Raw genomic sequence first — 57,671 nt, forward strand, 5'->3', positions numbered from 1 at the left:
AATTGCCGACTTCTTCATTAAGCAAGCTGGCCATCGTCAAGCAGCCATTGTACTCGGAGGCCAACTGCATGCCCCGGTCCGTCTTGGACGACTGGTCGTCGAGCAGCCATTTCGAATAGAGCGCCACGATAAGAACCGCCAGCACAGTAATGACGAGCAGCAGCACCGGGACGGTGTACGTTTTTTTACCGGACATGGAATCTCCTCTTTGCGTTGGAAAATTAGATCGTGTCGTACGCGATGCGGCTCCCCCGGCCGCCCGGCTCCGCGGGAATGACGAGCAATCGCCGCGGCAGCCGCGCCTGCAGCTCGGGAACGTGGCTGATGATGCCGACCGCAAGGTCGTCCTGCTGCAGCTTCTCGAGCGAGGTCACGACCGTGTCGAGCAGCTCGGGATCGAGTGTGCCAAACCCTTCGTCGAGGAAAAAGAACTGCAGCGGATACCGGCCCCGCAGTTGAATTTGGGCCGACAGGGCGAGCGCGAGCGCAAGGGAAGTGAGGAACGTCTCGCCTCCCGACAGCGTGGACACCGGACGGCGGAGCCCGCCGTTGGCGTCGTCGCGGATGACGAACCCCCCGCCCGCATCCACTTCAAGCGCGTACCGCCGCCGCGTTAAATAGCCGAGCCGCTCGGAGGCGGCGCGGCACACTTGCTCGAGCTGCTCCTCCGCCACATATTCCACGAACGCGTTGCCGCGGAATACCGCTTGCAGCTGCGCCATTCGGGCGCCCTCTTCGGCCAGTGCGGTCCGGCGCGCTTCCAGCCGTTCCCACCGCTCGCGCCTTGCCGACAGATCTTCGGCGTCGCGCTCCGATTTGGCCGCAGCCGCCATCGCGAGCTCCAGGTTTTCTTTGAGCGACCGGACCTTGGCCGCGCTCGCCGCCCAAGCCTCTTCCCCGACCGGTTCGCCCGGCATCGATTCCCGCAGCAGCTTCGCCTGGCCGTTCAACTGCTGCAGCAGACGGCGGTGCGTCTCGATCTCTTCCGCGATCGCCGGCATTTCGGGCAGACGCGCGGCGAGCGGCCGCACCTCTTCGGCCGAGGCGAAGCCGGACGCCTGCAGCGACTCCGCCAACCGCAACCTCGCGCGTTCGCGCTGGACGGCGGCTGCGCTTTGGCGTTCGGCGGCCGCCGTCCGCTGCGCTTCCGCCACTTGCAGCTCCCGCTGCGCGGACTCGCGCCTCCGTTTGGCCTCCGCCAGCGCTGTCTGCAGCTCGCGGCGCTCGCGCTCGGCTTCCGCCAGCAGCCTCGCCGCCGGAAGCCCGTTCGTCCACTCCCGCAGCTTCGCCGCCACGCCGTCCGCGGAAGCGGCGACCGCTTCCGCCCGGGCGCGGAGCTCCGCCGTCCGCAGAGCCAGCGCATGCCGGTCCCGTTCGAGCGTCCGCACCTGCTGCTCCAATCCTCCCACGAAATCGACGCTTTTGTCCAGCCGTTCCCTGAGCGCCCTCGCTTCCTTCTCCGCAGCGGACGCGCTTTGGGCCAGCGCCTCCGCGCTATCATACGGAACGTCCGGGAAATCCAGGTTCCAAGCGCCTCGCAAAGCTTCGGCCTGCGCCTTCAGCCGGTCGCGCTTCTCGCGGCTTTGCGAGACGGTCGATGCGAGGGCGGAAGCCCCTTCCGACGCCAACGCCCATTCGCGGAGCGCCGCCGTCAAGCCGGACTCCCACCGTTCCTGGTCGGCAACGGCATTCCCCGACTGGGTCCGCAAGCCGTCCAGAAGCCGATCGATCCGCTCCAGTTCCATTTGCCACTCCTCCGGAAGCGACGGAAGCGCGGGCTGGGGCAGCCGTTCCGCTTCCGCAGCGGCAGCGGCTTCCTGCGCCGCAAGATCGCCGGGCGCCTCCGCACCGAATGCTTCCTGGGCTCGAAAGGACGACTCGGCTTCGTCCAGCCGCGCCCGAAGCCGCTCGGCGTGCCAAGCCGACTTGTCGCGCAACGCGGCGAGGTCCCGGGCTCTCTCCTCCAGCTCCCGGACGATGGCCGGCCACGGGACCGAACCGTCTCCCGTCCGTTCCGCCGCGGCGGGATGGGGGTGCGTGAGGGAGCCGCATACGGGGCACGGCTCTCCGGCATGCAGGCCGGCGGCCAGCAGAGCGGCCGAGCGGGCGTGCGCCTCCGCGTCGGCCGCATCCGCCGCCGCTGCGGACAGCTCCGCGAGCCGCGCGGCCAATGCGGCCGATTGTCCGGCGATCGCAACATGGTTCAGCCGAAGCAGGCGGCCCTTGCGGAGCGAAGTCTGTAACGCTTCCCGGGCGGCGGACGTTCTGGCCTGCGCCGCTTGGTGCCGGCCGAGCCAGTCGTCGGCTTCGCGGCCGGCTTCGTCCGCCTGCCGCTCCGCCGCCAAAACCTGCTCCTTGCGGGCCGCGGCCTGCAGCAGGCGGCCGCCCGCTTCCGCTTGGGGGCTCAGCTCCTCCCACTGGGCGCGCAATTGAGCTTGCTTGGCTTTGGCGCGCTGCAACCGGTCCGCGGCTTCCGCATAGGCGTTTTCGGCCGCCGCGTTCTGCGTTTCCGTATGTACGAGCTCCATGGCGAGGGCGGTCCGCTTCGCGTTCCATTCCTCCGCCTCTTCTTCAAGCTTGACCGCCTGCGACATCCTTTCGCATTGCAGGATGAGCTCCGGCTCCCGTCTGGCGGCCGTTTCCTGGGACGCCAGCCATGCCGCTTCCGCCGTCTCCGCTTCCTTCGCGCTTTCGGCGCAGCGGGCTTCCGCCGCTCCGAGCTCGTTCGCGCGGACGAGCGCTTCGCGTTCGGCTTCGTCCGCGTCGCGAATGGCGGGGAACAGGCGCTCCGCCTGCTTCAGCCGCTCCAGCAGCTTCTCCCGCTCCTCCATGCGGGGAGCTTCCGCATCCAGCGCGGCCAATCGTTCTTCGACGCGCCGCAGCTCGAGCTGCCGCTCCCGCATCCGGGTTAGCGACTCGTGCTCCGTTTCGGCGCGCAGTAGCTCCTCGCGCAGCTTGCGCGCCGTTTCCTTCGCCTCGGCGAGCCGTTCGAGCGCGGCTTGCAGCGCCTCCGGCGAAGCGTCGCCGAGCCCTTGCTGCTCGGCTTCCGTCTCTCGCAGCGCCGCCCGGACGGATTCTGCGCGCGCGCTTAAGCGGGCCGCGAGTTTGTCTCCGTAACGCTCCAGGCGGAACAGCCGCTGCAGCATTTGACGCCTGTCCTTGCCGGTCAGCGTCAGGAATTCGGCGAATTTGCCCTGAGGCAGAACGACCGCCCGAGTGAAGTCGGGCATCGTCAGCCCGATCAGCCGCTCGACGGCGGCATCGACTTCGCCCTGCTTGTCGGCAAGAACGCGGTCGCCGTCCGGTCCGGTCTCGATGAGCCGGCAGAGCGAGCTGTGAACGCCCGACTCGCCGGCGCGCTTGTATTGCCGCTCGACCCGGTAGCGGGCGCGCTCTCCCCCTCCGGACAGCTCGAACGTAAACGCGACGGACAGCTTGTTTTCCGCCCCGTTCATGATGCCCTGCGTGCCTTTGGCCGCGCGCTCCACCCGGCCGTACAGCGCGAGCGTCATCGCGTCGAGAATCGACGATTTGCCGCTGCCGGTCGGGCCGAAAATCCCGAAAACGCCGCCGCCGCACAGCCGTTCGAAATCGACGGTCATTTTCTCCCGGTAGCTTTGCAACCCGGCCAGCTCCAGCTGAATCGGCTTCATGAGGCGCTCTCCTCTCTCTCGTCCTCGTCGGCTTCGGCGCCGCCCGCCAGCTCGAGGAACAGGGCGACGAGCGCGTCGTCCGCCTCCGCTCCGCCCGTCTGTCTCCGGTAGAAGCGGCGGAACAGCTCTTCCGGCGGCAGCGAGCCGCGGAGCGCTTTCTCGTCCCGTTCTTCCGCATCCGCCTCCGGCGAAGCGTATACCGGCCGGATTTGGACGATGCCTTCCCGGCTTGCGCGGAGCGCGCCGATCTGCTCGAGCGTCAGCGCCTCCGTCAGCCACAGCTCCAGCTCGATCCAGGCGAGCGGATCCCGACCTTCGTCCAGCCAGCGGTGTACTTCCGCGAGGCCGCCCCGCGCTTCCCAGCGAACGAGCGGGCGGCCGCTCGAGAGCAGCAGCTCCTGAGGCCGGGCTTCCGCGCCCGGAGAGAGATCGAGCAGCGTGACCGACTTCGCCTGGCCGGCTTCCGAGAAGCTGTACGCGAGCGGCGATCCGCTGTAGCGGATCGTCTCGTCGCCCGCCACCCGCTGCGGCCGGTGCAAATGGCCGAGCGCCGTATATTGCTGTCCCGCGCGCAGAGATGCGGGATCGACCGTGTAGGCGCCGCCCACCTGAATCGGCCGTTCGGAGTCGGACTCGTAACCGCCGAGCGCGTAAATGTGGCTCATCGCCAGATTGACGGTATCCTGGCGAAACGCAGCGCCCATCGTCCGCATGAGAAGGCCTACCCTGTCGGAGTAGGCCGAACGGAGCGCTTCCTCGTCCATGGCGGCATGAAGCAGCTCGTTCAGCCTCGCTTCGGAAGGATAGGGCAACGCGGCAATGACCGCGGTCTCTCCCGTGCGGGCGACGTTGATCGTCACGGCCTCCGCTTGCGGCAAGCCGATGAGGCGGACGCCGTGACGGGCCGCCAGCGGGGTCGCCGCCGCTACGCGGTCGGGGTGGTCGTGATTGCCCGCAATGACGGCCACTTGCCGGCTCCCGCCTTCGGAAAGCCGGGCCAGCGCGTCGTAGTAAAGCCCTTCCGCGGCCGCCGGCGGGTTGACGGAATCGTAGACGTCGCCCGCCAGCAGGATCAGGTCGATCCGTTCGTCGCGAACGATCGAGACAAGCTCGTCCACGAAAGCCTCCTGCTCAGGCAAGCGGCTTCGTCCCTCCAGCGTGCGGCCGAAATGCCAATCGGCCGTATGCAGCACCCTCACATCAACAACTCCTTTTTGCAATTTCGCACGATGCGCTCACGGGGCGGCCTCTGTAAGCCGACTTTGTCGGCTTACAGCTCTGCCGGCGCGCGGTTTCGCCTCTGTAAGCCGACTTTAGCGGCTTGTAGCTCCGCCGACGGGCTGCTCGCCTTACAGTTCACCCGCCGTTCGCCATTTTTTACAAAAGCCGCACCGCCTGCCCGCCGTCCACGAAATAGACGTAGCCTTCCTTGACCTTGCGCCCCAGAATGTCGCCGATCGCTTCGGCATAGCGCTCGATCTGGAACCGGTGCTTCTCCGCCGCCTCCGTCCACGACCCGCCGATGACGCGGTCCGTCTTGTAATCGATCAGAACGAACCCATCCCCTTCCGGGAACAAGCAGTCGATGATGCCTTGTATAAGCACGGGCTCGTCCGCGGCGGACCCCGCCGCTGCGCCGGGATAGACATCGCGGGCGGGAATGCCGTAGCTGAACGGAACCTCTCGCCAAATCTTCGGCGCGAGACACATCCGGCGATAGAGCTCCGTCCGGCAAAAAGCGGCGATGGTCTCCGCGTCGACGGCATTGCGCTGCTCGGTTGTCAAAATCCGGCGCTCGACCAGCCGCTCCAGCAGCTCGGACACGCCTGCCGCGTCCGTTCCCGGCGCAAGCGGCAAATGCTGCATGACCAGGTGGATGACCGTGCCGCGTTCGGCCGGGGTCAGCCGCTTGGCGGACAGGAAGCGCGGCCGCCGCAGCCGGAACGTCAGCGCCGCCGTATCGGGCAGTTCGTCCGTTTGATCGCCCGCGGCAATCCGCTCTTCCTCGCTCCACACCTCATCTTGCGCTTCGTCATCCGCCGTCGCGAAGCCCCCGGCGTCCGCACGCTGCCGCTTGAGCGCGGTGATGGACGTTTTGGCCGACAAGCGAGACGCTTCGGCGTTCGGATCGGTCCAGGACAGCGCTTCGTACGCGCGTTTGCCGGCCGGCGTCTCCTCTATCGACACCGGCTCCAGCGCCAGCACCCGGTTCCAGACCGTATCCCCGTCTCCTGCATCCGGCAGCGCCGCCGGCGTTCCGCGAGTGAAAACCGCCGCATGAACGATCCGGCACACCCAAAGCGGCGTTTTCGGCGCCAAACTTCCGGTCCGACCCCCAATACCGTCCCCGCCTATAATGTCGCTCGCACTGTCAGAACCGCCCATACTGCCGCTGCTACCACTGATATCGCTCGCAGTGCCAGTGCCGCCTGTGCTGCCAATGCCCGTACTGTCGTTGCCGCCACCGCCGCCGGCACCACTCTCGCCGCCAACACCGCTCCTGCCGCCTCCCCCGCCAACGCCGCTACCGCCGTCAACGCCCCCCGGCGCCGCCGCGGAAACGGCCGCTTCCAGCCACGCGCTTCCGTCCCCGTCCGCGCGGTCGCCGGCCGTCCGCAGTTCCCATCCTGAGCTGGCGAGCATGGCCGCCGGCCCCAGCCAGTCCAGATAGCGGTTCGCAGCCGCGACCGCATAGTCGGGCAGGCCGTCCGCCGAGGCGGCCGCCAGCTCCCGCCATTTGGCGAGCTCCTTCTCGGCGTCCTTCGTCGTGCCGATGAGAATCAGCTTCTCCTTCGGGCGCGTCAGCGCGACGTACAGGACGCGCATCTCTTCCGCGAGCATCTCCGCCTTGAGCCTCCGGCGAATCGCCAGGTGAGGCAGCGTCGGATAGGCGACCCGCGTGTCGGGATCGACCATCTTCGGACCGAAGCCGAGCTTCTTATGTTTGAGAAACAACCCGTTCAAATCCTGTTTATTGAACCCGCGCCCGAGTCCCGCCACGAACACGACGGGAAACTCGAGTCCCTTGCTCTTGTGAATCGAGACGACGCGCACGACGTCCTCCTGCTCGCCTAGCGCCCGCGCGGCGCCGAGGTCGGCCCCGGTGTCCCGCATCCGGCCGAGAAAACGGAGGAAGCGGAACAGCCCGCGCGAGCTGGAGCTCCGCTCGAACTGCCGGGCCCGGTCGACGAGCGCGCGCAGATTGGCCTGCCGCTGCACGCCTCCGGGAAGCCCCCCGACAAAGTCGTAATAGCCCGTCTCGCGGTAAAGCGTCTCCAGCAGCTCGCCGAGCGGCTCGCGCCGGGCCAACGTCCGCCACGAATCCAGAGAAGCCAGAAACGACCGCAGCCGGCCGCCGAGCTCCCCTTCGTCCTGCGAAGCGGCGGTGCGGAGAGCGCTCCAATACGAGCTTCTCCGATCGTGCAGCCGGATTCGGGCAAGCTCTTCCGCCGTCAGCCCCACTATCGGCGAACGAAGCACGCCGGCAAGCGGAATGTCCTGATCGGGATTGTCGATCAGATGCAGCAGCGACAGCATGACGTCCACTTCCGTCGCCGCGAAATAGCCGGTCGCCAAATCCGCATAGGCGGGAATACCGGCGGCCTTCAGCTCTTCCAGCACGGCCGGGGCGAGCGAAGTCGCCGCCCGCAGCAAAATGACGATGTCCCGGTAGGCAAGCGGCCGGTACAGCTTCGTTTTGCCGTCGTAAACGACAAACGGCTCGGCCCCGCCGTCCGCGCTCATCAGCCGCTTGATCTCGGCCGCGATGCAGCGCGCTTCGAGCTGCACCGTCTCCAGCTCTTCTTCCGCCGCGCCCTCGGCTGCCGATTCGGCCGCGGTCTCCGCCGGGGACGCATTCGCCGGCGCTTCCCCGCTCCCGTCCGCCTCCGTGCCCGCCGCCGCACCGCTTCCGGCCTGCAGCAAAATCATCTCGACGGCATACGGCGAAGGCCGTCCGCCCGTCAAGCCGCCCGTGTCCTCCGCGGGATAGCCCTGCCCGTAGACGAGCTCGGCCCGGCGGTCGTAATCCATCTCGCCGACTTTCTCGCGCATGACGAGGCGGAACACGTGGTTGACCGCTTCCACCACCCGGGGACGGCTGCGGAAGTTGCGCGCCAGGTCGATGCGCAAGCCCCGGCTCTCCCCGTCTTCCCCGGACGAGGCGGGAAGCGGACCGGTTTCCCCGGCGGCCGCAGCAACTTCCCCCGCAGGCTTCCCTCCATCCCCGCCATTGCCGCCACCGCCCGCCGTCCAGACGTCGTATGACTTGTACTTGGCCAGGAACAGTCCCGGCTCCGCGAGGCGGAACCGGTAAATGCTCTGCTTCACGTCGCCGACCATGAACACGTTGCCCGGCGACGGCCTCGCGATCAGCGAGACGATCGCTTCCTGCACCTCGTTCGTATCCTGGTATTCGTCGAGCAAAATTTCCGCGAACCGGCTGCGGTAATCCAGCGCGGCCGCCGAGGGGAGCGTCCGCTCCGGCGTCGACGCCGGGTCGCGGAGAATGCGCAGCGCGTAATGCTCCAGGTCGCCGAAGTCGAGCAGCCCTTTCTCCCGTTTGGCCGCCTCGTAACGCTGGCCGAACGCGACGACGAGCTCCGCAAGCGCGGCCATATCCGGCGCGAGGGCGCGCAGCTCGTCCGCATATTGTTCGGGCGAGCGGACGAACCATTCCTCCGCCAGCTTCGCAGCCGTCTTCTTGGCGTCGTCCCGCAGCCCCTTGACCCGCTCCTGCAGCTCCGGGTCGTATTCGCCGCCGCGGCAAGGCTTGAGCCGGCCGAACGAGCACGCGGCGAACGCTTCGCTCCACCGTTCCCACGGCTCGTCCGACACCGCCTGCAGCAGCGCCCCGACGACGTTCATGTCCTCGGCCAGCGTGTCGGCGTACGGCAGCGGCCCTCCCGGGCTTTCTGCGATTCCCTTCGCCGTCTGGAGCAGCTGCCGCGCGCCTTCCAGCGCCAGCGTCACGTCCTGGCGCATGCTGTCGACCCATTCGGTGTCCGCCAGTTCGGCGGCGCTCTCCACCCGGAAGCGGGCGGCCGTCTCGCGCAGCCACCATTCCGGCCAAGGATGGCTGCGGGCGAAATCGTACAGCTCCAGCACGAGCCTGTGCAGCGGCTCGTCGCTCCGCTCCCCGCCGAACAGATCGGCGAGCCGCGCCAGCGTCCCCCGTTCGCCTTCCTCCTCGTAGCGCTCTTCGAACAGCGCGTCGAGCGTGTCCATGCGCAGCAGTTCCGCCTCCGTCTCGTTCGCGATCCGGAAGCCCGGGTCGAGCCCGATGAGCGGCGCGTACTTCTCGATGACCTCCATGCAGAACGAATGGAGCGTCGTCACCGACGCCCGCGGCAGCAGCGCCAACTGGCGCCTCAGATGCGCGGACTCCGGACTGCGCTCCAGGGCGTCCTCGAGGGCGAGGCGGATCCGCTCCTTCATCTCGGCCGCCGCCGCCTTCGTAAACGTGGCGACGAGCAGCGCGTCGACGTCGAGCGGCCGGGCCTCGTCGGCGATGCGGGAGATGATCCGTTCGACGAGCACGGCCGTCTTGCCGGAGCCCGCCGCCGCCGCGACGAGCAGGTTCGAGCCTTCGGCCGCGATGGCGGCCCACTGCTCGTCCGTCCATTTGCTGCCCGAAGGCTTGGCGTATGTCGCTTCCAGACCGGACCACGTCATTCCGGATCCCCCCTTTCGCCTTGTTCGCGCAGCCATTGCCACACCTGTTCCTTGCCTTCCGCCTTGGGCAGCAGCTTAAAGCCGTTGCCCTCCAGCTGCCCGTCGAATTGGCACACCGGCCGGAACTCGCACACGCTGCAAGGGCTGCGCTTGTCCAGCCGGTAAGGCGCGATTGCGACGTCTCCGCCCGCTATGCGCCTTCCGATCTTCTTCATGCTGCTTCGCACCGACCGGCGCAGCGCTTCCCATTGCCCTTTGTCGGCGACCTGCGACCGGGACGAGAACGAGCCGTCCTTCTTGAACTCGACCGGCACGACGACCGATTTGCCCCCCGACGCCAGCGACTGGTCCATGAGCGCGACCGCCTCTCCGTCCGCCAGCACGAGCCCCTGCATCCGGAATTCCTTCATCATCGCCTGCTCCGCTTCGCGCCGCGACATCCCGTTGAGCGTGTGCAGCAGCGGATTGTGCACGTGAAAATAGAGCACGCCGGCCGGACTGGCCGGACGGCCCAGCCAATGGGGCGCGTGGGAGACGACGACGTCCAGGTACGCGAGCATTTGCAGCGACAGCCCATGGGCGACTTCGTCCAGCTTCAGCTTCACGTCGCCGGACTTGTAGTCCATAATGCGCAGCAGCAGCCCTTCCGGCGTATCGGCGGCGTCCACCCGGTCGATCCGGCCGACGACGTCCATCCAGCGCCCGTTCCCCAGGTTCAGCGACAGCGGCGGAAGCGTTCCCGAAGGGCCGAAGTCGATCTCCAGCCCGACGGGACGGAACGCCGACAGCCGGGCATGCTCGCCCAGAATGGACGACGCGCGCGCGACGATGTCCCGAAGCTTGCGCGCCATCGCCCGATGGCGGTGCGACGACAGCAAAATTTGCGACTGCACTTTCGGCATAAGCCGCTCGACGGCCGCCGCCGCTTCCGCTTGCCAGCGGGCGGCCTCCAGTCCCGCCGGCCCTTCCGCGAGCAGCTTCTCCGTCGTCTGCCGCAGCGCCGCGTGGAACAGCTGGCCGATGTCCGGCGCGTCCACCCGGTACAGCTTCCGCTCCTTCAGCCGCAGCCCGTGAGCGGAGAAATGGCGGAACGGACAGGCGACGAACCGCTCCATGCGGGACACGCTCGCCAGCAGCCGGTCTCCGTACAGCAGCAGGCTCGTCCGCTCGGTCAGCGGCGGCTCCTCGTTGCGGTATTGCAGCGAAGCGAGCAGCTTGCCCAGCCTGTCCCGCCATTCCGCGCGTTCCGTCAGCCAGCGGTACACCGACCACCAGCCCGGAGCGAGCGCCTCGCCCTGCCGCCAATGCCGCAGCCTGGCGACGAACAACGTGAGCGCCCGTCCCGGGTGAACGGCGAAGGCGAGCTGCCTCTCGTCCGGATCGCCCGGAGCCGGCTCCGCCGCCAGCATATTTTCCCGGAGTCCGGGGAAGCGTCTCTTCACTCTCCGAATCAATTCCGAAGGCAGAAGCCCCTGGCCTTCCTCGTCGGCGAGCGGATAGCTGATCCACAAATGGCGCGAAGGCGTCGTCAGCGTCCAATACGACAGAAACCGCTCGTCCAGCAGCCGCCTCCGCGCCCCGGGCGCCATCGCGACGCCCGCCGCGGCGAGAGCCTCCCGCTCTTCCTCGGAGAGCAGGCCGTTCTCTCGGATGGCCATCGGCAGGACGCCGTCGTTCACGCCGAGCAGATAGAGCGCGGCGATCCGGTCGGACCGCGTCCGTTCCGGGCTGCCGACGAGCACGCCGTCCAGCGACGGCGGCACCGCGCCGAGCTTCAGCTCCTCCAGCCCCGCATCCACCATGCCCGCGAACAGCGGCACATCCGCCTTCTCGCCGCCCATCAACTCGACGAGCTGATCCAGCAGATCGAGCACGCCGTCCCACAGCGGGCGGTGCATCCGGGCTTTGCCGGGGCGGCCGGAGGTTTCGTCCTCCGCGCTCCACCGCTCCAGCCGGTCCGCGGCTCCCGTCTCTTCCAGCAGCCGGAACAGCGCCTCGCACAACTCTTTGAAGTCGGCCGACCGCTTGAACCGTTCCTCGAGCCGGCGCAGCGGGCCGATCAGCGCGGCGCGGGTGGCCATGATCCGCTCCATGGCGCGCGCTTCCCGTTCCGGGTCGTCCTCCGCCTCGAGGTCTCCCGCCCGCAGCGGCCGCCACGAACGCTCGTCCAGCCAGCGCCAGCCGTCGATGCCGGCGGCGAGAACGTAATTTTCCAATTCGTCGACTTCGTCCCGGGAGACTTCCCTGTCCTCCGGCTGCAGCAAATCGGTCTTGGCGCAGCGCAGCAGCGGATCCGACTTCCAGCCCGACACGACCGTCTCCAGCGCGGAGCGGACGAATTCCACCAAGGGATGGTGCGACACGGACGCTTTGCCGTCGAGAAAATAAGGAATGCCGTAATCGCCGAACACCCGGCCGAGCAAGTCGGCGTAATCGTCCAACCGCCGGACGAACACGGCCATTTCGCGCCAACGGCAGCCTTCGTCCCGGACGCGGCGGAGCATGTCCCGGGCGACGGCCTCCGCTTCGGCGCGCCGGTTCGCCGCCGCGTGAAGCGACAAGCCGCCCTGCGGCCCGAGCAGCGCCGAATCCCCTTGCCACGGAAGGCGGGCGTCGAACGCCATCTCGAGATGGGCCAGCGCCGGGCTGCCGGCGAACCGGGGCGGCACGGGCGGATCGAGCGCGACCGGCGCTTCGATGTCCGCGCCCGCGGCGATGGCCAGCTCGCACAGCCGGGCGGACGTCTCCGCCGTCGGATGGAACAGCTCCAGCTCGTGCGGGCGCTCGCCGGCGCCGTACGGGCGATCCAGGCAAAGCGCCGCCGATACGCGGGACGCTCGCTTCAGCAGCGCTTCGATGACGGCGTATTCGTTCGTCGTGAAGCCGTGAAAGCCGTCGAGCCAAACTTCCGCGCCGTCCAGCAGGGCGGAATGCGGAACGCCTTCCGCGAGGCGGGCGAGCGCGTCTTCGCCGTCCAGCCATTTTCCCGCCAGTTCCCGCTCCAGGTCGCCGAAGAGCAGCGTCAGGTCGTGCAGCTTGTCCTTCAGCAGCACGGACGTCCCGGACGCTTCGGCCGCGGCGCTTAAATCGGCGACTCGCTCGCTTCCCGAGCCGTACCGCTTCCATTCCGTGAACAGCTCTACGAGCTTGGACGTCAGACCCGCAGCCGAAGAAGCGCCGCGGAACATTTTCAATTGGTCGCGCCGTCGAACCAGCGCTTTATGTAGGAGCATCGCCTTGCCGTTCTCGTCGATCGGGACGGCGGCCAGCCCGCCGGTTTCCTGCATAACGCGGTAAGCGAGGCGGCGGAAGCTGAGCACTTGCGCCCGAATAAAGCCGCCCAGGCCGGGCGTCGTCGCCATCGCGTATTCCGCCTGGAAGGTGGCTTGTTCCGGAACGAGCAAAATAAGCGGAGGCCCTTCGGGGTCTTCCTTGAGCTTGCGCCGGATTTCGTCGAGGCACAGCCGCGTTTTGCCGCTTCCGGAACGGCCGGTGATGAGACGCAGCGCCATAGGCAGCGAACCTCCTGTCCGTTCTTCTGATTCTCTCATTGTACCATATCCCCGCAGGAGCACACACGTTCGATTTGCAGCCGGCAGAAGTTGGCATACCGTCCGCTGCAGTTGATTGCGTCTTCATAACCGATTATATTATTAACATATTGATTAACTTTTCGCCCATCCCCAATCCAAGCTCGGAGGCTCTCTATGAATCTGGACGTGACCGAGAAATCGCTCCCCTTTTACGAGGCTATGGCCAGCAGCGTGCGGCTGGAGATGATCCGCCTGCTCGCCAAGCAGCCGATGAACGTGCGCGAATTGGCCGAAGCCGTCGGCCTGAGCAGCGCAATTATGACGATGCATGTCAAGAAACTGGAAAAAGGCGGCATCATCCGCACCGACATGCAATCCGGCAAGGGCGGCCTGCGGAAAGTGTGCTCCTTGGCCGTCGAGCAGGCCGAGATCATTTTCCCGAACAAGATGGAGCACATCCGCGAATATCACCAAAGCTTCATCCCGGTCGGCCATTACACCGACTTCGACGTGGAGCCGACCTGCGGGCTCGCCACGAGCGAGAAAATCATCGGCGAGTTGGACGATCCGCGCTATTTTCTCGACGCGGAACGGTTTCAGGCGAAGATTTTATGGTTCAGCGAAGGCTTCGTCGAGTACAAAATTCCGAACTTCCTGCTGTCCACGGAGAACCCGATCGAACTGGTCATCTCGATGGAGATCGCCTCCGAAGCGCCGCTGACCGACAACAATTGGCCGTCCGACATTACGTTTTATTTGAACCAGGTCAAATTGGGCACGTGGACGAGCCCGGGCGACTACGGGGACAAGCGCGGCAAGTACAATCCTCCCTGGTGGCCGGACGACGTCAACCAATACGGGCTGCTCAAGCACCTGACCGTGACGAACCACGGCACGCGGATGGACGGCATGCCGATGTCGGACGTCACGCTGGACCAGGTCAACGTCCGGGACAAGCAATGGACGTTCCGCATCGCCTGCGAGAAAGGTTCGCCGCATGTCGGCGGCGTTACGCTGTTCGGCAAAAACTTCGGCAACTACAATCAGGACATTCTGCTCAGACTGTATTACGAAAAAGTCGTTCCCGCCGCCGAGGCGATCCGCGAATAGCGCAAGCCAAACAAGACCGCCCTTGTCCGGCGGTCTTGTTGTTTCTGCGGCGTCTGTTTGCGGAAATCTGTTTGCGGCCGTCTGTTCCGCGCCGTTCCGCTCTGCTGCGTCCTCCTTGTTTCCCCTTTGCCTACCGTCCCGATTGTCCTTCTCATCCTTTGACCGAGCCGATCAGGACGCCTTTCTCGAAATATTTCTGGATGAACGGATAGACCAGCAGCACCGGCAGCGTCGAGACGATAATGACCCCGTACTTGACCTGATCCGCGTATCGTTGCGCATAGCCGCCCGCCGCTCCCCCCGCGCCGGCGCCTTCGGCGAACACCTGGTTCGACAGCAGGATGTCCCTCAGCACGATTTGCAGCGGCTGCAAGCCGTTCGACCGAATATAGACGAGTCCCGTGAAAAAATCGTTCCAATGCGCCACCAAATAATAAAGCCCGATAACGGATACGACGGCTCTGGACAAGGGCAGGGCGACCTTCAGGAAATAGCTGAAATGCGAGCATCCGTCCATGGCGGCCGCCTCGTAAAGCTCCTTGGGAAGCGAGGTTTCGAAGAACGTCCGGGTGATGATGAGATTGTACACGTTGACGGAGAACGGCAGAATGAACACCCACATGCTGTTCGTCAAATGCAGGTCCTTCATCAGAATGTAGGTCGGAATCAAGCCGCCGTTGAAGAACATCGTGAAGACAAAAAAGAACAGGAGAAAGCGCCGGGCCCGGAACTCCCGCCGGGACAGCACGTAGGCGGCCGGCAACGTGAACAGCAGGTTCACGAAGGTGCCGAGGAACGTGTACACGACGGTGTTGCGGTAGCCGACCCATATGCGGGCGTCCCGGAAAATTTCTTCGTAGCCGAACGTGCTGAACCCTCGCGGAAAGAGCGTCACCTTCCCCGTCGCGACGAGCGTCGAATCGCTGACGGACGCGATGACGACGAAATACAGCGGATAGGCGACGATCAAAAAAACGAATGCGCAAACAAGAATAAGAAAGAGGTCGAATAGCCTTTCGCCCGGGCTTTTGACCTTCTGGACCGGCAACCCCATGCTCGCCCCTCCCCGATTACCACAGGCTGATGTTCGAGAACCGTCGCGCCAGCACGTTCACCGCGTACAAGAAGGCGAAATTGATGACGGTATTGAACAAGCCGATCGCGGCCGAATAGCTGAACTGATTGGATACGATGCCGATTTTGTAGACGTAGGTAGCAATGACCTCGGAGACGGGCAGATTGAGCGTGTTCTGCATCAGGAACACCTTCTCGAAGCCGGTGGCGAGCACGCCTCCCATGCTCAAAATAAACAGGATGACGATCGTCGGAACGAGGGCGGGAATGTCCACGTTGCGGATCGTTTGCCAGCGGCTCGCTCCGTCCATTTTGGCGGCGTCGTACAATTGCGGGTCGACGGCGGAGAGCGCCGCCAGGTAGACGATGCTGTTCCATCCGCAATGCTGCCAGACGTCGGACAGGATGTAAACGGGCACGAACGCTTTGGTCGAGGCGAGCAGATTCACGTCCCCGTACCCGAGCGCGTCCATCAGATGGCCGACGATTCCGGTGTTGGGCGAGAGCAGCACGTTCAGCAGGCCGACCATGACGACGACAGAGATGAAATGCGGCAAATAGACGGTCGTCTGCAGCGTTTTTTTCGCCCGCTTCCATTTGACCTGGTTCAAAATAAGCGCCAGCGCGATCGGCGCCGGAAACCCGAAGACGATCGTCGCGAGACTGATGAACAGCGTGTTCCTCATCAAATCCGCGAACATGTAGCTGTGGACGAATTGCGAAAAATAATGCATCCCCCGCCATTCGCCGCCGGTCAGCCCTTTGGTGAAATCGAAGTCGCGGAAAGCGAGCTGGATTCCGTACATGGGCACGTAGTTGAAAATGAAAATAACGGCGACGGCCGGCGCAATCATCAGCCATAACGGATAGTCCCGCGCGAAGGCCTTCCGATAATTCGCGGTTCTCGGGGGCCTCGCCGCCGTTCCGCTTCCTTTTGCCGGGACGCCGGACGCGCCGATCGGGGCTTTGCCGGATTGAAGGGCCATGAGAAGCTCTCCCTCGCTTCGGCAGCGGCCGGACCCGGATCGGGCGCAGCCGCTGCCGGCTTCTTGTTTTATTTCGTTTTGCTCTTATAGTCGTCGTAGTATTTCTGCATCATTTCCAGATTTTGCGGCAGGCCGATTTTGTTCGCGTTTTGTACGTAGCTGTCCCATTCGTTGTCGATGCCGCCCTTGGTAACCCATTGCGAAAATTTCGCCATCGCCAGATTCATCAGATTCGTGTTGACCAGGCTCATCGCGTTGTTGTCGTCCTTGCTGTATTTGATGAACATGCCCGGCAGCACGTCGTTGTCCTTGTCGATCGCGTCGATCGAAGGCATGAGCGGTTCGGTCTGCTTTCCGACGGACTGCATGTCGGTGCCGAGCGTCAGCTTCAGGTCGTCGGCAATGTACATCGGCCCGTTGTCCGCCCACGTCGACGTCCATTTCCACGTGCCGGGGTCCATCGAAGCGTCCGCGGGAGGCAGCACTTTGTACGAGCCGTCGCCGTTGTCCGCGATGTTCGTGCCCAGCGAGCCGAACAGCACCTGCATGCTCACCTTCGGATCGTACAGCTCGTTGACGAACTTCATGGCCGCGTCCTTATGTTTGGATTTGGCGGACATGGTCGCCATATTAACGCCGTAATTGAGCGAGTTGTAATCGTAGTCCCACGACGTTTGGACGGTCGAGTCGGCGGACGCTTTGAGCGGCGGCATCGACGCGTACTGAGGAGCGAGCGCGTTGCCGAACCGGTCCGTCACCTCCCAGCCCCAGCTGAACCCGACTTTAGCCGTCTCCCCTGTGCCGCGGGCGACCGACTGGAACTTCGTATAATCCTGCGTGAACGCTTCCGGATTGATGAGCCCCGCGGCGAAGCATCTGTTCAGGAACTCGACGACCTGCTTGTAGCGTTCGTCAACCAGGAAATTTTTGACCTTGCCGTCTTCGGCGAAATACCCTTGCCCGCTGCCGTCGGACAGCGTAATGCCCAGGCTGCCCAGCAGCACCGTCGGCTGGAAGTAGCCGAAGCCGAGCGTCCCGACGGGCGCAAAGTCCATCGGAATTTCGTCGTTCGCGTCGCCGTTGCCGTTGGCGTCTTTCTCTTTAAAAGCGACCAGCACGTCGTACAACTCGTCCCAGGTCGTCGGCATTTTCAGGCCCAGGTTGTCCAGCCATTTCTGGTTGATGAATTGCCTTGTCGCGGTGGCGGGCCAGAAGCGTTGATATTTCGGCAACCCGTAAATTTTACCGTCCGTTTGGGTGGCGATCACCTTCGTCTCCGGCTTCGCTTCGAACATCTTCTGCACGTTCGGGGCGTCCTTGGCGATCAGCTCCGTCAAGTCCTGGAACAGTCCCGGGAACTGCGCGTAATCGGCGTCGGTAATCGCGTTGGGCCCGATGATCAAATCCGGAATGTCGCCGCTCGCCAGCAGCGTTCCTTTTTTCTGACCCCAGTCGGCCGTCACCTCCTGCCACTCGATATCGACGCCCGCCCGCTCCTCCGCCTGCCGGAGCCATTCCATCTTCGACAGCTCCTGCGTCAGCGGGTGCTTCGTGATGATCGCCTTCAACTTTACCTTCGCCGCGCCCGAGCTACCGCCGCTCGCTTCGGCCGGGCTACCGCCCGCGTTCCCGCCCGCATTTCCGCCGCCTCCATCGTTGCCGCTGCACCCCGCCAATAAAGCCGCCCCCATGCTTAGCGCCAGCAAAACGGCTGTTCCCCTCTTCATCGGCCGACCTCCTTATCATCGAAAAAAGAGATAAAACGCTTTCAAATCTTCCGATATATATTTATAAATCGATTATCGTTTTTATTACTTCTCTTTGCAGAGGATCGTCATTTCAATCCACCAAACACGAAGATGACCGGAATTTCCGGCGGAAGACACGGTTAACCTCATCGAAAAACGTTTGAATGAACTCATTTCCCATTGAATTAGCAATCGGGTTACGATTATGGACGTTCTTGCACGGTGAATTCTTCCCCGTCAACGCCCCCTGTCCTTGCACCCTCGCTGACAGTTTCACAGCGATTTGCCCTCACACTTTTCTATTTGAATCCTTATTGAAGACAGATCTCATGTGATTACCTACCCTCAGCTTACCCGCAAGGCCGCTTAATCGCCTTGATCTTGGCTTATCCACTTGATCTTGGCTTATCCATTGGAATAGCTTTATTGTCGCCGGAATGCATTGGGGGCGTGGGTTGTTTTCGGCAGCCGGGGCTTTGCTGTATTGCGTCAGAAAATTAGCGAGCAGCATAAAATATGCATCTGAGCAGAGGGGATGAGACTCAAAATCGAAATAAGAGAGTAGTGCAGCATCGCAGAGATCCCGGAAATTGGAGGCTAGGCTGGAGGAGCTGGGACGGGGACAGAGGGCATGATGTTGGGAGGACGATATGTTGGGAAGGTCAAGGTGTCTGTCGAGGGGCGAGCAGATTGGAATAGGGAAATGGGCAACCGGATGCTGCCGACATAAAAGCCGGGAAGCGCAAAATCGCGCGTCTCCGGCTTTCGCATCTCTGACCGCAGCGGTCAGGAAATATTCAAATAAAGTTTCGTGCCGTCGGAAAATTTGAAGATCGCCGCATCCGACCACAGCTCCACGTTCGTAACTTTTTTCCATTTCCGCCTGAATTCGAGATCCAATGCCATCTCCTTCATGCGTTCGTTCAATAATCTGCGGCTTTCCAGCCGGTTTGCCTTGTTTTGGAGCGGAACGGTTCGCCGCCCGAAACTAAGGACATCCATGATCAACAGCTCCCTCCGCAATTTGGAATCTCTCTGCTCTCTTCCAAATGTATCGGAAAGACATTAAAAAAGTTACAGGTTTCGACACTCATACTTTCTTAACAATTCGATTTTTGTCGATTGTTGTCACAATTCTTTGCGGCTTCTCACTTCGAATATGCCGAATTTTAGGTAATGGCCTTCCTCGACGCCGCCGAGCTGAGGATGGTCTTTGCCGGCCCCTTGCCAGACGATGCGGCGAAGCGTCTTGCCGGCGTCGGCTGCGGCCTCGAGCAGCGTCTCCATGAACAGGTCGGGACGAACGTGATAGGAGCAGCTTGCCGTAACGAGGTAGCCGCCTTCGTTGATCAGCTTCATCGCCTGAAGGTTAATCTCCTTGTATCCTCTGATCGCGCCGGGAACCGCCCGCTTCGTCTTGGCGAACGCCGGCGGATCGAGAATGACGACGTCCCAGGTGCGCCCCTCTGCGGCGAGAGGCTTTGACGTGTCGATCTTCGCGCCCTGGACGTTGCCGCCGCGCGCCGCGCGCTCTTCCCGCCCGCGCACCTGCTGGCGCAAATATTCGAACGCGTCCGCCGTCACGAATTCGACCCGGTCTGCGAACCCGTTCCGCTCGACGTTGCGCCGGGCTGTCTCGATCGCATGGGCGGAGACGTCGAGGCAGGTGACTTTTTTGGCGCCGTACCGGCAGGCGTGCAGCGTGAAGCTGCCCGTATGGGCGAAGCATTCGAGCACCGTCGCGCCGTCCCAATACGGGAACGTCACCGGATTGCCCTTGGCGTTGACGGGAATGAGTTTGCGTCCTTCTTCCGTCTCGCGTTCCTCCAGCCTAATGCCGCTGCGCGCTCCCCAGCCGGTCATAAGCTGCTCGATGGCGGCGCGGTTTTCCCGCTGATCGAAGAAGTAGCCCGTTTTTTGCCCGCCTTCGATGTCCACTTCGATCTTCAGCCCGTTCTCTTCGATCACGATAAAACGGGGGCATTCGCCGTACAGAACGCCCGTCCTCTCTTCGAGCCCTTCCAGCGTCCGGACGCCGACGTCGCTGCGCTCGTAAATGCCGCGCGGCGAGAACACGTCGATCATGGCCTGCAGCCATTGCTCTCTGGCACGGTCCATGCCGAGCGTCAGCACCTGCACGACGAGCACGTCCTCGAACCGGTCGACGACGAGGCCCGGAAGAAAGTCCGCCTCGCCGAAAACGACCCGGCACGATTTCTCCTCGCCGACGAACCGCCGGCGGAATGCCGCGCATTGCCGAAATCGGCCGCGGAACCATTCTACGTCCATCGCTTCAAGAGGCTGATAGGACACGATGCGTACGGTAATTTGCGAGGCCGGATTCCAGTAGCCCGTCCCGAGATAGTGTCCTTTGTGGTCGCGGACTTCGACAAGATCGCCCGGCTGCGCTTCTCCCTCCATTCGTTCGATCTCGCTCGAATAAACCCAAGGATGTCCCTGCTCCAGGCGGGGACGGCGGGAGCGGTTCAGCACAATAACCGCTTGATTGGGGGTCGTCGTCATGGCTTTGATCACGCCTTTCCGGACATGTCCTGTCCGATTCTCGCATAAATTTGGGATTGGAGCTTATTGATGAAAGGAGCGCTGCGAATGTTCGCCACCATCGCGGCGGCGTCCGTCTTCGGACTCGCCCTCTTGTTGTCCGGCATGAAGCTGATGGAGTCCGCGCTCCGGCAATGGGCGGGAAGCCGCTTGCCCGCGGCGCTGCAGAGAACGACCTCCACGCCGCTGAAAGGCTTCTTGACCGGCACGCTCTCGTCCGCTTTGCTGCAAAGCGGCACCGCCATTACGGTGCTGACGATCGGCCTCGTCAATTCGCGGCTGCTGCCGCTTGCAAGCAGCTTCGGCATCATTCTCGGCACGAACGTCGGCACCTGCCTGACAACCGAGCTGATGAGCCTTCACATCCATCGCTACGGTTTTCCGCTTCTGGCCGTCGCGTTCGCCGTCTGGCTGTGGACGGCGCTCTCCGGCGAGATGCGGGCGCTGCCCGGTCTTCCGGGGCGGATGGCGCATCCGCTGCGCTACGGCTCCGCCGCGCTCGCCGGCTTCGGGCTGCTGCTGGTCGGCTTCGCCGTTCTCCAAACGATCGGGCCGACGCTGCTGGGAAGCGGCACGTTCATGAACCTGATGGCGCACGCGGAGAGCCGTCCGATCTGGGGGGTGCTGGGCGGAGCCGCGATTACCGCGGCCGTGCATTCGAGCGCTGCGGTCATCGGCATGTCGATGGGTCTTGCCGCCGCCGGCGCGTTATCGCCGGTGACCGGCATCGCCGTTATGCTCGGAGCGAACGTCGGCACCTGCTTCACCGGGCTGCTCGCCTCGCTGAGCGGAGGCCGAGGAGGCCGGTTTGTCGCCCTCGCGCAAATCGCTCTGAACGTATCGGGTGCGCTGCTTTTCTATCCTCTGAAAGGTTGGCTGCTCGCCGCTTCGGCCTGGCTCTCGCCAGGCGAACCTGCCGCGCAAATCGCCCATGCCCAAACGATTTTCAACATCGCTTGTTCGCTGCTGGCGCTGCCGTTCGCTTATCTCTGGATGAGCGGCAAAGGGATCGAATCCGGCGGCAAACGCTTCAGGCCGCCTGCGGCCTGAAGCGACGGGATCGGCCGGCTCGAATGCGAGCGCTGAATGCCTTCGCTGGCGAACTTAATAGGCGTCGTTCGATGCTGCGCCTCCGCTCGCGATGACGACGCCCGAGCTCGTGCCGATCCGGTTGGCGCCGGCGAGGAGCAGCCGGACGGCCGTCTGCGCATCGCGGATGCCGCCGGACGCCTTCACGCCGATTCGCGGGGAGACGCTTGCCCGCATGAGGCGAATGTGCGCTTCCGTGGCGCTGCCCGGTCCGAACCCGGTGGACGTCTTGACGTAGTCCGCTCCGGCCGCTTCCGCCAGCCGGCAAGCTTCGCGGATGAGGGCGTCCGTAAGCGCCCCCGTCTCCAGAATAACTTTGACGAGCGCTCCGCCTTGGACCGACTGGACGACGGAAGAGATATCTTTCTCTACAGCCGTGTAATCCTCGTCCAGCAGCTTGCCGATCGGCAGCACCATATCGATCTCCGCCGCTCCGTCCTCGACGGCCGCCGCCGCCTCGAACGCCTTCGCCCGGGTCGCCCCCGCCCCGAGCGGAAATCCGACGACCGCGCACACCTTCACATTCGTTCCGCTGAGCTGCTCGCGGCATTGGCGAACCCATTTGCCGTTGACGCAAACGCTGTAAAATCCGTGCTCAAGCGCTTCCTCGCACAGCCTGGCGAAATCCGCAGACCGCGCTTCCGCCTTCACCAGCGTATGGTCGATAAACGGGGCGATCGGTTGCCCGGGCCGCCAGATCGGGAATTTCCCCCGATAATCGGACGTCTCGTCCGGTCCGACCTCGCAGCCCAGCCGCCGGAGCGCCTGGCGAAGCACCTCGTCGTTGGTGTCGTAGCCTTCGGCAAGCTGCAGCCGCCAGCTCTCTCCGGGCTCGTGCCAGGCGACGCCGGCGATCTCGCTCTCCTGCGCGCGGAGCGTGCCCCGATCCGCTTCGACCAGATAGTAATGCACTTCCTTCTGCACGGTCACTTGCTCCGCGGATTCGTATTCGTAGCGAACGACCGACAACGGTGCGACGATCGTGCCGGAGATGCCCGTCTCTTCCCGGATTTCCCGGAGAGCCGTCTGCTCGATCGTCTCTCCCGGCTCCGCTTTGCCTTTGGCCAGCGTCATTTTCCCGAAACGGTCCCGGATCAGTTGAATTTCCAGCCTGCCGTCCCTGTTCCGGTATACGACGCCGCCCGCCGAAATCTCCTTCATCGCGACATCCCCCTTGCCCTCTATGTACAGCAAAAGATTTCATCCCGCAGGCGACTTGCTTTCGTCTTCCGCGTTATGAAATCTTCCGCCCTTCTCCTCTTGCCGTGCAATGGCCGTTTACGCCTGCAGAGCCGCCGGACGAACGTCCTCCAGCATCTCGAGCAGCACGCCGCGGTTCTCGTTCACGCCGCTCTCGGTCAGACGAACGCGGCAATGCTTGCGGTACATGCTCTCCTCGCCTTCGAATTCGATCAGCAAATAGTTGTCCGAATACCCGGCCAGTCTTACTTTGCCGTCCTCTCCCTTGATGACGCGCTCGGTGATGACGTCCAGCTCGCGGCCTTCCCAGCCTTTGCTGTACGCAGCCTGCAGCTTCTCCGACAGGTCGATCAGCTTGTGCACGCGTTCGTGCTTCACTTCCTCGTCCACCTGATCTTCCATGCGCGCCGCCGGCGTGCCGGTACGCTTGGAATACGGGAACACGTGCATCTCGGCGAAGCCGATCCGCTCCATGAACCGGTAGCCGTTCTCGAACTGCTCCTCGGTCTCGCCGGGGAACCCGACGATGACGTCGGTCGTAATGGCGACGCCCGGCATCGCCCGCTTGATCCGCTCGATCTTGTCCGCGAACTCGGCCGTCGTATACTTGCGGCGCATCCGCTTCAAGATGGCGTCGTCGCCGGCTTGCAGCGGGATGTGCAAATGGCGGCACATCTTCCTCGAGCTGTTCAGGACGGCGATCATCTCGTCGTCGATCTGGCTCGCTTCGATCGAGCTGATCCGAATCCGCTCAAGCCCGTCGATCTTGTCGAGATCGACCAGCAGGTTAGACAGCTTGTAATTTTCCAGATCGTCGCCGTAGCCGCCCGTATGGATGCCCGTCAGGACGATCTCCTTGTAGCCGGAGGCGACGAGCTGGCGCGCCTGGTTCAGCACGCTTTGCGGGTCGCGGCTGCGCGACAGGCCGCGCGACCACGGAATGATGCAGAAGGTGCAGAAGTTGTTGCAGCCTTCTTGGATTTTCAGGAACGCGCGCGTCCGGTCCGCGAATGCGGGAACGTCCAATTCCTCGAATTCGCGCGTCTTCATAATGTTGCGGACAGCGTTGACCGGCTTGCGCTCCCGCTGGATGTCCGCAATATACGTCATCAGCTTGTCGCGGTCCTGCGTGCCGACGACGAGGTCGACGCCTTCGATGGCCATAATCTCCGCCGGGGACGTCTGCGCGTAGCAGCCCGTAACCGCGATGACGGCGTCCGGATTGCGGCGCACGGCGCGGCGAATGATCTGGCGGCTTTTCTTGTCGCCGGTGTTCGTCACGGTACAGGTGTTGATCACGTAAACGTCGGCCGTCGCCGTCTCGAAATCGACCTGCTCGTAGCCTTCTTTTTTGAACAGCTGCCACATCGCTTCCGTATCGTAGAAATTGACCTTGCAGCCCAATGTATAAAATGCCACGGACGGCATCCTTTTCAACCTCCCAGCTCTCCGGATTCGTAAGCGATGCAGGCGAGGGCGACTAGCGCCGCCGTCTCCGTCCGCAAAATGCGGCGGCCCAGCCCGACCGGCACCGCTCCCGCCGCCTTGGCCTGCTCCGCCTCCTGCGGAGCGAAGCCGCCTTCGGGTCCGACGAGCAGCAGCAAACGGGGGGCCCGCCCTCCGGCGAATCCGTTCCTAAAATCGGCAAGCGCGGGCTTCAGTCCGGCTCCGCGCCTCCCCTCTTCTTCATAGCAAAGCAATGTCAAATCGTATTCGCCAAGCGAACCGATCAGCGTCTTCCATGTGCAGACCGAAGCGACGTCCGGCACGATGCCGCGATGCGCCTGTTCGGCCGCTTCCTTGGCGATTTTGCGCCAGCGCTCCAGCCGCTTGGCTTCCTTGCGCTCGTCGTACTGGACGATCGTGCGCTGCGACAGGAACGGCCGGAAGGCGAACGCCCCCGCTTCCGTTCCCTTCTGGATGACCGTCTCCAGCTTGTCGCCTTTGGGCAAGCTCTGGGCGACGGTAATCTGCCACGCCATCTCGGCTTGCGACAGTCGGCGTTCGACGATGCGGGCCTCGATCCGGCCGGGCTCGATCGATTCCGCCACGGCGAGCAGCTCGTACCCCGATCCGTCGCAAGCGACGAACTCGTCGCCGGGCCTCGCCCGCATGACCGTCGCCAGGTGGCGGGCGTCTTCTCCGAGCAGCGTCAAGGACGATTCGCCGATTTGCCCGGAAGGGACGAAATAACGTTGCATGACGCGAATCCCTCCGTCTTTTTTCCCAACCTTCATCATACCTCGTTTGAGCGCGGCCCGCTACCGCCTGTTAGAATTTCCAGCCGATCAGACTCGGAAGAATCGGGGATTCGGGATGCGTCCCGAACATGGAGCCGACCAGTCCGTGCATGCCTTGCAGAATCGGCAGGCTTAGCGAGAACAGCGGCGAGATCGTCGCGGCGCTCAGCGGCGGGATGAAGACGAGCAGAAGAAAGACGAAAACGCCCCATTGCTCGTTCTGCGCCATTCGGATCCGCCAGCTGAGCGGCGCGAACTCTTCGACGATGCGATAGCCGTCGAGCGGCGGAAGCGGGATCAGGTTGAATAAGAACAGGATGACGTTAATATGTAGCCAATAATTCATAAAGGTGGAGATCGTCGCCGTCGCCGCAACCGACGGGCGGTCGATGACGCCCAGGGCGACCAGCGCGTAAACGACGAGCAGGCCGACGAAGGCGAGCAGCAAGTTGCTGACGGGCCCTGCGGCGGTCACGAGAACGCTCATGAGCCGCGGCCGCTTGAACCGGCTGCTGCGGACGGGGACCGGCTTCGCCCAGCCGAAGCCGGCCACGAGCAGGAAGAGCATCCCGAACAGATCGAGATGCGCCATCGGATTGAGCGTCACGCGCCCCTGCTCGTAAGCGGTCGTATCCCCGAATTTCCAGGCCGTCCACGCATGCGCGAATTCGTGCACCGTAAAGGCGATAAGCATCGTCAGGATGACGAAAGGCAGCTCGCTGAGGGGATACGCGAAAAAGTTCATTCGTCCTCCCCCTTCGGCTTGCCGGCCACGAACGCGATCCAGTCGTCCTGGCGGACGCGGTCGATGATCTCGAAGCCGGCGGCGAGCAGTCCCGCCTCTACATCTTCTTCCTTGTTCTTGTAAATGCCGCTGGCGATATAAATGCCGCCCGGCTTCAGCACGTCCATCACGTCGGCGATGAACAAGAGAATGATCTCCGCCAGAATGTTGGCGACGACCAGATCGACCGGCGGTCGGACGCCGCCCGGCGCCGCGGAGCCTTCGTCCGCTTCCCGCAGCACGCCCAGCAGGTCGCTGTGCTTCACTTCGATGACGTCCTGCAGGCCGTTCAGCTTGACGTTCTCCGTCGCGCTGGAGACGGCGACGGGATCGAGATCGAGCGCAAGCACGCGCTCCGCGCCCAGCTTGATCGCCCCGATGGCGAGAATGCCGGAGCCGGTGCCGACGTCGATGACCGTCTCGCCGCCGGAGATGGCCCCTTCCAGCGTGCGCAGACATAAGGCCGTGGTCGGATGGGTGCCCGTGCCGAACGCCATGCCCGGATCGAGCTCGATGATCACTTCGCCTTCGCGTGGCTCATAATTTTCCCAGGTCGGCTTGATCGTCAGTTTCTCCGTAACGGGTAGCGGCTTGAAATACTTTTTCCAGGCGTCCGCCCAGTCCTCTTCCTTCACCTCGGCGACGCTGACGGTGAATTCCCCGGCGTCGTAACCGAATTCCGGAAGGCCGCGCAGCAGCCGGGTCAGTTCCGCGACCGTCGCTTCCATATCCGTATCTTCCGAATAATACCCTTTGATATGCGCGTAACCTGCCGGTATATCGTTCAGCGGCTTGTCGTACCATTGGCCGAGCGACGTATCCCTCGGCTTGTCCGGAGACCACGATTCCTCGATCGAGACGCCCCCGGCGCCAAGCTCGTGCATGTAATGGGCGACCATTTCCTGTGACTGTTCCGTCGCGAAGACGGTGACTTCGAACCAACGCAATGGATTTCCTCCCCGATAAGCTCCCGGAAGCGCGGGGTTCCCGCGCTTCGATTCGAACACCATTATACACGTTTCTTTTCCATGGACGCAAAAAAACGGCGCAGCGCAAGGAACGAACAAGCTCGTGCCGGGTATAAAAAAGGATCGCTCCATGAAGCCGACAAATCGGCTTAAGGGCGACCCATGCTCGTTTGCGAAAGCCTTTTGGAAGCGTCCACCCGAAATTCCGAAGCGGGCTCCTCGCCGAGCCGGCCGTTCGCTCAATGCACCCGGCCGCCGGCTTGCTCGATCACTTTGCGCGCCTGCTTCGCCGCCTCCGCCGGAATGTCGAGCGATAAGCTGAAAAGCGCGGCGGGCGGCTCGTGTCCGAGCTCCGCGCCGGCTTCGATGGAGGAGCCGGCCAGCAGCTCGCCTGCGAGCTCGTTCATCGTTCCGGCGGCGGGAGCGACGGCGGCTCCCGAGCCGAAATCGTCGCCGTGAACGGCCCGCTCCATGCGGAACCGGTTCCCTCGGAGCGAAGCCAGCTTGCGGATCGCCTCTTCCGCCTGGTCCTGGTCGTCGAAGCTGGCGTGCAGCGGCTGCATGTCCAAAGCCGTCACTCTCCTTCGTATTCGGCGGCTCTGCGGTCGGCTTCGGCCGCCCGGCGCTGCGCTTCGCGATCCTCTTCGTCCGCCAGCTCGCCCGCAAACTCCACATCTTCCGCTTTGGCCGTCGGTAAAGCCCCGGAAGCCAACGTTATCTCTCGCTCTTGTTCGCTCATCATCGCAACCTCCTTCGGCCTCCGGCTAACGGCGGCCGTTCATTGCGGTAGTTTGCGTCCGGCTTCCGGCCCTTATTCGTTCGGCAAAGACTTTGAATCGCGAACAAGCGAAAACCGGCCGCCAGCGGATCGGAATCCGCCAGACAGCCGGTTTTTCGTTTATCGTTATCCGTCGCCGAGAATCGCTTTTTTCATCCGTTCGAACAGCGTCTGGTGCTGCTCGTTCGTCGATTCGCCGCTCTTCGCGGCAAATTCCCGAAGCAGCTCCTTCTGCTCCTCGGTCAGCTGCGTAGGCGTCACGACCGTCACTTTGACATGCTGGTCGCCTTGACCGTAGCCCCGCAGCTTGGGCACGCCCTTGCCTTTGAGCCGGAAATACGTTCCGGTCTGCGTGCCGCTCGGAATTTTCAGCTTGACCTTCTCGGTCAGCGTCGGAATTTCGATCTCGTCGCCCAAGGCCGCCTGCGTGAACGTCAGCGGCACTTCGCAATAAATATCGTCGCCATCCCGCTCGAAAAAGTCGTGGGGCTTGACGCGCAGCACGAGGTACAGGTCGCCCGGAGGACCTCCGCGCAGCCCGCTCTCGCCTTCTCCGCTGATGCGAAGCTGCGAGCCGTCGTCGACGCCGGCCGGAATTTTGACGTGAATCTTCCGGTTGCGCTTCACCTGGCCGCTGCCGCTGCAAGTCGTGCAGCGCTCGCGGATGATTTTGCCCCGGCCTCCGCACGCCGAGCAGGTGCGCCGGTTAACGATCCGGCCGAACGGCGTGTTCTGGGCCACTTCCTGCTGGCCGGTGCCCCGGCAGACGGAACAATTCTCGATCCTCGTTCCCGGCTTGGCTCCGCTGCCGTGGCACGTATCGCACGTCTCGGTGCGGGGAATCGTAATGTCCGTCTCTTTGCCGAACACCGCTTCCTTGAACTCGATCGTCATCGTATATTGCAGGTCGTTGCCGCGCTGCGGCGCGTTCGGGTCGCGCCGGCCGCCGCCGCCGAAAAACATGTCGAAGATGTCCCCGAAGCCGCCGCCGAAGTCGGCGGCTCCTCCTCCGCCAAAGCCGGCCATCGGGTCCTCGTGCCCGTACTGGTCGTAGCGGGCGCGCTTCTGGTCGTCGCTCAGGACGTCATAGGCTTCCTTGACTTCCTTGAACTTCTGTTCCGCATCCGGCTCCTTGTTGACGTCCGGGTGGTATTTGCGCGCCAAATTGCGGTACGCCTTCTTGATCTCGTCCGCGGAGGCGTTCCGGCCAAGGCCCAGCACCTCATAGTAGTCTCTTTTGTCGGCCACTTCTCCACCTCCATGAGGAAAGTCAAAGCCTGATCCGGTTGCCGGTATTGCGCTGCGTCAGATCTCTTCAAAGTGCCGCCGATGGACGGTTCGTAGTCGGCAGAAGAGACCATTCAGCGCAAAAAGCGGCAAAGGGACATGCTTTGACTTTCGGTTTTTCAATCAACCCGCTTATTTCTTGTCTTCGTCCACGACTTCGTAGTCGGCGTCGACGACGTTGTCCTTCTTCGGAGACGAGTCGGCCGCGCCGGCGTCTTGCGCGCCTTGCTGCGCCTGAGCCGCTTGCTCGTACAGCTTAACGGACAGCTGCTGCACGATCTGGGTCAGCTCTTCGGTCGCGGATTTGATCTCGTCGAGGTTTTCGCCTTCCAGCGCCTTCTTCACTTTCTCTTTGGCCGCCTCGGCTTTGGACACTTCGCTCGCGTCGACCTTGTCGCCGAGATCCTTGATCGTCTTCTCGACCGTGTAGACGAGTTGGTCGGCGGAGTTTTTCGCTTCGATCAGCTCGCGGCGCTTCGCATCTTCTTCGGCGTGCAGCTCGGCTTCCTTCTGCATCCGTTCGATCTCTTCCTTGCTGAGGCCGCTGGAAGAGGTAATCGTAATTTTCTGGCTCTTGCCGGTGCCCTTGTCGAGCGCCGAGACGTTAACGATGCCGTTGGCGTCGATGTCGAAGGTGACTTCGATCTGCGGAATGCCGCGCGGCGCCGGCGGAATGTCGCTCAGAATGAAGCGGCCGAGCGTCTTGTTGTCGCGCGCCATCGCGCGTTCGCCTTGCAGAACGTGGATTTCGACCTGCGTCTGGTTGTCGGCGAACGTGGAGAACACCTGCGATTTGCTCGTCGGAATCGTCGTGTTGCGGTCGATCATCTTCGTCATGACGCCGCCGGCCGTCTCGATACCGAGGGAGAGCGGGGTGACGTCGAGCAGGACGACGTCTTTGACTTCGCCCGTCAGGACGCCCGCTTGAACGGCCGCGCCGAGCGCGACGACTTCGTCCGGGTTAACGCCCTTGTGCGGCTCTTTGCCGATGAGGCGCTTGATCGCTTCCTGAACGGCCGGAATCCGCGTAGAGCCGCCGACGAGGACGACCTTGTCGATTTGCGAAGCGGTAAGACCCGCATCGGACAGCGCTTGGCGAGTCGGCCCCATCGTGCGCTCGACCAGATGGGCGGTCAATTCGTCGAATTTGGCCCGGGTCAGCGTCAGTTCCAAGTGCTGCGGAACCCCGTCGACCATCGTAATGAACGGAAGGGAGATCGTCGTCGAGACGACGCCGGACAGCTCCTTCTTCGCCTTCTCCGCCGCGTCCTTCAGACGTTGCGATGCCGCTTTGTCCTTCAGCAGATCGACGCCGTGCTCCTTCTTGAATTCGGCGGCCAGCCATTCCATGATCGCCTGGTCGAAATCGTCGCCGCCCAGGTGGTTGTCGCCGCTCGTGGCCTTAACTTCGAAGAAGCCGTTGCCCAGCTCAAGGATGGAGACGTCGAACGTACCGCCCCCGAGGTCGAAGACGAGAATCGTTTGATCCTCTTGCTTCTCGAGGCCGTACGCCAAAGCGGCCGCCGTCGGCTCGTTGACGATCCGGAGCACTTCCAGGCCGGCGATGCTGCCCGCATCCTTGGTCGCTTGGCGCTGGCTGTCATTAAAGTATGCGGGAACCGTGATAACCGCTTGAGTAACCGGTTGGCCCAGGTAAGCTTCCGCGTCCGCTTTGAGCTTCTGCAGAATCATCGCGGAAATTTCCTGCGGCGTATATTCCTTGTCGTCGATTTTGACTTTGTGGTTGGTCCCCATATGGCGCTTGATCGAAATGATCGTACGCTCGGGGTTGGTGATCGCTTGACGCTTGGCGGTATCGCCGATAATGCGTTCCCCGTCTTTCTTGAAGCCGACGACCGAAGGGGTCGTGCGGTTGCCTTCGGGATTGGGGATAACGACGGCTTCGCCGCCTTCCATGACGGCTACGCAAGAGTTCGTCGTTCCCAAGTCAATGCCAATGACTTTGCTCATAATGTATATTTCCTCCTCGTATCGTTAGACGCCGGTTAAGTATAGTCGCTGCTGCTATTACCCGCTGACCTTGACCATGGCGGGGCGAATGACCTTGTCCTTGAGCCAGTAGCCCGGCTGCACCACTTCCACGACCGTCCCTTCCTCGTACTCGTCGGACTCCACCTGCATGATCGCTTGGTGAACTTCCGGATCGAACGGCTGGCCGACGGGATCCATCGCCTTCAGCCCTTCGTTCTCCAACACTTGCCACAACTGGCGGTAGATCATGTCCACGCCTTTGAGGAACGATTGGCTGTCCGTCTGTTCTCCGCTCGTCTGCAAGGCACGGCCGAAGTTGTCCACGACCGGCAGCAATTGGGTGATCAGCTTCAGGGAAGCGTATTGGGCCAACTCTTCCTTCTCTTTGAGCGTGCGGCGGCGGAAATTGTCGAAGTCCGCCTGCGCCCGGAGGATGCGGTTGTTGTACTCTTCAACCTTCTGCTGCAGCTCGGCGATTCTCGGATCGTCCTGTGCGGGCGTCTCCTCCGTCGCTTCCGTCGCTTCCGTCGCTTCCGCCGCTTCCGCGGCTTCCGCAGCCTCGGCCGACGCTTCGGCCGTTCCGGCTTCGTTCGCCTCTTCTGCGGCGGCTTTCGCTTCTTCGCGTTGTTCTTCTTCCATCATTTCCTGCTCCTTCGTCTCTTGGCTGCTCACGCAGGATTCACCTCCTTACCGTGCCTCCGGGAGATGGAGGCTATACCCCGCCCTATTTGTACCAACGGGCCATGAAAAGGGCCAAGTCCTTGGACATGAAGTCCAAAAGGCTGATGACCTTGCCGTAATCCATTCGCGTCGGGCCCAGAATGCCGATCGTCCCGAGAGACTGTCCCTCATAGGAATAAGTGGCCGTAATCAAGCTGCATTGATTGATCGCTTCGACCGAGTTTTCCGTGCCGATCCGCACTTGTATGCCTTCCGGAAGGGCCTGGAACAGCTGCATCAGCTTCGAGGTCTCCTCCAGCGTGTCCAGAATGTTCTTGACTTTATCGACATCCTTGAATTCCGGCTGCGTCATAATGTTCGTGGCGCCGCTTAGGAAGATCTTCGGCTCCTGGTTTTCCGCGAGTGCGGTCTCCAGCACTTGAAGAATGTGCTCGCAACGGTCGACGAAGCGGCTCAGCTCCTTGCCGACCTCGCTGTGCAGCACCGACTTCACCTTGATGAAAGGCACGTTCGCCAGCTTGGCGTTCAGCAGGTTGACGATCTTCTGGATGTCGTCCATGCCGATTCCTTCCGGAATGGCGACGGTCCGATGCTCGACATGTCCGGTGCTCGTCACGATGATCGCGACGGCGGACGTCTCGTTGATCGGAACCAATTGGAAATGCTTCAAAGTGGTGTTGAACATCTCCGGACCGAGAACGATCGAAGTGTAGTTCGTCAATTGCGACAGAATGGTCGCGGCATGACCGACCACTTCCTCCCACATGTTCATCTTCTCGGCGAAGAAGCTGCGAATCTTGAGCATGTCCTGCTCCCCGATGCCGCCAAGGCGAATCAGGTGATCCACGTAGTAGCGGTAGCCTTTATTGGAAGGGATTCGACCGGCGGACGTGTGCGGCTGCTCCAGCAGACCGAGTTCTTCCAGATCGGCCATCTCGTTGCGGATCGTGGCCGGACTGTACGCCACATCGCCCCGCTTGGATATACTGCGCGAACCTACCGGTTCGGCGGACCGGATATAGTCGTCGACAATGGCGGTAAGGATCATTCTCTGGCGCTCGCTCAGCATGCCGCATCCCCCTTCCTGGTCTCGTTAGCACTCAGCTAGATCGAGTGCTAATCGCTACTACAAAAATACCAAACCGTTCCGGTCGTTGTCAAGAACGAACGGTCGATTTGGCCTGATTGCGCAGTTAAAGCAAGCTTCGAATCGGCGCTCAGTCGAGCACCTTGACGACGGCGATCTCGTCGCAGCAATGCTGCTTGCTGCAATGAACGCAGTCGGTCCAAACTTTCTCGGGGAAAATTTCCTTCTCCACAACCTGGAACCCGTTTTTGACGAAAAAATCGACCGCGTACGTGAGCGCCATAATTTTCGGCACCCGCAGCGCTCTCGCTTCCTCGATCAGCGCATTCACGATCATCGTCCCGAGCCCTTTGCCCTTATAGCCTTCGGCCATACCCAAGGAACGAATCTCCACCAGATCGGCGCCAAGCCGGAAAAGGGAACCGCAGCCGATCAGTTTCCCCGCTTCTTCGGCGACGAAGAAAGAATCGATGTGGCGCAGCAGCGCCTCTCTGGACCGCGGAAGCATGATTCCTTGTGCGGCGTACGCTTGAATAAGGTCGTGCAAAGCGTCGACGTCCGCAGGCAGCGCCTTGCGGCAGGCGATGGTCGAGTTCACGCGAGTCCCTTCTTTCCTCTCTCCGAATATCAATCGATGTGAATAAATATACAACAGAGCGAATGATAACTCAAGAGAGATTTTTATTACAAGAACGCCCCGAACACCTCGTTGCCGAGCGGAATGCCTTTCTCCGTCAGCCGATAGCCGGCCGCCTCGCCTTCGCCGAAGCGCTCGAGCAGCCCCTGCTCCCGCAGCTTCGCCAGCACCTCGCCGAAGACGTCCTCGCTCGCGGCGCCTCCGAACTGCCGGCGGAAATCCGCTTCCCGAACGCCGTCCAGCAGCCGAAGCCCGACCATCATAAAATCTTCCATCGCTTCCCGCACGGTGACGGTGTGCGTCTCCTTGCGGGGAAGCCCGATCGCGGCGGCGTCGATATAAGCCTGGACACCCTTCACGTTCATATGCCGCTCGCCCCGTGCGTAGCCGTGCGCTCCGGCTCCGAGCCCGTAATACGGCTCGTTGCGCCAATACGTGCCGTTGTGCCGGCTCTCGAAGCCCGGCTTCGCAAAATTGCTGACCTCGTACTGCTTGTAGCCGGCCCGGCCGAGACGTTCGCGCAAATGCTCGTACATCGCGACTTCCACATCTTCCTCCGGCAAAGGCAGCTCTCCCCGCTCGTACAGCCGGTGGAACAGCGTGTTCTCCTCCACTTTGAGGCTGTAGAGCGAATAGTGGGGCAAATCCAGCTCCAGCGCCTTCTCCACGCTATCCTTCAGCTGCTCCAGCGTCTGCCTCGGCAGGCCGAACATCAAGTCGATCGATAAATTCGTAAAACCCGCCCGGCGCGCGTTCTCTATGCTCCGCACGACGTCGTCCGCTTCGTGAATGCGGCCGATCGCGGCGAGCAGCCCGTTGTCGAACGATTGCGCCCCGAAGCTGATCCGGTTGACGCCGCCCGCCCGCATCGCTTCCAGCTTGGCCGGATCCGTCGTGCCCGGATTCGCTTCCATCGTGAACTCCGCGCCCGGCGCCACCGGAAAATGCCGGGCGACGGAATCGAGGAAGCGCGTCATCTGCGCCGGCGTCAGCACGGTCGGCGTTCCGCCGCCGACGAACACCTTGCGGATCGTCTCGGGCGGAAGAGCGGCGACCGTCCGCTCCATCTCCCGCTCAAGCGCATCCAGATAGGCGTCGACCGGCTGCCCTTCGACGACGTAGGAGTTAAAGTCGCAGTAGAAGCATTTGTTCGTGCAGAAAGGAATGTGAATATAGAGCGCGCGGGGCGTCCACCCGTGCAGCGGCGCGGGCGGAGCGTCTCCTTGCGGTTGAACCATGGGACCTATGGACATGGATGAACCTCCTTTCCCTGCGGGAACAGGAATGAACCGGTCTCCCGGTTCATTCGCGATAACGGCTATACAATGGAAACTACTCGTCGATTTTCAAGACGGCCATGAACGCTTCCTGCGGCACCTCGACGCTGCCGACCTGCTTCATCCGCTTCTTGCCTTCCTTCTGCTTCTCGAGCAGCTTGCGCTTCCGCGAGATGTCGCCGCCGTAGCACTTGGCGAGGACGTTTTTGCGCATCGCCTTGATCGTCTCGCGGGAGATGACCTTCTGCCCGATCGCGGCCTGGATCGGCACCTCGAACATCTGGCGCGGAATGAGTTCCTTCAGCTTCTCGCAAATGACCCGCCCGCGCTGATACGCCCGGTCGCGGTGCACGATGAACGACAGCGCGTCGACCTTCTCGCCGTTGAGCAGAATGTCCATTTTGACCAGATTCGATTGCCGGTAGCCCGACAGTTCGTAGTCGAACGAAGCGTAGCCCTTCGTGCTCGATTTGAGCTGGTCGAAAAAGTCGTAAACGATCTCCGCCAGCGGAATGTCGTATTTGAGCGTCACCCGGTTCGTGTCGAGATACTGCATGTCGATGAACTCGCCGCGCTTGCTCTGGCACAGCTCCATGATCGGCCCCACGAAATCCTTCGGGACGATGATGGACGCCTTCACGTATGGCTCTTCGACGAAGTCCAGCTTGCCCGCTTCCGGATATTCCGAAGGGTTGGAGATTTCGAGCTGCTGGCCGCTCGTCAGCGTCACTTTGTAAATAACGCTCGGCGCGGTCGTAATGAGCGGAATGTTGAATTCGCGCTCGATCCGCTCCTGAATAATCTCCATATGGAGCATGCCGAGGAAGCCGCAGCGGAAGCCGAAGCCGAGCGCCTGGGACGTCTCCGGCTCGAAGCGAAGCGATGCGTCGTTCAGCTCCAGCTTCTCGAGCGCGTCGCGCAGATCGTTGTAATCCGACGAATCGATCGGATACAGCCCGCAGAACACCATCGGATTGATCCGCTTGTAGCCCGGAAGCGGCTCCGGCGTCGGGTTCTTCGCGTTCGTCACCGTGTCGCCCACGCGCGTGTCCTTCACGTTCTTGATCGAAGCGGTGACGTAGCCGACATCGCCCGGACCGAGCTCGTCGACGACGGTCGCCCGCGGCTTGAACGTGCCGACCTCGACGACGTCGAACGTGGCGCCCGTCGCCATGAACTTGATCGGCGTGCCGGCGCGGATCGTGCCGTCGATGACCCGGATGTAGCAGACGACGCCTTTGTAAGCGTCATAGTGCGAGTCGAAAATGAGCGCCTTCAGCGGGGCGTTGATATCGCCTTGCGGCGGCGGAATTTTGGTCACGACCTGTTCCAAAATTTCCTTGATGCCGATGCCGTTCTTGGCGGAAGCGAGGACGGCGTCGCTGGCGTCGAGGCCGATGACGTCCTCGATCTCCTGCTTCACCCGCTCCGGCTCCGCGCTCGGCAGATCGATCTTGTTGACGACCGGCAAAATCTCCAAGTTGTTGTCGAGGGCCAGATAGACGTTCGCCAGCGTCTGCGCCTCGATCCCCTGCGCGGCGTCCACGATGAGCAGCGCGCCTTCGCAGGCGGCGAGACTGCGGGACACCTCGTACGTGAAGTCGACGTGTCCGGGCGTGTCGATCAGGTGCAGCGTATACGTCTCGCCGTCGTCCGCCTTGTATTGCAGCCGGACCGCCTGCAGCTTGATCGTAATGCCCCGTTCGCGCTCCAGATCCATCGAGTCGAGAATCTGATCCTGCATCTCGCGGGACGTGAGCGTTCCGGTATATTCCAATATGCGGTCGGCCAGCGTCGATTTGCCGTGGTCGATATGCGCGATAATGCAAAAATTGCGAATATGGCTTTGTTTCCGTTGATTGTCTGCCATGTATACCCTCCACCGATTTCACGCAACGTGCGGCTATCCAATCTATTATAGCAACGGATCGGCGGAGCAGCAATGAAGGAAACGTCCATCCGCTCAATCTTCAGTTGGTCGACTTGTCGAACAGGCCGACGATGAACCGGATGCCGCCCCTGGACGCATTTTGCAGCATTTCCGCCGTTCCGCTGGCGATTTTGTTAATGATGGGCTTATGGTCGAGCCGGGGAATTTGAGCTTCCTCCGTCCCGTTCAGCGAGATGCCGGGAGGCTCGCTCCCGAACCGCCCGGCAGTCGCGGGCGGGCTCAGTGCGGGTTCCTCCGCCCGGCCCGTGGATGCTGCGCCGGACGCGGCGTCCACCGGGCCGTAAACGGTGTTGATGCCGCTCGACGCCAACTCCATGCCGAACATGACGGCGAAGGCGATCGCCCCGCCGACGAGCAACAGCTTGAACACATCCCGTCCCATTTGATCGTGCCTCCTTCACTCGAATTAAGGCTGCTTTGACGCAACCGCCCCGCCCGTCTTCTCGGCACCTTCCTGCTCCCAGTACAACCGGGCGATCGCTTTCGCCAGCACGTCCGCCGTCCGATAGCATTCCGCCAGCGTGTTGTCCACGCCCCCGATCTCGATCAGCACGCTGTCCGGCGCGAGCGACTGGTTGTATTCCCCGTTGCCCGTCGCCGCCGTCTTGCCCCAGATCCCTCTGGACAAGCCGGGATATTCCTTCTCCAAAATTTGATGAATCGAATTGGCGAACGCTTCGTTCTTCTCCCAATTCGGATTTTTATGACCGATAATAAAGTAGACTTGAGCGTAATCGACACCGTCGATCGTCGCCGTCGTCATCTTCCGGTGCTGGGAATCGCGGTGAATGTCGAAGAAGAACTTCAAGTCCTTGTTGTCCGCCATCGCTTCCTTGACCGTCTGCAACGAATATTTGTAGGAAAAATTCCAATTGTAATCTTTGACCGTCGACGAATAGTCCCGGTCGGAATGCACGGTGCCGACGCCGAGGCGCTCCAGCTGATCGGCCATCCGCTTCCCGACGAGCGTCACGTTGATTTTGCCCGAATTCGGGTCCTTCGTTCCGGCCTTCAATTCCGGAAACCACGATTCCCGGTTGTGCGAATGGTAGATGAAGACGACCTTGCGCCCGTCCGGTTGCGGCGAAGCCGGCGGTTCCTCCTGTGCTTCCTGCGGGGAAGGCTGCGCTTCCCCGGAAGGGGAGGCGTCCGGCGATTCGGCAGGCGGCGACTCGTCCGCCGGCGAACCGTCCCCGCCGTCCGGGGCCGTATCGGCCCCCGGCTCCGCGTCGGCGTCGCTGCCGGCTTCCGGCCCGCGATCCTCGGGCGCCTCCAGGTCGCCGCCCGAGCCTGGGCGGAGCAGCACGGCGCTGTCTTTGCCGACGCCGGGCATGCCCATCTCCAAGAGGCTCTTCGGGTCGTCCGGATTCAGATCGGTCAGGAAGCGGACGAGGAACGACGCCACCTTCCTTGCCGAGAATGGAGACCCCTCTTCTACTTGCTTGTCCATATGCGGCAATTCCATACCTAATAGAGAGGTAAAAAAGGCGCCCGACACCGAAGCGGCGAACCCCTTCATCGACTGCACGGGCGAAGCCGCCAGCTTGTTCTGGACCGCGCCGCCCAAGCCGAGAACGAGGAACAAGACCGTGGAGACGAGACTTAATGTGATATAGGCTTTGCCAGTAGCGAGATAGTGCCTGGAACCGTACCGGTTCCGTTTGCGGCCGCGCACGACGACGATTCGTTTCATTCTCTTCCTCCCATGGAAACTCAGCCGTAGTAGAAGGAGTCTCTCTTTTATCAGGTGATGTTGAAGTATATGAGAGAATCGAGAATGATAGAACGGCTTTAAACGCGCCTGACAAGGCGGATTAGGCCTTAGGGGATTGGATGGCGAAGTTCATTTCATGTGTTATAATTCTAATCAAAATGTACAGAATGATTTTCAACAGTTAATCATTTTTTCGAATAAAGTCCGATATCAACCTTAGGAGAATCAAAAGATGATCAAAACACAGCGGATCAATCAAATTAAGGAGTATGTATACGAACATGAATCGGTTTCGCTTGATGAATTGGTTGAGCATTTCGGCGTATCGAAGAATACGATCCGAAGAGATATTCAGCAGCTGGTCGACTCCGGGGTCCTCAAAAAAGTATACGGGGGGGTGTCCGTCAATCACTCCAAATTGGTCGTTTTTAACGAAAGAAAGGATCAAAACCTGACCAAAAAACAGGAAATCGGAAGGCTGGCCGCCGAATTTGTTGAAGACGGGGACGTTATTTTTATCGACTCGGGTACGACCACCTTGGAGATGCTTCCTTATATTAAAAGCAAGCACCTTACGGTTATTACCAACAATTTTGATTTTATCTATGAAGCGAAGCCTTATCCATCGCTGACGATTTTCTCGACCGGAGGCATCTTCGAACGAAAAACCAATTCGTTTGTCGGCTTTCAAAGCGTGGAGCCTTTGCAAAGATACAATATTAATAAAGCTTTCATAGCTTCGACGGGCATCTCCGTGGAAAACGGAGTCACCAACTCTTCTCCGTTGGAAACCGAAATCAAGAATACGGTCGTCAAGAAAAGTCTGAAAGTGTTCTTGTTGATCGACGACAGTAAGTTCGACAAGTCCGCCTTGACAACTTTTTGCTCGTTGAGCGATATCGACTATATCGTGACCAACAGCAAACCGAGCGAAAAATATAATCAGTATGCTTTGCAGCACCAGATTACAATTGTTACGCCGTAAGACCCCCTTAAATTTCCCAAAATAAAAAGCTGTCCCCCAAGTGCGCATCGCCTTGAAAGGGACAGCTTCGGTTATGCTTTTCCGTTTGACCCGAATTCCCGGATTTTGTTTTTTACGGTTTCTTTTAGAATGGAGCGTGCCGGAGTCAATAAGGTTCTCGGGTCGGTCGTTTCCGGATGATCCGCCAGCGTTTTCCGCAGTTCGGCCGTCCAGGCTGTCACGCATTCGGTATTGATATTTATTTTCGCGTGACCGAGCCGAATCGCTTTTTGCAATTGCCAAGGAGGGATCCCCGAGGCGCCGTGAAGGACAAGCGGAATGGATACGGCCTTTGAGATGGCCTCCATTTCTTCAAATCCGAGCTTCGGTTCGCCTTGATAGTTTCCATGCACGGAACCGAGGGCTGCCGCCAGGGCGTCGATCCGGGCCTCCTCGACCATCCGCTTGCACTCTTGCAGATCGGCGTATCGGATTCCTCCGATCAAGCCGTCCTCCATGCCGCCAACGGTGCCCACTTCCGCTTCTACGGACACGCCGTAAGCGGCCGCATATTCGACCACCCGCTTCGTATCCCGAATATTTTGATCGATAGGCCCGTGAGAACCGTCGAACATGACCGAGCTGAACCCGGCTTCTATCGCTTTCAAGCAATTGTCAACGGTTCGGCCATGATCCAAATGAAGGACAACAGGCACCGCAATGCGCTTTTCTTCGATCATCGCTCTCACCATGGCCGCAACCGTTTTGTATCCGCCCAGATAGTCGATCAAACGGTCGGATGCCGCGACAATGACCGGAGAGGCTTCTTCTTGTGCGGCATCGAGAACGGCATGCACCCAGGAAAGTCCGTTTATATTAAACTGGCCGATCGCATATTGTTCCTGCTTGGCTTGAATCAACAATTCCTTCATCGATACCAAGGCCATGCGACATCGCCTCCGTCATGGATTTGGCTGATCCCCAATCCCACTTTGATTTTTTCAGCATGAAGGCGCGCCGTCGTTCGTCGGATTTTGCCGCCCATGAACGTCTGCTCTCTCCTTTAACGCTGATCGGCGATCAACGCTTCAATTTCGTGCACCTGGGGCATCGCTTCGGAGGAACTGTGCCTGCTGACGACAATGGATGCCGAAGCGCTTCCGTATTTCAGCGCCGTTTCGATGTCTTTGCCTTGAAGCAGGGCGAACAGGAATGCGGAAGCATAAGAATCCCCGGCGCCGAATGTTTTCAGCACCTTGGTTTTATAGGCGCGGGCCCGGAAGACGCCGCCCGACCGGGTGTAGGCGTAAGAGCCTTCGACGCCGTGCTTGATGACGACAAGCTCCGGCGTGTGCCGGAACAAATGGCGGGTCGTCTCCTCGTTTGTTCCGCCTTCCCGGTTTTCCATCATGTCGTATTCGTCTCTCGTTCCGATGACAATATCGGACCGCTCCGCCACAAGAGCGTAGTATAGCGCGGTTTCTTCCTTGGACTTCCAAGTATAAGGACGGTAGTCCAATTCGAATACGACCTTCACCCCGTTTCGCTTCGCCAATTGAATCGCTTTCAGGACCGCTTCCCTGGAAGGGCTTCGGGACAGCGCCGTACCGGAAACAAGCAGGAGTCGGGCTTGCCGGATGTAGTTTTCGTCGACTTCTTCGGGCTTCAAATATAAATCCGCCACCTCGTCGCGGTACATCAAGATGCTGCACTCCTCCGGGCTTTTAATTTCCGTAAACGCCAGTCCGGTTTTGTGCCCTTCCCGGTCCACGATCAGCTGCGACGTATCGACGCCGGCATCGCCCATATATTTTTTAATAAAGCGGCCATGCTGATCGTCCGCAATTTTCCCGATAAATCCGGCTTTAAGCCCCAGTCTGGCAATGCCGATCGCAATATTGGCGGGAGATCCCCCCACATACTTGGAGAAGGTCAAGGTCTCTTCCATCGGCCGGTTGTATTCCACGGCGTTCAGATCGATGCAAGCTCTTCCAATGGCGATCAGATCGAAGCTTTTGGCCATATTGGCTTCATCATTCATCGGCTGACAGCTCCTCAACGTTATTTGCGGTTTTAAATCCATTCGCGGGCGGGATCGTTGCCGTTAATCGAACACCGGTTCGGCGTAGCGCGCGGTGACGACTTTTTTGCGGGTATAGAAATCGACGCTGTCTTTGCCGTTGGCGTGAAGCGTGCCGTAAAACGAAGATTTCCATCCGGAAAACGGGAAGAAAGCCATCGGCGCCGGAACGCCCAGGTTGATTCCCAGCATGCCCGCATCGATATTTTCGCGGAAGTAACGGATGGAATGCGCATTCGTCGTGAACAGGCAAGCGCCGTTTGCAAATTCGGACCGGTTGGCGATTTCAACGGCTTCTTTCAAATTTCGGACACGGATGACGGAAAGCACAGGCGCAAAGATCTCGTCTTTCCAGATGGTCATCTCGGGCGTCACGTTCTCGAAGATGGTCGGTCCGATAAAATAACCGTCGTCGGACAGCCGCTCGCGCCCGTCGATCAACAACGAGGCTCCTTCTTCGATCCCTTTCTCAATATAGCGGATCGTGCGCTGTTTATTTTCTTCACGGATGACCGGTCCCAGAAAAACGCCGTCATCCAGGCCGTTGCCCATTTTGACGCCGAGCGTTTTTTCTTTCAGACGGGCGATAAATTCATCGGCAATGCTCTCTTCCACCGTCACAACGGCACAGGCCATGCATCTCTCTCCAGCCGAACCGAATGCGGCCGTCACGATATTGGCGACCGCATCGTCGAGGTTCGCATCGCCGAGCACGATCGTATGGTTTTTCGCTCCCGTCAGCGCCTGCACCCGCTTCAGATTTTCGCTGCCTTTTTTGTACACGTACTCCCCGACCGGTTTGGACCCTACGAATGAAATCGCTTTTACGTCCGGATGCTCCAAAATGCCGTTCACCACCTCGTGAGCCCCGTAGACCACGTTAAAGACACCGTCCGGAAGACCTGCCTCCTTGAAGAGCTCCGCCAGCTTTTCCGTCAATAACGGCGTCCGCTCGGAAGGCTTGAGGATAAAGGTGTTTCCGAGCGAGACCGCCATCGGGAACATCCAGCACGGAACCATCATCGGGAAGTTAAACGGGGCGATGCCGCCGACGACTCCGATCGGATAACGGTAATTCACCGCTTCGATGTCCGTGGCGATGGAAGACAGCGAATCTCCCATCATCAAGGAAGGCGTGCCGGCTGCGAATTCGACATTTTCGATGCCGCGCTGCACTTCGCCCGTTGCTTCCGTCAGGCTTTTTCCGTTTTCTAAGGTAATGAGGCGGGCCAATTCGTCCTTATGCTCCAGAAGCAGTTGCTGATAATGGAACAGCACGCGCGCGCGTTTGGGCACGGCAACCTTTTTCCAGCTCTCGAAAGCTTCCTTGGCCACCTGCACCGCATGTTCGACATCTTCCCTGGTCGAGATCGGAACCTGGCAGATCAATTCTTTTGTAGCCGGATTGTAAACGTCTTCATATTTCGTCGTCTTGCTCTCCACCCATTTTCCGCCGATGTAATTTTTCAATTTTCTTGCGTTCGACATATTAAGACTCCTTTCGCAACTGCCACGTGGGGATGGACGGACATCCATCAAAGCTTAAACTTTTTTGATCATATTTTGGTTATATTTTTATGATATCCAATAAAGATATAACCGTCAAGTCTAATTATGATCGAATAGAATCATGCATTTTGTTTGGTTTGTGCCTTCGATTGAGCAAATTAACCACGTTTCGTCTGCTGATTAACATAATCATTTTCATGTTTTTGTTATTTTGTAGACAAACTATTGATAATGTCTTGGTTATAAATTATATTTTAACCAAACCAAAATTATCAGGAGAATCGACAATGAAGGCAAGACGACTTCGCGATATCGAAGAGTTTATTCACTCGCGAAAAAACGTGACGTTGGACGAGCTCTGTCTCCGGTTTGCCGTGTCCAAAAACACCATTCGTCGGGACATTGCCCAAATCATGGAGAAGGGGTCCGTCGGTAAGGTATATGGCGGAGTCGTGTCCTTTACGGAATTGGTTTCCTTTGAAAAGCGAAACGCCAAGAACCAAGCCGAGAAGAACGGCATCGGCCGCTTGGCCGCTTCCTGCATCGAAGAGGACGATCTGATTTTCATCGATTCCGGAACCACGACTGCAAACATCGTCGACTATTTGAATCCAGCCCAACCGTTAACCATCATGACGAACAGCCTGGATGTGATCAACGGAGTTGCCGACATGCCGAATATCCATTTGCTGGTGGTCGGGAATACCTACAAGAGAACAACGAAATCGTTCGTCGGCATCGACGATCCGCGCACGCTTGATAAATACAACATCAACAAAGCGTTTATGGCGGCCGCCGGCGTCAGCATCACGCACGGGCTGACCAATTCGGATCCGCTTGAATACGAAATGAAAAAGTTGATTTCCGAGAAAGCCAAAAAACTCATTGTGCTGGCCGATGCGAGCAAATTCGGCAAATCGACTCTCCTCACGTATGCCCCCCTTTCCCGGGCGGACATCATCGTTACGTCTCATTCGCTTCCGAAAGAGTATGAGCAATATTGCGCGGAACATCGCATCGAAGTCAAACACGGTTAGGCCGGCTAGTTGGGCCTAGCTTGGCTAGGCGCGCGAATGACGCAAAAACCTCCCGGCATTTGCCGGGAGGCCTTGCAACGCTTCTTCAAATGGAGGCTACTTAGTAGCCGAGAGCCTTTTTGGCTTCCGCCCACTTCTTGTTCATGTCGTCGAACGCTTTTTTCAGATCCTTCGCCGTGATCAGCTCTTGGTCGATGGCGCCGGTGCCGATCGGGAGTTCGGCTTTGTTCATAATTTCGTTATATTTCGGATCCGTCGCTTCGCTCTCGATGAAGGTCGGGTTGAACGACTTGAATTCGGCCAATTGCGGGCTGTCCGGCGTTTGCGACTTCAGAATCGGCATCATGCCGGAATCGGCTTGGTAGCCGGACTCTTTAACGAAGAAATCAACCCAGGCGATAGCCAGTTGTTTGTTCTTGCTGTCTTTGCTGACGCCGATGTAGTAATCGCCGCCCAGCGGTGCGTTGTACTTGCCGCTGTTGTCGTACGGGAGCGGGAAGAAGCCGATGTCTTCGGATTTCGCGCCGGCCGCGACGAGCTGCGGAATGACCCAGTTGCCGAGGAAGTACATGGCCGCTTTGCCGCTGGCCACTTCGCCCTTGGACATTTCCCAGTTGTTCGTGGACAGGTCTTTCTCGACCCAGCCTTTCTCGACGAACGTGCGGGCGATTTGGATCAGCTTGCCCCAAGGCCCGTCAACCGTGAACGGAGCGTCCGAGGACAGCAGCGTGTCGGTCCATTTCGCGTTGCCCGCCACGTACGCGTAGGAGTTCTCGCCCCAGTTCGAGACGGGCCATTGCGCGCCATAGTTCAGATAAAGCGGAATAATGCCGGCGTCTTTCAATTTCTGAGCGTCCGCGTACAGCTCGTCGAGCGTCGTCGGCACTTTGTCGATGCCCGCTTTCTTGAACGCTTGCTTGTTGTACACGATCCCTTGCGTGTTAACGCCGGTCGCAATGCCGTAGCGTTTGCCGCCGGTCGCCATGTAGTCCGGGAAGTAAACGCCGTCGAACATCGAATCCGGAAGCGGCTCGTAATATTTCGGAAGCTCCGAAGCGGCCAGTCCGGAATCGATCATGTTGACGTCTCCGGCTTCGCCCGTCGTCAGGCGGACTTTGATGTCGGTTGCGTAGTTGGTAAGGCCTTCGAACTCGACCTCCGCGTTCGGATATTTCTCCTTGAACTTCGCCGCGTAACGGTCCATCGTGCCGTCGTTGACGAGGTCGGTGCGGTGCGTCAACACTTTGATTTTGCCGCTCAGTTCCGTGTTCGCCGCGCCGCTGTCGGATCCCGATGCGGATGCCGACGGAGACGCCGATCCGGATGCGGAAGGAGAAGAAGATTCGTTATTGCTGTTGCTTCCGCAGGCTGCAAGCGCGGACGACAGCAACAGAAGGCTGGTTACGGTCAATGCGGTTTTCTTCATTCTCAAATTCTACCCCCATTATCATATTTGCCAGCTCTGCCGGCACGCTGCAAGCGCCGCTGACATCGCTTTCATTTTTTGATTATAAACATTTTCGCGAGCAGGAACAGGCAATCGTTTTGTTTTTATTGTCATCAATTATGATAACAAATAAATATTTTTAGTTTACAACCCCTCGAAAAAGCGGTTAAAAACGCTCTAACGAGGGGTTTGAGGTTGAAACGTTAGGCCTGGGGCGTTTGTTTCGAGTTATTTGTTAGCTTTTTTCAAAAAGGCGTACTCCGGACGCTGCATGATTTCCAGGTTGCGGGCGATCAGCTCGGAACGCTGCTCGACGCAAGCGCGGGAACGAAGCGGATCGGAAGGCGTGTTCGTCACGTAGTCCACCAGCTTGTCGATCGTTGTGGAAGCGACATGGCAACGGGTATCGGAGGAGGCATAGTAAATATACACTTCGCCGTTGTCCCGGGCAATGACGCCGTTCGCGAAGATGACGTTCGAGACGTCGCCGACGCGCTCGATTCCTTCCGGAGCGATCAGATGGCCTCCCGGGGAGTAGATGACTTTGTTCGGCTCGTTCAGATCGGTCATAAAGGCGTACACGACATACCGCAGCCCTGCCGCCGTATTGCGGACGCCGTGCGCGATATGGAGCCATCCCTTGGCGGTTTTGATCGGAGCCGGGCCTTGGCCGTTCTTCACTTCCTTGATCGTGTGGTACACTTTCTCGTCGACGATCGTCTCGTGCTCGATGACCGCGGGATTCATGCTGTCCGACAAGCCCCAGCCGATGCCGCCGCCGGCCCCGGTGTCGATGAAGCCGTCCTGGGGACGGGTGTAGAACGCATACTTGCCGTTCACGAATTCCGGATGCAGCACGACGTTGCGCTGCTGCGGGGAAGGCGTCTTCAGATCGGGCAGCCGCTCCCATGTCTTCAGATCTTTCGTGCGGACAATGCCGCCTTGAGCGACCGCGCTCGAGGTGTCTCCCTTCGGAGCCGACGGATCCTTCCGTTCGGTACAGAACAAGCCGTAAATGTAGCCGTCTTCATGCTTGACGAGACGCATATCGTAGACGTTGATGTCCGGATCCTCGGTCTCCGGAAGAAGCACCGGGTAGTCCCAGAAGCGGAACCCTTCGGTCGGCGAGTCGCTCTCCGCGACGGCGAAGAACGATTTGCGGTCGACGCCTTCCACGCGCACCATCAGATAGAACTTGCCGTCCAGCTCGATCGCGCCGGGGTTGAACGTCGCGTTGACGCCGAGTCTCTCCATCAGGAACGGATTCGTCTCCGGGTTCAGATCGTAACGCCAATAGAGTGGGGTATGTTCGCTCGTGATGACCGGATGCTCATGACGGTAATAGATGCCGTTGCCGGGCTTGACCGGCGGATTCGGCCGGGCGATCAATCGTTCCTGGGCTTCCGACAGCTTCTTCAACTGTTCCAACCATTCGCTCATATTATGCTTCCCTCTTCTCGATCAGATTCAATCTTTCCAACGCTTCCAGGCAAGCCCGGCTGTTATGGTACGGGCACTTCCAGGCGCCGACCTTCGGCTGATGGTCGGAGACGACCGGAACGCCGTCGCGGGTTACCTGCCAATGCCATTCGCCGCCGACGCGGTCGCTGACGAACCGCGTGATGAACGTCCAGCTCCCTTGGGCCGCTTCGAGGTACTCGGCGCTGCCGGACAGCTGGTACGCGTTCAGGAAGCCTACCATCGCTTCCGCCTGCGGCCACCAATCCTTCGAATCGTCCAGATGACGGCCGTCGTACTCGTTGAACAGGCCGCCGTCCTTGTCGACGCCCTGCTCCAGCGTGGCCTTGGCCATCTGCAGTGCGGCTTCCTTGACCTTCGGCAGCAATTGTTCGTCGCCGAGAACTTCCGCGGCTTCCCAGAGCAGCCAGCTGCCTTCGATATCGTGTCCGTAAGAGACGTGTTCCGATTTGGACTGCCATTCGTCGTCGAAGAACAGAAGGAAGTGGTGGGTCGAGGAATCGATGATTTTGTCCAGATGAACTTCAATGAGCTCCTTCAGCTTCGCTCTCAGCCCCTCCGGCTTCCACACCCGGTACAGGTTCGTGTAGGCCTCCAGCACGTGCAGATGGGTATTCATCGATTTCCGCTCGTTCAGATCCTTGCCGCTGAGCGACAAATCGGGCGTCTCCGTCCAGTCGCGCGCCAGCGCCTCGACATAGCCGAGATGAACCGGATCGTACGCGTGCTTCTCGATCAGGCGGTAGATGTCTTCCGCCCAGGCCAGCGCGTCCGCGTCGCCCGTCGCGCGGACATATTCCGCAAGCGCGTAAATGACGAACGCTTGTCCGTAGACCTGCTTCTTGTCCTGGGACGGCCGTCCCTGAACGTCGATCATCCAATACAAGCCGCCGTATTCGGCGTCGTTGAACTTCGTCTTCAACGTCTCCAGCGCGCGCCTAGCCATCGTTAAATACGTTTCGTCCTTATACAGGCGATAGGCGGAAGCGAACGTCCACAAAATGCGGGCATGGAGCACCAGCCCCTTGTCGGCGTCCTCCAGCACTTCGCCGCTGCTCTTGATCTCTCCGACGAAGCCGAAGTGCTTGTTGTCGACCGTATGCTTCATCCAGTAGCCGAGAATGTTTTCCTTTAGCTCCGTCTCCAGCTCTTCGCGCCATTGCTGCGCCGTTAGCTTCGTTAGGCCGCTCATTTTGTTCCCGCCTTTCCATCAGGTAATCAACAAACCTTGCTTGTAATGCTCGCGTACCGTGGCGGCCGCTTGTTTGCCGTACATGCAATAATCGCCGTTCGCGGCCGCCTCCGAAGCGTCGTACAGCTTCGCCGGCCAATCCCACAGCATGAAGCCCCGCATCCAGTCGCGGCGGGCGCATGCGGCGAACATGTCCTCGTAGTAGCATTTCTGCGCCTCTTCGGACGGATCGCCCGGCAAAGACCAGTCGTTCGGACGGTGAGGAGAGCCTTCGCGGCTCGGGCATCCCGCTTCCATGAAGAAGAACGGCTTGTTCCACTTCTTCAGCACGCCTTCGATCCGGTCGAGCTCGGATTCCCATTCGCCGATCGGATAATAGCCGCTGGACGAAATAATGTCGACGGCATCCCACCAGTTGACGTAGCCTTCCTGGTATTTGTCGCAATTATAGGTGATCAGACCGGAATAAATCGGGCGAACCTCGGCGATCAGCGCGCGCCATTCCGCTTCCCGCTTGTCCGTCTGCACCATCTCGCAGCCGACGCAGAACATCTCGCATTGCTCCTCTTCCGCAATGGCCGCGTAATGCTTGATGAATTCGCCGTAGGAGGCGAACCATTCCCTCCAGCTCGGCTCTCCCGGCACTTCGTGGTCGAAGAACCCGATATGGGCGCGCCACGTCCCGTTCGCACAGTTGACGACCGGCTTGAGGCACACTTTGAGTCCGAGCGACTTCGCTTGGCGGATCGCCCAACGGACTTCGTCGTCGGTTACGGTCGGCTCCTCGCGAAACCGGATCGTCGTCGATTGAGGGGTATCCTGCAGCGCGGACAGGGCGATGGCCACCCAATTCACGCCCAGCTTCGCCATCTCCTCCATCGAGAATCGGGCCGCTTCGCCGCCCCAGGTGCCGCGGACGCCCGTCCAGCCCCAGGTCATGCCGCATACCTTCTCGGTCCAGCCGTTCATAGGCTCACTCCTCTGTGTAAACATCAATTTGTAAACCTATTATTTCTGATTTGTTATTATTTTGTTTTCTTAAAATAATAACGAATACATTTTGCATTTTATCATTCAAGGGGAAGATGTCAATAAAAACGCCGAAACATCCCGATAGAACGCCACAAATGATATAGAAAAACAAGAATCGCCCCCTCTTTCTCGGGGCGATAGGAAAACGGCGGCAAACGAAAACGCCTTCGACTTCTTGGGGCGGCGAAGAGGCTTTACGGAGAGCAGTACGACGTATGAGGTCATTGCATGTATCGTTAGGACGGCGTTCAACCCATGCCGGGGTAGGGCTTCAGCCCCTGTGTCCTCAAGGTTGTCTTGCTAACGAATCCTATTGTTCTTATGTGCTTCCAAATGGTTTGTTTGCAGTTTTAACGAACTCCAGCCACGCTAATGAGGAAAAAAATCGGGAGAATGCCGCCCATTGCATGGAATAGCGATGCTGGAGTTCGTCACCGTCTCAAAATCCGTGATTTTGACCAAATAACGTTCACTGGGTTCGTTAGACATCGGTCCGATCGCGAGGTCTGCTGCCGCTTATGAAGGTTCCGTCTCGCGCGTTGACTCTAATTGATCAAGCGGAAACGCCTTCGGCGGCTTGGGACGACAAATCGGCTTGGGGGAGACAAAAAAACCGATCGCCGGGATCGGCAGATCGGTTAAGCTTTGAACGTTACGAAGGCAGCGGCCCCGTCGATTCGCGGAGAACGAAGTCGCCGGACAGCAGAATCCGCTCCTTGGGCCCGTCCGGATGCGCGATTCGCCATAGCAGCGTCTCGACGGCCCGTTGGCCCAGCGCTTCCTTATTGACATGAACCGTGCTGAGCGAAGGCTTGGACATCGCCGCGTCCTCGATGTTGTCAAAGCCCGTTACCGAGCATTGGCCGGGAATATCGATTCCCATCTTCATCAGGACGGTCATGACGCATATGGCGATCGAATCGTTCGCGCACACGAACGCAGTCGGCAGCCCCTTCTCCCGCCTGAGATCGTGAATGATGGCGTCGAGCGCCTCCGTCATCTCCGACCGGTTCTCGCCTTCGAACGACAGAAGCTCCGGCCACTGATCCAGCGGCACGTTCTGCTCCTCCAGCATGGATCGGTAACCGAGCCAACGGTCGGCGAAGCTCCGGGAATATCGGATGTTGCCGACAAACTGCAGCTTTCGGTGCCCCTGGCCGAGCAAGTAGTTCGTGACTCTGCGGATGCATTCGTAATTGTTCATGAACAGCGAATCCGAAGGGATAAGCGGGTCCTCATGATCGACCATAACGAATGGAATGCCCAAATTGCGAATCTCCAGCAGCAGCTGGTTGGAGATCAAGCCGACTCCGATCAGGCCGAGCACGCCGGCCGGATTGATCAGCTTGGTGAAGTTGTCCGTAATATGCTCGGTGACGATCATCATTCCGAGCTGGTGCTCTTCGAGGCCGTTCGTGATGCCGTCGATAATTCGGCCCCAATAGAAGGAGTGGCGATTCTGGTAGCGAACGTTAGGGATGAGCGCGATAATCGTATCCCGCTGCGACTTCCCGGACGGTTCGAGATTTTGCTTGTAGCTGCCCGGCTTTGCTTTCTTCTGGGCGAAGTAGCCGAGCTGGGTTGCCGCTCCGATAATTTTCTCGCGCGTATCCGCGCTGACGCCCGATTTGCCTGCCAATGCTTTGGAGACGGCGAATTTCGACACCCCTACGTGATCGGCAATTTGCTGCATCGTTACTTTTTTGGACATAAAAAGCCGGCCCTTCCTTCACGCGTCGATTACGCCGATAACAAATTCTCTTGTTATCATAACATAGTCGTTGCGTTAGGGAAATAGCCGGCCCTGCGCTGCCAGGTTTCTTTACTTCACGGCTCCGTTCGTCACTCCTGCGAAGATGAAGCGCTGCAGGAACAGGAACACGAGCACGGTCGGGATAAAGATAATGATGATGCCCGCCGAGATGACGTTCAGTTGAGCGGCGTTCGGACCGACGAAGGAATAAATCGCGGTCGAGACGACCCGCAGCTTCTGGCTTGGCATGTACAAATACGGCGTGTAAAAGTCGTTGTAAATGCTGATCGTCTTCATGATGACCAAAGTCGCGGTTGCCGGGGTGAGCAACGGGAAGATGATCGAGCGGTAAATTTTAAACAACGAAGCCCCTTCGATCATCGCGCTCTCGTCCAAATCCTTCGGAATGTTGTTGACGAATTGCAAATAAATGACGATTTGGAGCACGTCCGCGCCCACATAGAGCAGAATCGGAGCGGTCATATGATTGTACGCGCCGAGAAACTTGATGACGCTGAACGTCGCGACCTGCGTCGTCACCATCGGGATGACCTGGGCCAGCAAGTACATGCCCATAATCGGCTTCTTCAGCTTGAAGTCGAAGCGCCCCAGCGCGTAGGCGACCATTGTGCCGAACAGGACGTTGCCGGCCAGGGAAATGGCCAGGATGATCAATATATTGCGGAAGCCGAGCCCGAGCTTGCCGACCTTGAACACCTTCTGGAAATTATCGAAGTTCAGCCAATTGTGCGGCAAACTCATGCCGGATTGGTAATACTCGACCTGCGTCTTGAAAGCCCCGATAATGACCGAGTAAATGGGGAAGAAGACGATAAACACGGCGACGAGCAGAATCGCGTATTTGACTGCCGTCCATGCTTTATTCGTGCGGTCCATCTTACTTGTCCCCCCTGAATACCAGTTTGCGTTGAACATAGATGAAGAGAAGGACGATCAGGAGCAGGACGACGGCCATTGCGGAAGCAAGGCCCGCCTTCTGGAACTTGAAGGCCATGTCGACGGTCGTCGATACGAACGTCGCCGTTCCGTTGGCGCCGAGCATCATAATGTACGGAATGTCGAACGCTTCGAGCGCGCCCGTCAATGTCAGAATCATCATCAATTCGATCACGGAGCGGATGCTCGGTACGGTAATAAACCGGAAAGCCTGCCACCCCGAAGCGCCGTCGATCTTCGCGGCTTCGTACAGATCGGCCGGGATCGATTGAAGGGCGCCGATGAAGATGATCATGCTGAGCCCGAAATACTTCCAAAGCGAAATGAAAGCCAGCGAGAAATTGACGAGATGAGGGTTGCCCAGCCACGATTGCTGCAAGGAACCGAGTCCGATCGCGTCCAGGAAAATGTTCAAAGAGCCGTATTCGGCATGATAAACGTTCTTGAACATGATGACGGTGGCGACGCTGTGCAGGACGTACGGCAGGAAAAGCATCGCCCGAAACGCGTTGCGTCCGCGCAGCCTGCTCGTCAGAATGACGGCGAACAGCAGAGCCAGCGCCGTCTGGATCAAGCCGCCGACAAAATAATAAGCGTTGTTCTTGAAAGCTCCGAAAATATCCGGACGGGTAAAAATCTCCTTGTAGTTGGCGAACCCTACCCAGTGCATTTCCCATCCCAGTCCCGTCCAATCCGTAAAGCTGTAATACAGGAGGGACAGCGCCGGATAGTAAGAAAACGTAAGAGAAAACAAGACCGGGATTGTGAGAAAACCGAATAGAATCAGGTACCGCTGCGTTTTGTAGCTGAAGTTGAACATAGACACCCCATCTTCCGTTTTGCTTCTAAGATTGCGCGAACACAAGGAAATCGCTTACAGTTATTATAGCCGATTTCGTTATGCATTTTAAGGTTCTATGTTTGTTTTAATTGTCTTCAATTTTGATAACTACAACCTAACGCGTTCGCGGAATTCCTTCGGCGTCCATCCGGTCAGCTTCTTGAACACTTTGTTGAAATAGGCCGGATCCGGATAGCCGACTTGCTCCCCAACCTCGTACGTTTTCAGGGAAGGATTCTTGAGAAGAAGCTCCTTCGCCCGCTCGATCCGCACCGAGATAATGTAATCGGTAATGGTCTCTCCCGTCTCCGTCTTGAACAATTTGCTCAAATAGCTCGGAGTCAAATAGACGACATCGGCCAGACGCTGCAATTCCATTTCCTTCCAATAATTTTTCTGGATATACGACTTCACGGTCTCCACGACGCGGTTTTCGTGCTTGGCGTTTTTCAGGCTCTCCAGCTGCTCCTTGGCGGATGCCGACAGCGCGGCTTTATAAGCCGGCCATTCCGCGAACGTCGTCGGAGCCGGAACCGTAAGCTCGTCCGGCTGTCCGGACGGATGGGATTGGCGCTCGTTCCATTCGTCCCGGATGAGGCCGAACAAATAGGAGACCCCTTCCGTCAGAGCTTGCCAGGCCGGACGGTGCTTGCTCAGCTCGCCCAGCCATTCCTCGACGGCAACCTCCGCCTTGGCAAAATCCAGCGCGTGCAGCGCGGGTCGAAATTCCTTTTCCAACAGGCGAAGCGGATTGTAGCTGTCGTCCCGCTTGCCGGCCGAAGCCGCATCCGCCATCGCCTTCGGACCGGGTTCGTACCAGCTGGATTGCATGCACAGCTCGGCCTGAACGTAGGCGTCTCTAAGCTTGAGCGGCCCCTGGTGAATTCCGCTGACGCCGATGCGTACGGCCGACGAATGCGGAAGCTGCTGCAGCAGCGTATAGGCCAGCTCGCGAGCCGTATCCGCATGGTCGCCTTCCCGGATCGCGGCCACGATGACCGTGTGGCGCGGCTCCCAAGCGACGAGCCGGTATTCCCGGTTCCAATAGGACATGCAATGCTCTATCCGGTCGGCGGGGAGATCGGGCTCGGCCCGGACGAGCAAGACGGCGAAATGGTCCCGCAGCAGAAGAGTTTGGCCCAGGTCGCGGTTCGCCCCCTGAATCATATGTTCGGGAAGATGATCGGGATCGTTGCGAAGAAGCAGGCGGATGTGTTCTTCCGTCGCGACCTCTTTCCGGTAGCGTTCGATTTCGATATTGTTTTTGACCCGCTGCAGCAGCTCGGCCAATTCGGACGGATCGACGGGCTTGAGCAAATAGTCTTCGACGCCCTGGCGAATCGCTTGCCGGGCGAAGGCGAAGTCGTTAAACCCGCTGACGATCGCGAATTTGATCTTCGGCTTGCGCTGCTGCACCTTCTCGATCAACTGCAGCCCGTTCATTTGCGGCATTTTAATATCCGTCATGATCAGGTCCGCCTGAAGGTCGTTCAGCCGCTCGAGCAGCTCCGGCCCGCTTGCGAAGCAGCCGACAACCTTATAATCTTCTCCGCATTGCTCGATTAATTTGGCCAGTCCGAGACGAATCCGTTCTTCGTCGTCCACAACGGCAATTTTGATCATCCCAAGTCCCCCTATGATATCTTGACAAGCGCGGCGTAAGGCAGCCTGACGGTGACCGCCGTGCCCACGCCCCGTTCGCTGTCGATCGACAATCCGTAAGCTTCGCCGTACCGAAGCTTCAACCGCTCGTTGACGTTGCGGAGTCCGATGCCGTGCCCGTCCCAGCGGTCGGCCGGATCGCGCAGCGCCGCCCGCAGAAGCTGCAGCTTCTCCTCGTCCATGCCGATTCCGTCGTCGGTGACGACGAACAGTTGGTCGGCGCCGGCCGCCCGGTGCTCGATCCGGATCGTCATCCGGCCCTTCGTCTCGTCATAACCGTGGTAGACGGCATTCTCGACGATCGGCTGAAAGAGCAGCTTCATGACGTAGATGCCCCTCGTGTCGCTCTCCGGCGGCGTCTCGAGCGTAAAGCGGTTGCCATACCGGTAATTGAGCAGATGGATGTACATGTTCAGATGCTCCCACTCCTGCCCGATCGGCACCGTCTCCACCCCCGCATGAATGCTGTACCGAAGCATTCTCCCCAAGAGGAGCGCCATGTCGCTCACTTCCTTGTCGTCGTGAAGCAAGGCCGTCATTCGAATCGATTCCAGCGTGTTGTAAATAAAGTGCGGATTGATCTGGTTTTGCAGCATGAGCAGTTCCGCCTCCTTCTTGCGCTGCTCGATGACGACGATGTCGGAGATCAGCGTCTTGACCCGGTCGATCATCCGGTTGAACGCCCGGCCGACCAGTCCGACCTCATCCCTTCGGACGATCGGGAAGGAGACGTCCATATTCCCGTTCTGCACTTCCTTCATCAATCGGACAAGCGAACGCAAGGGGCGGGTCAGCGCAAAGACGAGAACGAGTGAAATGAGCAGCGCGAAGCACATAATGGTCACCGCGGCCACGATCGTAAAGTTCCGCGTTCGATACGCATCCGACATGAGATGGCTCTCCGGAATCGAGATGAGCACCTTCCAGCCGGTCTCCTCGGATTGTTTGTAGATCGTCAGGACATGCTCGCCGTTAACGATCGTGTGGAAGCTGCCCTGCTCGTTGGGCGTCAACTCTACAAGATCGCTGCGCGGCATGTTTTGGGCCAAATACTTTTTCTCGCTGTCGTAAATGACTTTGCCGTCTTCGTCGAGGATGAGCGTCGTGCCTTTCGTCGCTTTTTCCAGGTCCTTGACGATGTTCTCGATGACCCCGATGTTGGCGTCGACGGCGATCATGCCAAGCGTCTCGTAATTGACGGGATCGATAATGGCGCGGACGACGGTGAACACGTACTTCTTGCCGACGGCCGATTGGGAAACTTCCTGCGTGCTGACCAGCACCGGCGCGCCGTAGGCGGCGTTCGCCCGCTTGCTCCACTTCGGATAAACCGATTGCAGATCGGGCCGGATGCTCAGGTTTTTGGCGGCGTAATAGACGTGGCCGAAACGGTCGAACAGGTACACGGTGTTGGTCCCTGTTTTAATGTTGTTAAGAAAATAAATGCTGTTCCCGATCTTCTTCTGGATGTCGATGCGCATCTGCTGTTCCGAAGGCAGAATGCTGGTCGAATCGTTCATCCGGCTCGGCTGCCCTTGGTAGTATTGGTTGGACATTTTGAGGCCGTCCTTGATTTCGCCCAGGTAGGAAGGAATGATCGAAATTTTTTTCATATCCACCAAATAATCGTCAAGCTTGTCCATCATTTTGTCCGACAGCTGGGATACGTAAGTCACCGTATTTTGCTCGATCGAATCCGAATATCGCAGAGCCGAAATATAGCTTAAAACGCCGATCGGCAATATAATCAGGAACAAAAACACAATGATCAGCTTGACTTCCATCCGGTCTATGGGCCAAAGCCGGATCGGCCAGCGCCATTTCCACTTGTTCATTTCGCAATCCCCTCGGACAAACGACAAAAGGCGGCTTCCGTTGCCATCGCCGCTTTTTAAACGTTATCTACATACTGGTAGTTATTATAATACAACGCAACTAACGATCCTAACAAACCGATCTTTTTTTGAGACGCTCCCTCCCCGATAGGGCGAGAGGGAGCGCTGCGCTTCAATGCGTATAGGCCGCCACGTTGTCGGTGTCCACCGCCTCGTGCAGCGCCGCGTTCAGCCCGCTGGCAATGACGTTGGCGATATCCTCCATAAACTTGTCGATCTCCTTCGGCGTGACGAGCAGATCGTGGCCGAGCGGCTCCAGCACTTCCTTGACGAGCCCGAGCCGTTCGGACTCCGCCATCTTGCCGAACACGCCGAACAGCGGGTCGGTATTCGGCGTTTGCCGCTTCATGTGCTCGAATACCATGTCCATCGTGTTGTTCACGATGGTCGAAGCGTACACGACCGTCGGAACGCCGATCGCGATGCAGGGGACGCCCAGAATATCCTGCGTCAACCCTTTGCGCTTGTTGCCGATGCCCGATCCGGGATGGATGCCCGTATCCGCGATTTGAATCGTCGTATTGACCCGCTCCAGCGAGCGGGCGGCCAGCGCGTCCACCGCGATGACCAGTTCCGGCTTCGCCTTCTCGACGATCCCCTGCACGATGTCGCTCGATTCGATGCCCGTCGTACCCAGCACGCCGGGTGCGACCGCGCTGACCGGGCGGTAGCCCGAGTTGACCTGATCGGGCATCAGCTCGAAATAATGCCGCGTCACCATAATATTTTCCACGACGAGAGGGCCGAGCGCGTCCGGCGTTACGTTCCAATTGCCGAGGCCGACAATGAATACGCTGGCGCTCGGACCGATGCCGACGCGCGACAGAAACGCTTCGAACTCCTTCGCGAACGTCGTCGCCACCTTGTCCTGCAAATCCGAATCTCCCCGCCTAAGCTCCGGCACCTCCAGCGTAACGTAATGGCCCGGCATTTTGCCGATCGCCTTCGCGCCTTCCTCGGTCTGGATGTGCATGCGGGTGACGGTAATGCCGGACTCCTTGCTCGTCTCCTGCCAAACCCCGGGAATCGACTGGCCGGGCGAACCGGCCATCTCTCTGGCTTCCAGCGCCAGGTCGGTTCGAATTCCGTATTCGCTCAAATCAAACCGTTGCTTCGTCACGATCCGTTTGCTCCCCTTTCAACGCGAACGGGAGGGCCGCAGCCCGGGCGTCTCCGAAAGCCGCTTAAACGACGGCTCGAACCGCTGAAATGGCTTGCGTTTTGCCCCCCTCCATGATAGAATGTTACAAGTTGTGTGGAGAAATACTCTTTGCTTTGCAGGAGGTGAAATCAATGCCGAATATTAAATCCGCCATCAAACGCACGAAGACGAACGAGAAACGCCGTCTGCGCAATGCGTCCCAGAAATCCGCCCTTCGCACGGCCGTTAAACACGCCGACCTTGCCGTTCAAGGCACGGACGTGAACGCTGCCAAAGAAGCGCTTCAATTGGCTCAGAAGAAATTGGATAAAGCGGTAACCAAAGGCCTCATTCACAAAAACGCGGCTGCCCGCAAGAAATCCCGTCTGGCTAAGAAGCTGAACGCTTTGTCTTCGCAAGCCTAAGGCTTGTCCGACAACGATGCGTTTTTATGAAGAGAGCCTCGCTGCCGCGAGGCTTCTTTGTTTTGCAGGCATGCTGCAAGAGGAGCACCTTCGCAAGGCGTTTTGTCGCCTGAGGAAGGTGCTCCTCTTCTTATCCCCGGCCTTCCGAACCCGTCCGCAGCAGGAACAATTCAAGTCCCAGCGTCTTCTCGACGCGCCCCGTCTTGATGCCGTAATCCAGCTCCGCCAGCCGG

At 59.9% G+C, this 57,671-nt stretch carries 45 protein-coding genes (2 of these 45 running past the window's edge); 5 read left to right on the forward strand and 40 right to left on the reverse strand.

Annotated features, from left to right (window positions below; all coding sequences use genetic code 11):
* From G485_RS24780 to addB, 5 genes are all read right to left on the reverse strand, one after another.
* Positions 1–196: the beginning of a hypothetical protein gene (locus G485_RS24780; protein WP_035154351.1), read on the reverse strand. 398 nt of this gene lie to the left of the window's left edge; only the first 196 of its 594 coding nucleotides appear in the window; the start codon lies at positions 194–196; its stop codon lies beyond the left edge, outside the window.
* A gap of 25 nt (positions 197–221) precedes the next feature.
* Positions 222–3,653 (reverse strand): AAA family ATPase, encoded by a 3,432-nt coding sequence (locus tag G485_RS0101970; protein WP_027091137.1) that lies wholly within the window; start codon positions 3,651–3,653, stop codon positions 222–224.
* The gene (locus G485_RS0101975; RefSeq protein WP_027091138.1) at positions 3,650–4,852 is read right to left on the reverse strand and encodes an exonuclease SbcCD subunit D; all 1,203 of its coding nucleotides are present in this window, start codon (positions 4,850–4,852) and stop codon (positions 3,650–3,652) included. Before G485_RS0101975 ends, G485_RS0101970 begins: the two co-directional genes overlap by 4 nt.
* Positions 4,853–5,030: 178 nt before the next feature.
* Entirely contained in the window at positions 5,031–9,326 is a 4,296-nt protein-coding gene (locus tag G485_RS0101980; protein ID WP_027091139.1) for a UvrD-helicase domain-containing protein, read from the reverse strand.
* Positions 9,323–12,838, reverse strand: coding sequence for a helicase-exonuclease AddAB subunit AddB (gene addB, locus G485_RS0101985; protein WP_027091140.1), 3,516 nt, complete (start codon positions 12,836–12,838; stop codon positions 9,323–9,325). The genes G485_RS0101980 and addB overlap by 4 nt, the downstream gene beginning before the upstream one ends.
* A 195-nt stretch (positions 12,839–13,033) precedes the next feature.
* Here addB and G485_RS0101990 point away from each other — a divergent pair, with 195 nt between their 5' ends.
* Positions 13,034–13,969 (forward strand): ArsR/SmtB family transcription factor, encoded by a 936-nt coding sequence (locus G485_RS0101990; protein ID WP_027091141.1) that lies wholly within the window; start codon positions 13,034–13,036, stop codon positions 13,967–13,969.
* 151 nt (positions 13,970–14,120) lie between these two features.
* Here G485_RS0101990 and G485_RS0101995 read toward each other — a convergent pair whose 3' ends face one another.
* The 5 genes from G485_RS0101995 to G485_RS0102015 form a co-directional block, all read right to left on the reverse strand.
* Complete coding sequence (locus G485_RS0101995; RefSeq protein ID WP_027091142.1) at positions 14,121–15,023, reverse strand: carbohydrate ABC transporter permease; 903 nt, start codon at positions 15,021–15,023, stop codon at positions 14,121–14,123.
* Between the two features lie 16 nt (positions 15,024–15,039).
* Positions 15,040–15,897 (reverse strand): ABC transporter permease, encoded by an 858-nt coding sequence (locus G485_RS24785; protein ID WP_051317974.1) that lies wholly within the window; start codon positions 15,895–15,897, stop codon positions 15,040–15,042.
* Between the two features lie 200 nt (positions 15,898–16,097).
* On the reverse strand, positions 16,098–17,756 hold the full coding sequence (locus G485_RS0102005; protein ID WP_027091143.1) for an ABC transporter substrate-binding protein: 1,659 nt from the start codon (positions 17,754–17,756) through the stop codon (positions 16,098–16,100).
* Positions 17,757–18,563: 807 nt separating this feature from the next.
* The gene (locus G485_RS0102010) at positions 18,564–18,779 is read right to left on the reverse strand and encodes a hypothetical protein (RefSeq protein WP_051317950.1); all 216 of its coding nucleotides are present in this window, start codon (positions 18,777–18,779) and stop codon (positions 18,564–18,566) included.
* 126 nt (positions 18,780–18,905) lie between these two features.
* Positions 18,906–20,300: a class I SAM-dependent rRNA methyltransferase gene (locus G485_RS0102015; RefSeq protein WP_027091145.1), complete on the reverse strand. Its 1,395-nt coding sequence runs from the start codon at positions 20,298–20,300 to the stop codon at positions 18,906–18,908.
* Positions 20,301–20,387: 87 nt separating this feature from the next.
* Between G485_RS0102015 and G485_RS0102020 the strand changes: the two genes are divergently transcribed.
* Complete coding sequence (locus tag G485_RS0102020; protein ID WP_027091146.1) at positions 20,388–21,389, forward strand: Na/Pi cotransporter family protein; 1,002 nt, start codon at positions 20,388–20,390, stop codon at positions 21,387–21,389.
* 54 nt (positions 21,390–21,443) lie between these two features.
* Here the strand turns inward: G485_RS0102020 and deoC are convergent, their stop codons facing one another.
* From deoC to spoIIP, 16 genes are all read right to left on the reverse strand, one after another.
* Positions 21,444–22,589: a deoxyribose-phosphate aldolase gene (gene deoC / locus G485_RS31295; protein WP_084423060.1), complete on the reverse strand. Its 1,146-nt coding sequence runs from the start codon at positions 22,587–22,589 to the stop codon at positions 21,444–21,446.
* A gap of 117 nt (positions 22,590–22,706) precedes the next feature.
* Entirely contained in the window at positions 22,707–24,056 is a 1,350-nt protein-coding gene (gene mtaB, locus G485_RS0102030; protein ID WP_027091148.1) for a tRNA (N(6)-L-threonylcarbamoyladenosine(37)-C(2))-methylthiotransferase MtaB, read from the reverse strand.
* Between the two features lie 5 nt (positions 24,057–24,061).
* Positions 24,062–24,829, reverse strand: coding sequence for an RsmE family RNA methyltransferase (locus tag G485_RS0102035; RefSeq protein WP_027091149.1), 768 nt, complete (start codon positions 24,827–24,829; stop codon positions 24,062–24,064).
* Positions 24,830–24,899: 70 nt separating this feature from the next.
* Complete coding sequence (locus tag G485_RS24790) at positions 24,900–25,613, reverse strand: site-2 protease family protein (protein WP_051317951.1); 714 nt, start codon at positions 25,611–25,613, stop codon at positions 24,900–24,902.
* Complete coding sequence (gene prmA, locus G485_RS0102045; protein ID WP_027091150.1) at positions 25,610–26,599, reverse strand: 50S ribosomal protein L11 methyltransferase; 990 nt, start codon at positions 26,597–26,599, stop codon at positions 25,610–25,612. Before prmA ends, G485_RS24790 begins: the two co-directional genes overlap by 4 nt.
* A gap of 260 nt (positions 26,600–26,859) precedes the next feature.
* Entirely contained in the window at positions 26,860–27,189 is a 330-nt protein-coding gene (locus G485_RS0102050; RefSeq protein ID WP_027091151.1) for a hypothetical protein, read from the reverse strand.
* 5 nt (positions 27,190–27,194) lie between these two features.
* The gene (locus G485_RS28710; RefSeq protein WP_156922054.1) at positions 27,195–27,359 is read right to left on the reverse strand and encodes a YfhD family protein; all 165 of its coding nucleotides are present in this window, start codon (positions 27,357–27,359) and stop codon (positions 27,195–27,197) included.
* A gap of 165 nt (positions 27,360–27,524) precedes the next feature.
* Positions 27,525–28,646 (reverse strand): molecular chaperone DnaJ, encoded by a 1,122-nt coding sequence (gene dnaJ / locus G485_RS0102060; protein ID WP_027091152.1) that lies wholly within the window; start codon positions 28,644–28,646, stop codon positions 27,525–27,527.
* A 171-nt stretch (positions 28,647–28,817) separates the two neighbouring features.
* Positions 28,818–30,656: a molecular chaperone DnaK gene (gene dnaK, locus G485_RS0102065; RefSeq protein WP_027091153.1), complete on the reverse strand. Its 1,839-nt coding sequence runs from the start codon at positions 30,654–30,656 to the stop codon at positions 28,818–28,820.
* 57 nt (positions 30,657–30,713) lie between these two features.
* On the reverse strand, positions 30,714–31,349 hold the full coding sequence (gene grpE, locus G485_RS0102070; RefSeq protein WP_240489036.1) for a nucleotide exchange factor GrpE: 636 nt from the start codon (positions 31,347–31,349) through the stop codon (positions 30,714–30,716).
* A gap of 52 nt (positions 31,350–31,401) precedes the next feature.
* The gene (gene hrcA, locus G485_RS0102075) at positions 31,402–32,427 is read right to left on the reverse strand and encodes a heat-inducible transcriptional repressor HrcA (RefSeq protein WP_027091155.1); all 1,026 of its coding nucleotides are present in this window, start codon (positions 32,425–32,427) and stop codon (positions 31,402–31,404) included.
* A 148-nt stretch (positions 32,428–32,575) separates the two neighbouring features.
* Positions 32,576–33,043, reverse strand: a complete 468-nt coding sequence (locus G485_RS0102080) for an N-acetyltransferase (RefSeq protein WP_027091156.1) — start codon at positions 33,041–33,043, stop codon at positions 32,576–32,578.
* 86 nt (positions 33,044–33,129) lie between these two features.
* On the reverse strand, positions 33,130–34,320 hold the full coding sequence (hemW, locus tag G485_RS0102085) for a radical SAM family heme chaperone HemW (RefSeq protein WP_051317952.1): 1,191 nt from the start codon (positions 34,318–34,320) through the stop codon (positions 33,130–33,132).
* Positions 34,321–34,414: 94 nt separating this feature from the next.
* A complete protein-coding gene (lepA, locus tag G485_RS0102090; RefSeq protein ID WP_027091158.1) occupies positions 34,415–36,229 on the reverse strand; it encodes a translation elongation factor 4 in 1,815 nt (604 codons plus the stop codon).
* A gap of 100 nt (positions 36,230–36,329) precedes the next feature.
* Positions 36,330–36,692 carry a DUF3679 domain-containing protein gene (locus G485_RS0102095; RefSeq protein WP_027091159.1) on the reverse strand — a complete coding sequence of 121 codons (363 nt, stop codon included), beginning with the start codon at positions 36,690–36,692 and terminating at the stop codon, positions 36,330–36,332.
* Between the two features lie 24 nt (positions 36,693–36,716).
* Positions 36,717–38,003, reverse strand: a complete 1,287-nt coding sequence (gene spoIIP, locus G485_RS0102100; protein ID WP_027091160.1) for a stage II sporulation protein P — start codon at positions 38,001–38,003, stop codon at positions 36,717–36,719.
* 253 nt (positions 38,004–38,256) lie between these two features.
* On the opposite strand from spoIIP, the gene G485_RS0102105 reads away from it, so the two are divergent.
* Entirely contained in the window at positions 38,257–39,009 is a 753-nt protein-coding gene (locus tag G485_RS0102105; RefSeq protein ID WP_027091161.1) for a DeoR/GlpR family DNA-binding transcription regulator, read from the forward strand.
* 71 nt (positions 39,010–39,080) lie between these two features.
* Here the strand turns inward: G485_RS0102105 and fba are convergent, their stop codons facing one another.
* From fba to iolA, 3 genes are all read right to left on the reverse strand, one after another.
* On the reverse strand, positions 39,081–39,935 hold the full coding sequence (fba, locus tag G485_RS0102110) for a class II fructose-1,6-bisphosphate aldolase (RefSeq protein ID WP_027091162.1): 855 nt from the start codon (positions 39,933–39,935) through the stop codon (positions 39,081–39,083).
* A gap of 116 nt (positions 39,936–40,051) precedes the next feature.
* Entirely contained in the window at positions 40,052–41,029 is a 978-nt protein-coding gene (iolC, locus tag G485_RS0102115; protein ID WP_027091163.1) for a 5-dehydro-2-deoxygluconokinase, read from the reverse strand.
* A 63-nt stretch (positions 41,030–41,092) separates the two neighbouring features.
* Positions 41,093–42,556 (reverse strand): methylmalonate-semialdehyde dehydrogenase, encoded by a 1,464-nt coding sequence (gene iolA, locus G485_RS0102120; RefSeq protein WP_027091164.1) that lies wholly within the window; start codon positions 42,554–42,556, stop codon positions 41,093–41,095.
* Positions 42,557–42,864: 308 nt separating this feature from the next.
* On the opposite strand from iolA, the gene G485_RS0102125 reads away from it, so the two are divergent.
* Positions 42,865–43,614 (forward strand): DeoR/GlpR family DNA-binding transcription regulator, encoded by a 750-nt coding sequence (locus G485_RS0102125; protein ID WP_027091165.1) that lies wholly within the window; start codon positions 42,865–42,867, stop codon positions 43,612–43,614.
* A gap of 100 nt (positions 43,615–43,714) precedes the next feature.
* Here G485_RS0102125 and G485_RS0102130 read toward each other — a convergent pair whose 3' ends face one another.
* The 10 genes from G485_RS0102130 to gpr all read right to left on the reverse strand — a co-directional run bounded on the left by G485_RS0102130 (position 43,715) and on the right by gpr (position 56,923).
* Positions 43,715–45,040 (reverse strand): ABC transporter substrate-binding protein, encoded by a 1,326-nt coding sequence (locus tag G485_RS0102130; protein ID WP_027091166.1) that lies wholly within the window; start codon positions 45,038–45,040, stop codon positions 43,715–43,717.
* Positions 45,041–45,289: 249 nt separating this feature from the next.
* A complete protein-coding gene (locus tag G485_RS0102135) occupies positions 45,290–46,501 on the reverse strand; it encodes a glycoside hydrolase family 130 protein (RefSeq protein WP_027091167.1) in 1,212 nt (403 codons plus the stop codon).
* A 1-nt stretch (position 46,502) separates the two neighbouring features.
* Positions 46,503–47,732 carry an AGE family epimerase/isomerase gene (locus G485_RS0102140; protein WP_027091168.1) on the reverse strand — a complete coding sequence of 410 codons (1,230 nt, stop codon included), beginning with the start codon at positions 47,730–47,732 and terminating at the stop codon, positions 46,503–46,505.
* Positions 47,733–47,750: 18 nt separating this feature from the next.
* Positions 47,751–48,701 carry a glycoside hydrolase family 113 gene (locus tag G485_RS0102145; RefSeq protein WP_027091169.1) on the reverse strand — a complete coding sequence of 317 codons (951 nt, stop codon included), beginning with the start codon at positions 48,699–48,701 and terminating at the stop codon, positions 47,751–47,753.
* A gap of 715 nt (positions 48,702–49,416) precedes the next feature.
* On the reverse strand, positions 49,417–50,475 hold the full coding sequence (locus G485_RS0102155) for a LacI family DNA-binding transcriptional regulator (RefSeq protein ID WP_027091170.1): 1,059 nt from the start codon (positions 50,473–50,475) through the stop codon (positions 49,417–49,419).
* Between the two features lie 111 nt (positions 50,476–50,586).
* Positions 50,587–51,414, reverse strand: a complete 828-nt coding sequence (locus G485_RS0102160) for a carbohydrate ABC transporter permease (RefSeq protein ID WP_027091171.1) — start codon at positions 51,412–51,414, stop codon at positions 50,587–50,589.
* A gap of 1 nt (position 51,415) precedes the next feature.
* Positions 51,416–52,294, reverse strand: coding sequence for a carbohydrate ABC transporter permease (locus tag G485_RS0102165; RefSeq protein ID WP_027091172.1), 879 nt, complete (start codon positions 52,292–52,294; stop codon positions 51,416–51,418).
* A 129-nt stretch (positions 52,295–52,423) separates the two neighbouring features.
* The gene (locus tag G485_RS0102170) at positions 52,424–53,938 is read right to left on the reverse strand and encodes a response regulator (protein ID WP_027091173.1); all 1,515 of its coding nucleotides are present in this window, start codon (positions 53,936–53,938) and stop codon (positions 52,424–52,426) included.
* 11 nt (positions 53,939–53,949) lie between these two features.
* Positions 53,950–55,812: a sensor histidine kinase gene (locus G485_RS0102175; RefSeq protein ID WP_027091174.1), complete on the reverse strand. Its 1,863-nt coding sequence runs from the start codon at positions 55,810–55,812 to the stop codon at positions 53,950–53,952.
* A gap of 172 nt (positions 55,813–55,984) precedes the next feature.
* A complete protein-coding gene (gpr, locus tag G485_RS0102180) occupies positions 55,985–56,923 on the reverse strand; it encodes a GPR endopeptidase (protein ID WP_051317975.1) in 939 nt (312 codons plus the stop codon).
* A 242-nt stretch (positions 56,924–57,165) separates the two neighbouring features.
* Here gpr and rpsT point away from each other — a divergent pair, with 242 nt between their 5' ends.
* Positions 57,166–57,438, forward strand: coding sequence for a 30S ribosomal protein S20 (gene rpsT, locus G485_RS0102185; protein WP_027091176.1), 273 nt, complete (start codon positions 57,166–57,168; stop codon positions 57,436–57,438).
* 130 nt (positions 57,439–57,568) lie between these two features.
* Here rpsT and holA read toward each other — a convergent pair whose 3' ends face one another.
* Positions 57,569–57,671, reverse strand: the 3' portion of a protein-coding gene (holA, locus tag G485_RS0102190) for a DNA polymerase III subunit delta (protein WP_027091177.1). 929 nt of this gene lie beyond the right edge of the window; only the last 103 of its 1,032 coding nucleotides appear in the window; its start codon lies off the right edge, out of view; the stop codon is at positions 57,569–57,571.

Origin of the sequence: Cohnella thermotolerans DSM 17683 (genome assembly GCF_000429825.1) — a bacterium.
GTDB lineage: Bacteria > Bacillota > Bacilli > Paenibacillales > Paenibacillaceae > Cohnella > Cohnella thermotolerans.

Excerpts from the sequence above, each read along its gene's own strand:
- mtaB (WP_027091148.1), bottom strand. The coding sequence starts at position 24,056 with ATGCCGTCCGTGGCATTTTATACATTGGGCTGCAAGGTCAATTTCTAC.
- G485_RS0102155 (WP_027091170.1), bottom strand. The coding sequence starts at position 50,475 with ATGTCCAAAAAAGTAACGATGCAGCAAATTGCCGATCACGTAGGGGTG.
- spoIIP (WP_027091160.1), bottom strand. The coding sequence starts at position 38,003 with ATGAAACGAATCGTCGTCGTGCGCGGCCGCAAACGGAACCGGTACGGT.
- G485_RS0102140 (WP_027091168.1), bottom strand. The coding sequence starts at position 47,732 with ATGAGCGGCCTAACGAAGCTAACGGCGCAGCAATGGCGCGAAGAGCTG.
- G485_RS0102170 (WP_027091173.1), bottom strand. The coding sequence starts at position 53,938 with ATGATCAAAATTGCCGTTGTGGACGACGAAGAACGGATTCGTCTCGGA.
- iolC (WP_027091163.1), bottom strand. The coding sequence starts at position 41,029 with ATGAATGATGAAGCCAATATGGCCAAAAGCTTCGATCTGATCGCCATT.
- G485_RS0102175 (WP_027091174.1), bottom strand. The coding sequence starts at position 55,812 with ATGAACAAGTGGAAATGGCGCTGGCCGATCCGGCTTTGGCCCATAGAC.
- G485_RS24785 (WP_051317974.1), bottom strand. The coding sequence starts at position 15,897 with ATGATTGCGCCGGCCGTCGCCGTTATTTTCATTTTCAACTACGTGCCC.
- G485_RS0102125 (WP_027091165.1), top strand. The coding sequence starts at position 42,865 with ATGAAGGCAAGACGACTTCGCGATATCGAAGAGTTTATTCACTCGCGA.
- rpsT (WP_027091176.1), top strand. The coding sequence starts at position 57,166 with ATGCCGAATATTAAATCCGCCATCAAACGCACGAAGACGAACGAGAAA.
- G485_RS0101990 (WP_027091141.1), top strand. The coding sequence starts at position 13,034 with ATGAATCTGGACGTGACCGAGAAATCGCTCCCCTTTTACGAGGCTATG.
- G485_RS0102145 (WP_027091169.1), bottom strand. The coding sequence starts at position 48,701 with ATGAACGGCTGGACCGAGAAGGTATGCGGCATGACCTGGGGCTGGACG.
- dnaK (WP_027091153.1), bottom strand. The coding sequence starts at position 30,656 with ATGAGCAAAGTCATTGGCATTGACTTGGGAACGACGAACTCTTGCGTA.
- G485_RS0102135 (WP_027091167.1), bottom strand. The coding sequence starts at position 46,501 with ATGAGCGAATGGTTGGAACAGTTGAAGAAGCTGTCGGAAGCCCAGGAA.
- G485_RS0102165 (WP_027091172.1), bottom strand. The coding sequence starts at position 52,294 with ATGTTCAACTTCAGCTACAAAACGCAGCGGTACCTGATTCTATTCGGT.
- hrcA (WP_027091155.1), bottom strand. The coding sequence starts at position 32,427 with ATGCTGAGCGAGCGCCAGAGAATGATCCTTACCGCCATTGTCGACGAC.
- deoC (WP_084423060.1), bottom strand. The coding sequence starts at position 22,589 with ATGAAGGAGATTTCGGCGGGCGGCGTCGTATACCGGAACAGGGACGGC.
- G485_RS0102105 (WP_027091161.1), top strand. The coding sequence starts at position 38,257 with ATGATCAAAACACAGCGGATCAATCAAATTAAGGAGTATGTATACGAA.
- addB (WP_027091140.1), bottom strand. The coding sequence starts at position 12,838 with ATGGCGCTGCGTCTCATCACCGGCCGTTCCGGAAGCGGCAAAACGCGG.
- G485_RS0101970 (WP_027091137.1), bottom strand. The coding sequence starts at position 3,653 with ATGAAGCCGATTCAGCTGGAGCTGGCCGGGTTGCAAAGCTACCGGGAG.
- G485_RS0102005 (WP_027091143.1), bottom strand. The coding sequence starts at position 17,756 with ATGAAGAGGGGAACAGCCGTTTTGCTGGCGCTAAGCATGGGGGCGGCT.
- G485_RS0102160 (WP_027091171.1), bottom strand. The coding sequence starts at position 51,414 with ATGGACCGCACGAATAAAGCATGGACGGCAGTCAAATACGCGATTCTG.
- G485_RS0102130 (WP_027091166.1), bottom strand. The coding sequence starts at position 45,040 with ATGAAGAAAACCGCATTGACCGTAACCAGCCTTCTGTTGCTGTCGTCC.
- G485_RS0102010 (WP_051317950.1), bottom strand. The coding sequence starts at position 18,779 with ATGGATGTCCTTAGTTTCGGGCGGCGAACCGTTCCGCTCCAAAACAAG.
- G485_RS0102095 (WP_027091159.1), bottom strand. The coding sequence starts at position 36,692 with ATGGGACGGGATGTGTTCAAGCTGTTGCTCGTCGGCGGGGCGATCGCC.
- G485_RS0102015 (WP_027091145.1), bottom strand. The coding sequence starts at position 20,300 with ATGACGACGACCCCCAATCAAGCGGTTATTGTGCTGAACCGCTCCCGC.
- G485_RS0102020 (WP_027091146.1), top strand. The coding sequence starts at position 20,388 with ATGTTCGCCACCATCGCGGCGGCGTCCGTCTTCGGACTCGCCCTCTTG.
- iolA (WP_027091164.1), bottom strand. The coding sequence starts at position 42,556 with ATGTCGAACGCAAGAAAATTGAAAAATTACATCGGCGGAAAATGGGTG.
- lepA (WP_027091158.1), bottom strand. The coding sequence starts at position 36,229 with ATGGCAGACAATCAACGGAAACAAAGCCATATTCGCAATTTTTGCATT.
- gpr (WP_051317975.1), bottom strand. The coding sequence starts at position 56,923 with ATGGCCGGTTCGCCCGGCCAGTCGATTCCCGGGGTTTGGCAGGAGACG.
- fba (WP_027091162.1), bottom strand. The coding sequence starts at position 39,935 with ATGGCCTTGGTATCGATGAAGGAATTGTTGATTCAAGCCAAGCAGGAA.
- G485_RS28710 (WP_156922054.1), bottom strand. The coding sequence starts at position 27,359 with ATGAGCGAACAAGAGCGAGAGATAACGTTGGCTTCCGGGGCTTTACCG.
- G485_RS0102035 (WP_027091149.1), bottom strand. The coding sequence starts at position 24,829 with ATGCAACGTTATTTCGTCCCTTCCGGGCAAATCGGCGAATCGTCCTTG.
- G485_RS24790 (WP_051317951.1), bottom strand. The coding sequence starts at position 25,613 with ATGAACTTTTTCGCGTATCCCCTCAGCGAGCTGCCTTTCGTCATCCTG.
- hemW (WP_051317952.1), bottom strand. The coding sequence starts at position 34,320 with ATGGTTCAACCGCAAGGAGACGCTCCGCCCGCGCCGCTGCACGGGTGG.
- G485_RS0101980 (WP_027091139.1), bottom strand. The coding sequence starts at position 9,326 with ATGACGTGGTCCGGTCTGGAAGCGACATACGCCAAGCCTTCGGGCAGC.
- G485_RS0101995 (WP_027091142.1), bottom strand. The coding sequence starts at position 15,023 with ATGGGGTTGCCGGTCCAGAAGGTCAAAAGCCCGGGCGAAAGGCTATTC.